Below are 57212 nucleotides of genomic sequence, written 5' to 3'. Positions count from 1 at the left end.
CGGCGGCCTACTCGCAGTCCATGGGTACGGTGCCGCTGCTGATCCTGGCGGCGCTCGGCGTGGTGTATATCGTGCTCGGCGTGTTGTACGAAAGCTCGATCCACCCGCTGACCATCCTGTCGACGCTGCCGTCCGCGGGCATCGGTGCGACGCTGGCATTGCTGATTTTCGGCACACCGTTCTCGGTGATCGCGTTGATCGGCATCATCCTGCTGATCGGTATCGTCAAGAAGAACGGCATCATGATGGTCGACGTCGCGATCCACTTGCAGCGCAGCGAAGGCATGCCGGCGAAGGACGCGATTCACTCGGCCGCCGTGGTCCGTCTGCGGCCGATCATGATGACCACATTCGCCGCCGTGCTCGGCGCGGTGCCGCTGGCCATCGGCATTGGCCAGGGCGCGTCGCTGCGCCAACCGCTCGGTATCACGGTGATGGGCGGCCTGATCCTGAGTCAGGTCTTTACCTTGTACACAACGCCGGTGATCTACCTCTACCTCGACCGCTTGCGTTTCAAGCTGGTTAGATGGTCTGCAAACCTGCCATGGAATCGCGACGCGCAGCGACCCGGACAACCGGATACGAGGGCATGACGATGAAGATTTCCCGTAACCGCTTTGGGACGCTAAGTGAGCCACCTGGCGGATCGCTTAGTGGCCCGCTCAGTGGCCCACTCAGTGGCCCACTTAACCGCGTTGGCCGCCCTGGCCGCGTTGGCCGCGTTGGCCGCCCTGGCCCGCTTCGACAGCTGGTCGTCGCGACGCTAGCCCTGCTGGCTAGCGGCTGCACGGTCGGCCCGGACTACCACCGGCCGCAAGTCAACGTGCCTGCCACCTACTCGGAGTTGCCGGGCTGGACGCAAGCCGAGCCCGCGGCGGAGAAACCGAAAGGCGACTGGTGGACGGCATTCAACGATCCGCTGATCGACCAGCTCGAACCGCTGGTGTCGGTATCGAACCAGACCGTGCGCGCGAGCTACGCAAACTATCAGGAAGCGCTGGCGGAAGTGCGGGCGGCGCATGCCAGCCTGTTTCCGACCATCGGCGCAACCGGTTCGGCCACCAGGGCGCGTGCCGCGAGCGGCAATGCGGCCAGAGTGGTCAACTCGGGCTCGCTGGAAGGCGACATCAGCTGGGCGCCTGACCTGTGGGGCCTGGTGCGGCGCACGATCGAAGAAAACGCCGCGACGGCGCAATCGAGCGAAGCGACGCTCGCCAATGCAACGCTCTCCGAGCAGGTGGCGCTGGCCACGGCGATCATCGAACTGCGCACCAGCGACGCCAATATCGACCTCCTGCAAAGGACGGTCGTGGCCTACCAGCACTATCTGGACGTCGTGTCCGACCAGGATCAGGCGGGCACCATCCCGCCGTCCGACGTGATCACTGCCCGCACCCAGCTCGAGACGGCGCAGTCCAATCTGATCGCGCTCGGCGTGGCGCGCGCTCACGACTCGCACGCGATCGCCGTGTTGGTGGGCAAGAATCCGGAAGAGCTGTCGATTACGCACAGCACCGCGATGCCGACGCTGCCGAGCGTGCCCGTCGGCGTGCCATCGACGCTGCTCGAACGCCGGCCCGACATCGCCGCCGCAGAACGCAAAATGGCTGCCCAAAACGCGGCGATCGGCGTGGCGGTGTCGGCTTATTACCCGGCGGTTTCCCTCTCCGGGCTGGCCGGCTTCACGCAGTCGCCGTTGTCCGGTTTGCTGAACGTGGCCAACTACGTCTGGTCGCTGGGCGGCAGCGCCACCGAAACGCTTTTCGACGGCGGCTTGCGCAGCGCCGACGTCGACGCGGCGAAAGCCGCCTACGACGCGGCCGTCGCCAACTACCGTGGCACGGTGCTGGCAGCGTTCCAGAACGTTGAAGACGACTTGAGCGGGTTGCGAATCCTGGCCGAGCAATCGGTCGTCCTGGACACGGCCGTGCGAGACGCAACCCGTGGCGCCGAGATCGCTTTCAACGAATATCAAGCCGGTACGGTGGACTACACGACGGTGGCCACCGCGCAGGCCACACAGTTGAGCACTCAGCAGACCGCGCTGAATGTTCAGGAGACGCGCCTGCTGGACGCGGCGTCGCTATTCGGCGATCTGGGCGGCGGCTGGTCGGCGGACGCGCTGCATGATCCGCGGCATCCGGAGAGGCAGCAGGCAGCGCCTGCGCAGACGGGGAACGCAGCTGCGGGGACTGTTGACGCGAAGGTGCAGTAATTCACGGCATCTCCAATGCCAGATGTTCCGGACAGAGCGACTCCAGGAAATCACGTGCGCCGAAGGCCTCGCCGGCGCTGAAGACACCCGCCCCGTGGACCTGCCCACTGACGACACGTATGGCCGCTTCAACCACCATGGGCGCTCTGATTGCGTAGATATCCTGACCGCTTGCCGACAAGCGACGTGCGTTGCCTCCCGAGCGCACGACCGCCTCGATCACCTCGACCACCTCGACCACCTCGACCAGGACGGTTTGTGAGGAGCGTCCGCTCTCTCATGGTCATTGCGGCACCGGCAGGCCGAGCCGCCACGTCAGATTGCCCCGCGCGCGCGTTTCGCAGCGGGTATGAAAAAAATCGGTGTGATAGATGCGCGGACGTGCCAGCAGGTTGCCCAGAAACGTCCGTTCGCGCATGTCGTAGGCGCGGTCGTCAAGGTCGGGACGTTCCGCCCGCAGGCGCATCCCGTCCTCGCGAAAACGGTCCCGTCGACCACCCAGCACCGCAAGATCGATATCGCAGGCGAAGCGATCGTCCAATCCGGCCGGCACACGCGTATGCCGGGTCGCCAGGATCATTTCGCAGATGCGCTCGCCCGCAGCGATACGGTCATTTGTCCATTGCCGGAACCAGTCCGCGCTGCGTTGCTCATTGTCCCGCGCGCCGGGAACGTAGACCACGTCGTGGCACCACAGTGCAAGTTCCACGGCATCGGCATGAGGAATCGCGCTACGCGCCTGGTCGAGATAGTGCATGCAGCGGCGGATATGACGCAGCGTGTGGTAATGACGCGTCGGTTCGGCATAAAGCTGCGCCAGGTCGGCATAGGCGGCCTCGGCGCGCAAGCCGCCGCTGCGTGACCACAATGCGATGAAGCGCGCTTGCGTCTGGCTCATCCCCGCCCCTTTCCACCCTGCACGGATGTGTGACCGTTCGGCGCCGTATCCATCATGACGTCGTTGCTTTGCGCCAATCCAGGCGCGATGCTCAAAGAAACTCCTCGCGAATGTCGATACTCGAACGTTGCCCGATGTTCTGGTAGTGATGCATGAGCCAGGCATCGGCCTCGCGCCGCCCGTTATCGCGCAGTCCGCAAAGGAAATCCCAATCCGCGTTGTACTTGCTGGACACGCTGAGCGCGCACATCGCCTCGTCGGATCGAATGGAATGGATCAGCATTTCCTTCATCTCGTCGCGATCGACTTTGCCTTGCTGGATCAGATCGGTGACGAAGGCGATCGCGCGCATCTCACGCATCAGCGACGAGTTGAAGCTGATTTCGCTGACGCGGTTAAGGATGTCCGCAGCCATAACCGGCACGCCCCGGCGAACCAGCGGGTTGATGTGGACGATCACGACGTCGCGCGTCTTGCAGTGGTAAATCAACGGGTAGATGGCCGGGTTTCCCATGTACCCGCCGTCCCAGTAGTGTTCGCCATCGATGGTGATCGCCTGGAACAGCGTCGGCACGCACGCAGACGCAAGCACGGCGTCCGCGCAGATGTCCTCGCCCGTGAAGAGGCGTATTTTCCCCGTCTCGACGTTGGTCGCACACAGATACAGATGGATGGGACATTGTTTTCGCAACGCGGTGAAGTCGACCTGACTGTCGAGCACCTCGCGCAGCGGATTCAGATTGTTCGGATTGAACTGGTAGGGCGAGAAGATGCGCAGCGCCATGTCGGCGAACGCATATAACGGCGAATGATCGAACCCGAAGCTGTGCGTCCCTTTCAGCCATGGCACCCAGCGCAACGGGTTGTAACGCTCGGCGGATTGCGCCACGGCATGCCAGAAGTCGTGCAGCGCCTGCCGTGCGCCGTCCTCGCCCCCTTTCAGCAGCCCGTATGCGAGCACCGCGGCATTCATCGAGCCGGCGCTGGTCGCACTCACCCCTTCAATCGCCAGCCTGCCGTCCTCGAGCAAGCGGTCGAGCACGCCCCACGTGAACGCACCGTGCATCCCGCCCCCTTGCAAAGCCAGCGCGACCGGTTTGTGCTCGTCATCGCCGCGTAGTCTTGTATTCTTCGTCGTCATTTCCCGTCTCCTCGGTCACGCCTCGCGCGATGCCAACGCATCGAGCAACGCCTTCGCCTCTCGCATGTCGGCCGTGTCGAAGCCTTCTGCCAGGCTGCCGTACACCTCGGACAACGCCTGCCGTGCGTCGGCCGTTTTGCCCTGGCATTGCCACAGACGGGCGAGGCTCGATACAGCCCGCAATTCAAACGACCTGGCGCCCTGACCGCGGGCCACTGCGATCGCCAGATGAAAGCAGGCCTCGGCTTGTTCCGCACGGGCGGCATCGCCGATGCGATCGCTCGACGCGCCGAGCAGCAGATGCCCCTTGATCCGATGTAACTCCGCCTCGTAGCAGTGCTCGCCTGAACGACTCTCCATGGCGATCGCCTCGTCGATCGCGCCCAGGCCCGCGTCCGTCTCTCCCGCTTGCCGGTAGCTGTCGGCCAGCAGCACCAAAAAGTACGAGTACCCCATTTCGGCCCCGGTCGCGCGGTAGCCGGCCAAGCCCTCGCGTATTTGCGCAATCCCCTCCTGGATGCTGCCCTGCTGGTTCAGCACCCAGCCGCGCAGAATCGTTCCCCACGCGAGCCAGAACGGCATCCCCTGCTCGGCCGCGAGCGAGATGACGGCCTCCGCGTACTTGCGGGTCAGCGTCGCATCGCGCCGAAGCTGATGTAGTTGCGCCGTATAGGCCAACGTCAGCGCGAGGCTTGAGCCGCCGGTATATTTCCGGGCCAGTGCAAGCCCTTCCCGGTTCCGCTTACTCGATTGATCGGGGTATCCCTGATGCCACAAGGTCCAGGCGAGGAAGCTCAGGGCGCGCACGCCCGGATCGATCACGTGGCTGTAGACCGGTTCCTCGCGCATTTCCTGGAGATAAAAAACCAGCGCTTGTTCCTGGTGGACACGGCAAGCTTCGAGATCGCCCGCGGAGAACAGGCTCGCCGAGAGCGCAAGATGCGCCTCCACAAGCAAGGCCGGCTTCCCGACCTGCCGTGCCATGCGCAGCAGCCGTTCGCCCAGCTCGCGCGCGGTGCGGTACTCCGCGCGTAGCTGGTAATACGTCCTCAGTCCCAGTTGCACCGGGAAGATCTTCGATGTCTCGCCAATCCGTTCGCACAACGCCAGCGCGCGCGTATACGCTGCCACGACCTCCGGCGCGCCATAGCCGCGGACGGTCGCCAAGGCGGGCCCCAGCGAGAGCAGCAGCGTCAGTTCCTGCTGAGCGCGTTCGGGCGTGTCAGGCATCTGCTCGAGCAATTCCAGTGCCGCGCCGAGATGACGCATCGCGTCCAGATGGGCGGAATGCTGGAGCGCCTGTTGCCCGGTGCGGTGCAGGTATTCCACGGCCTTCGCGACATTGCCGCTCAGCCGGTAGTGATGCGCCAATTCGCTCCAGTAATCCGCGATACGAGTTGGGAACAGCGCCTCGATGGCCTGCGCCGCACGCTCATGCAAAGCGCTACGGCGCTCCGTCAGCAGCGAGCGGCCGGCGACTTCCTGGGTCAGCCCGTGCTTGAAAGAATACTCGACCTCCGGAAACGCAGGACGCTCGTAAATGAATTCCGCGGCCTCCAGCCGGGCGAGCAGATTCCGCAATGCGTCATCGGTGGGAGCGCCCGGTCCTTCGCAGATGCGCTGGATCAGACTGAACGAAAACTCCTTGCCGATGACGGCAAGTGCCTGCAGCAAGTCCTTCTCCGCGACGGGGAGCCGGTCGATACGTGCGGCGAGCACACCTTGCACGGTGGTCGGAATATGCAGCGCAGCCGGGGTACGCTCGATCCGGAAACGGCCGGGTTCGCCGAGCAGCGATTTCTCTTCGACCAGCGTCTGTACCACTTCCTCCATGAAGAAAGGGTTGCCCTCCGTCTTCTCCAGGATGAGCTGTTTGAGCGGCACGAGGGTGGAGTCATCCCCAAGCAGCGCCGAGAGCAATCCCTGGGCTTCCGCCGGACCCAGCGGTTCGAGTCGCAACTGGCTGCAATGGCCCGCGCGTTCCCAGACCGGCTGATACTCTGGCCGGTAGTTCACAAGGAGCAGGATTCGTGAATCCGCCACGCGGCCGATGAGGCTCAAGAGGAATGCTTCAGTCTCGCGGTCCAGCCATTGCAGATCCTCGAACAACAACTCGATCGGCTGGTCGCGGCTCTCCCGCGTCAGAATCTGGATGATCGCGTCAATGGTCCGATCACGCCGGATCTGCGGATCCATTTCGGCGAGCGCCGATCCGCGCTCGCCGATGCCAAGCAAAAAGAGCAGGTAGGGCACCAGATCCTCGAAGCTTCGCTCGAGGGTCAGCGCCTTGCCCATGACCTTTTCCCGACACTGCCGCTCGTCGTCCTGAGCGGTGATCTGGAAATAGTTCTTCAATAGCTCGATGAGCGGCAAATAGGCGAAGGCCTTGCCGTGCGAAACCGAAAATGTCTCCAGCAACGCACAGCTGCCCCGGGAGCGCTCCTTGAACTCATGGAACAGCCGCGACTTCCCGACCCCTGCCTCGCCGGCCACCGCGACGACCTGTCCGCGCCCCTCATTGACCTGCTCCAGCGCCGCATGCAAATGGTCCAGTTCGGTCTGACGGCCCACGAACCTGGCAAGGCCGCGATGTGCCGACAGTTGCAGGCGCGTGCGCAACGCGCCGGGACCCAATACCTCATACACGACGAGCGGCTCGGGGACCCCTTTGACCTGCGTGGCCCCCAGCGCCTTGAATTCAAAATAGCCTGCGGCGAGTTTGTGCGTGGACTCGCTCACCAGAATCGACGAGGGGACGGCGATCCCTTCCATCCGGGACGCAATGTGGATCGTGTGTCCGACCGGGTCGTAATCGGTATGCAGGTCATCCGTGCGGATGGAACGCACGACGACCTCGCCGGTGTGGATGCCGACGCGAATTTGTAGCGGGATGCCTTTTTCCAGACGAATCCTGTCCCCGTGCCGGCGCATCGCAAGCTGCATCCGCAGCGCAGCATATAGCGCACGCTGCGGGTGGTCTTCATGGGCGATGGGCGCGCCGAATAGCGCCAGGATGCCGTCGCCAAGCGATTTGGCGACATAACCCTCGTAGTAGTGGACCGCTTCCATCATCAACGCGACGATGGGCTCGATCAGGCGCTGGGCCTCTTCCGGGTCCAGGTCGTGAACCAGCGCCGTGGACCCCGCCATGTCGGCAAACAGCGCCGTGACGGTCTTGCGCTCGCCCGCGATCTCGCCACGGGCTTCCATGGCCGCCTGTTCGGCGCGGATGCGCTCGGCAAGGTGGTGTGGCGTGTAATGGATGGGCGCCGGGGACGGCTCTGAAACAGACCGGGGCTGCAGGGACGGCGCTGCGGGCCCATCGGTCAGCTGCGCGCCGCACTCGCTGCAGAATTTGGCGGAAGGCCCCGCCTCGTGTCCGCAGCGCGAACATGTGCGCGCCAGCATGGCGCCGCATGCTTCACAGAAACTAGCCCCAGCGGGATTCTCGATTCCGCAGTTTGCGCAGCGCATACGATCTCTTCCCTTGTCCGGTGCCTGCTTCTAAACATTAGGCGCAGGACCCGGCTGCGACAAGAGGCGAGTCGCCGGATCATGCCGACGCCTCGCCCATGTAACGGAATCGATCAGTTGCTGCTTGGACAAAAGCAGGAAGCCGCTCGGCCTGGCGCGCGAGCGTTCGGCCGGCCGCACGTGCAGCGGCGCTGCCATCGCAGACGATCGCATCCGGGGCATACGGGTTGAGATCCATTGCCGCCCTTCACATGCACGGTGCTGCAGCGAGACCGAACGAAACGAACGATCGAAGTCAATTGCGAGGAGATAGGCTTATGCGTCGCACAGACCGAGCACACCGAGGGCCGCTACACGGGTTTCGTCGCTGGCATAAAGCAGAACTACAACGTCGTCCTGTTTCGCGTGGATAAATGGCTCACTCATGTGATCTGCTATTTTTTGCACATTGTCGATCGCGACGGTAAGCACCCTTTGCCTTTGCCTTTGCCTTTGACTGGCTGCTATTTTGCCCAAAGCGTGCGTCTCGATCGCAGAGTGCAGATGGATGAAAATCCTCTTACCGTCCACGACGGAAACGACTTTTCCTTCGTGAATACCCCTTCCCCATTTGCTTTTGATTCTCATATTCTCGCAGGCCTTTATTTTTTTCATATTTCCAGACAGGAACAGCACATACCGCATCCAGGATGCGTCGCCATTGTTTCAGCCACGCTCGAACGCACTTGACTGCCCGTCTCAGTTAGCCCTCTTACCGATATGCTTGGCAACTACACTAGCGCGTTCCGAGCGGGCTAGTGGCTCAACATAAAGTTCAGCCGCACGGGACGGATCATAACTGAACGAAAATCAGCAACGAGCACCGCATTGAACCACGACCCACCACAAACTGCCATACCGCTAATTGCATAGACGGGGTGCCAGCCGCAAGCGCACCCCAGGATTAGCACTCCCTGCAATTTCCCGTCCTCCCCGCTATAAATCATAGTAGGCGAGGATCGCGCATTGTCGTACTGGCGTATTCGATGCGTTCAGGTATCGATCGGCCCGTTGATCACGCGCCTGGCTCTGGCATGACGACCGCCATGGAGGTGAACTGTGTTTCACCCGACTCTTGCTCGCACCTTGCTTCGCGCTGCCCTGATAGCGGCATTTCTCTGCGGCTATCCGTGCCTGCACCCGACGGCGAACGCCACGGGCGTCGCTCCGCCACCTGTGAAGGAGAAGCGGGTTTCACCAGCCAACGCGTCGGCATCGGTCGACTTCCCGACCATCGTGGAGCGATACGGGCCCGCCGTCGTGAATATCACCGCGAGTGCCACTGAGCAGTCATCGTCGATACCCGCTCCCGCGGCAATCGATGCCGACGATCCCCTTCTTGCCTTCGTCAAGCATATGGTTCCGAAATCACTGGCGTCTCAAGGCAATTCGGCACGCGCCATTACCGGTACGGGCTCCGGTTTTATCGTCAGCCCCGACGGCCTCATTCTGACCACCGCTCATGTGGTGGATCAGGCCGACGAAGTGACGGTCAGGCTCACCGATCGGCGCGAGTTCAAGGCAAAGGTCCTGGCGGTCGACGCCCAGAGCGACGTCGCCGTGATTCAGATCGATGCCACCAAGCTTCCGACCGTCAAACTTGGCGACTCGTCGCGAGTGCGCGTCGGTGAATCGGTCCTGGCGATCGGCTCACCGGACAGCTTCGCGAATACCGTTACCGCCGGCATTGTCAGTGCCACGTCTCGCACGCTCCAGGACGGGAGCAGTTTTCCCTTTTTTCAAACCGATATCGCCGCCAACCCGGACAATTCGGGCGGCCCGCTGTTCAACCGTGCCGGCGAGGTGGTCGGCATCGATGTGCAGATTTACGCGGATTCAGACCGGTACCCCAGCCTGGCCTTTGCCATCCCGATCAACATGGCGGCCAAGGTGCGAGCGCAGGCGCAAGCCCCGCAAGCGACCTCTCCCGGCGGCCTTGGCGTGGAAGTTCAGGACGTCGGCCCCGGCCTGGCCGCGGCCTTTGGCCTGCCGCGGCCGGCAGGGGCGCTGGTCAATTCCGTCGCGCCCGGCACATCGGCCGCCGCTAGCGGCCTCAAGCCAGGCGACGTGATCATGCGAATCGGCGACAAGACGATTGATCGCTCGACCGAACTCGGCGAGGATGCGGCTGCTTTGCCGCCCGGGACGAAGACCACGCTCAAGCTGATCCGCAATCACAGGCCGATGACCATCACGGTCATGGTCGGCGCGTCCGCGGAAAGCCCTAAAGCTCGACCAGGCGAAAGCGGCTCAGGGGATCGCCTGGGCTTGAGCATGCATCCGCTGAATGAGGACGAGCGGCGCGCGAGCGACCTGGCCGTTGGTCTGATGGTGGACACAGTTGATGGGCCGGCGGCAAAAGCTGGCATCCAGCCTGGCGATATCGTCCTGTCACTGAATGACACGCTGGTCGAAACGCAGGCGGACGTAACCGCGCTGGAAGCAAAGGCAGGGAGACAGGTAGCCGTGCTAATCCAGCGCAACCACGCACGCAGTTTTGTTTCGGTCGAGGTTAGATGAACCGCGTGACTTCGCAGGACGGTCACGCGGACGACCACGACGAACTTGCGATGGCGCCCATCGTGCGTGGGAATGGGCAGTTGGCTTGCGCCCGCAGGCATTCCGACCAGGGTTTACCCATTCGAAACGATGCGGCAAAGCACATACAGTTCTCACATGCCAGCTGGCTTCAGACGCGGTGGCATCTCCGCCCAGGCGTGTCCGGCGGTGTTTCCTTAGTTCCACGAGATCAAAGGAGATGACAGATGGAAATCCGCGATCCTTCCCCTGGCCTCTACAACGAAGATCTCGCACCCGCCAGGCAGCGCAACTGGGGAGCCTTCAGCATCTTCAACGTCTGGACCTCGGACGTGCACAGCCTCTGGGGCTACTACCTCGCCGCCAGCCTGTTCCTGCTGTGCGGCAGCTTTGTCAACTTCGTGCTGGCGATCGGGCTCGGCTCGCTGGTGATATTCGCGCTCATGAACCTGATCGGCTACGCCGGCGAGAAAACCGGCGTGCCTTACCCGGTGCTGGCGCGCGCCTCCTTCGGGGTATGGGGCGCCAACCTGGCAGCAATGGTGCGCGCCGTGGTGGCCTGCTTCTGGTACGGCGCGCAGACGGCAGCCGCGTCGGGCGCGCTGGTCGCGCTGCTGATCCGCAGCGACAGCCTGATGGCGTTCCACAAGGGCACGCAGTGGCTCGGCCACTCAGGGCTGGAGGTGATCTGCTACGTGATTATCTGGGCGCTGCAGTTGCTCATCATCCAGAAGGGCATGGAGACGGTGCGCAAATTCCAGGACTGGGCCGGTCCGGCAGTGTGGGTCGCGATGCTGATCCTGGCGATCGGCCTGTGCTTCAAGGCTGGCGGCTTTTCTTTCACCAGTGGCATTCCGATGAACACGCTGCTCGAGAAGACCAGGGATGCCGGTGTCAGCGGCGAGCCAGGCTCGTTCTGGGCGCTGATGGCAGTGGGCGCGACCTGGATCACCTACTTCGCGGCGCTATACCTGAACTTTTGCGACTTCTCCCGCTACGCGAAAAATCGCAACGCCGTGAAGAAGGGCAATCTGTGGGGCCTGCCGGTCAACCTGATCGCGTTCTCGCTGGTCGCCGGCGTCACCACCATCGCCGCCTTCAAGGTGTACGGCGAAGTGCTGCTTCACCCCGAACAGATCTCGGCCAAGTTCGATAGCTGGGTGCTGGCACTCATCGCGGCGCTGACCTTCGCAGTCGCCACGCTGGGCATCAACGTAGTGGCCAATTTTGTCTCGGCCGCGTTCGACATCTCCAACACGTTCCCCAAGCAGATCAGTTTCAAGAAGGGTGGCTACATCGCCGCGGCCATCGCGCTGGTGCTCTATCCGTTCGCGCCGTGGGAAGGCAACGCCGCGCACTTCGTCAACGCCATCGGCGCCACGATGGGTCCGCTGCTGGGGATCATTCTGGTGGACTACTACCTGGTGGCCAAGGGCAACATCAACATCGCGGCGCTCTACCAGGAGCACGGCGAGTACCGCTACGAAGGCGGCTGGAACGTCAACGCGCTGGTCTCCGCGGCGCTCGGCAGCGTGTTTTCGACCTTCCTGCCTAACTTCACCAACCTGCTGCCGGCCTGGTGGAATACCTATGGATGGTTCTTCGGCGTAGTGATCGGCGGCGGCATGTATCTGATCATGGCGACGCTGCGGCCGCGTACCGTGATCGCGCCGACCCGCGCTTAAAGGTTTTCCCGGAAAGCGGGGCGACGTGACTTTCGGCCTCCAGCGCGCGGAACAGGTACGGCAACAATGCCGATGGTTTGCCGTCGACGGTCATGCTAGGATTTCTCGCAGACAACTCCGGAGACTGCTATGCCGTTCATCTGCGAAAACGTTGAATGCCGCGCCGTGCTGGCCCGCGGACAGGTCAGATCCATTCGCGAGAACGAGGGGTGGTGCTTCTACTGCCCAGACTGCAAAGTGAGGAACGCGTTGAACGACGTCGGCGTGCCGGGCGGTCCTGTAGAGTTGATTCAACCGGAGAGATCCGACCTCCCGCACAAAGTGATTGCAACTGCTCGACCATTGGAGGACGGCAGGTACGCAGCGCAATTGCGCGTACAAAGGGCACTCGGTATGAAGGGGACTTACGCGGTCGAAGAACATTGGGAACAACTCGGGATATTCCTTGACGCGCAGGAGGCCGTCGCGCACGCGAAGTCCATTGCGGCAGACTTGCTGGACCGGAAGGCATAGTCCCGAGTGGGATGCTGGAGTCACCCGTGCGCACCGTGTGCGGACCTTTACGGCCGGCCCACGACCGTAAATCCGCACGACAACCGGGTGCTGCATGACACTCGGCCAGACTCGATGTCACGGGTCTGAATTCATACAGCATCACTCACGAAGCTTCGGCGGGAGCGAGCTTGACAAATAGTTTGGCTGCTTCGTTGCCATGGGACAAAGCGCGCAGTGCAAGGGCGAGCGCTAGCTGCGCGTCGTGGGCGGCTGCACTACGGTCCTGATCGAAGAGCTTGACGGCGTGGCGCATATGCTGCGCCGCCTGCTCGTGAAGCTCCGCTGCCAGCGCGTGATGTTTTGCCGCGTTTGCGCTGTCTGCGCCGGAGCCGGGCGATGCCGGTGTGACCGGCGGCGTATTGGCGCTGTGTGCGCCAGCGACGTGTGCCTGATCGATCGCGTGCAAGGTATGGCCATGGGCTATCATCGCCTGGTGTGCGGCGTGGGCATAGTCCTTACCCGCCTCGAAATGCCGCGACGCCCCGTGGTGATATCGCGCGGCCTGCTCGTGATGTGACGCCGCGGCTTCAAGATGTTCTTTTTTGCTGTGCTTCGTGCTCATACCGGCTCCTGTACGACTGTCGGACCGACTCCGATGACGAGATTCGAAGACACAGTGGCGGGTCGGTCGGAAACCACTAGACCCGAATTTACACTCACTTGCGCTTTCGATGACGAAGCGATCTACAAACGTGCTCCCCGTTTGCCTGTCGTCGCGCGACCGCGGCATCGCCCGTCCTCAGGGAACCGTGTCGGAAGATGCCAGCAATCCAGCGCTGTCCGGACCCTTCGCGATGCGTCCACGCAAGCGCCCATCAACCATTGTTGATACTTGGTTGCGGCAATCGTCATCCAATCTGCCGCGTCCTTTCCGTTTATCGGCCTGACCGTCGGTCCACGGATCGGCCTGATTATTGGAATTTCTCCCGCACCCTATCGACGGATCATTTCTTAAGGAATCTTAATAACCTGTTATCCAAACCGGTAACCATGTTTTCCACGGATGCGCTGTTCGGGGACGGGAAGCCCGGCGCAAACACATGGAAATGAGAACAGCGCCTAGCCTGATTCGCTTATCGGTGTTTGCTGCCGATGCGTTTCTACCCAGAGCGCAAAGTCTCCCGGTGGCAGTGGCTCCGAGTATAGATGTCCCTGGTACATAAGGCAGCCATGGTTACGCAGAAAGTCGCGCTGCGCTTGCGTTTCCACGCCTTCAGCGATGACGCTCAGTTTCAGCACATTGCCAATGTTTATTACAATTTGTGCCAGAGATTCGGCCGTTGCATCGGCCCCGATATCCTGCACAAAGCTTCTGTCGATCTTCAGTTCCTTGACGGGGAACCGGTGCAGATAGCGCAAGGACGAGTAGCCCGTACCGAAATCATCTATCGACAGCGCTATTCCAAGGGCGTGTATCGCATCGAGCGATGCGTGAACGTCATCGGCCGACTCATCAAACATGACTCGCTCGGTCATTTCGAGGATAAGGCTTGCAGGCTCCAGACCATGAGCCCGCAAAGTGCCCGCGATAAAGCCTGGATAATCTGGTCGTTTGAAGTCGGCGGCGCAGACATTCACTGATATGTTTGGTACCTCGATACCCTCGGCGCGCCACTCGGCGAGTTGACGGCAAGCCTCGCCCAGCACCCAGGCATCCAGTTCTGCAATCAGGCCGCTTTCTTCCGCGATGGCGATAAAGCGGTCTGGCGGGACGATCCCCAGTTTCTCGTCGCTCCACCGAACCAGGGCTTCGGCTCCATGCAGTGTTCCCGTCACATCGACCTTGGGCTGGTAGGCGACGCTCAGGGCTCTTCCTTGCAAGGCTCGCTGCAGTGCGATTTCCAGTTCGAGCTGCTCTTTGGCCTGACGCTCATACACAGGAGCATAGAAATGCACCTGGTTACGTCCCGTGCTCTTCGCCTTGTACATCGCCATGTCTGCATTACGCAGCAGCGTATCGGTGTCCAGCCCGTCGTGTGGATACAGCGCGACGCCGATGCTCGCACTGAGCGTGATGCTGGTGTCAAACTTTGCATTGACAGTGATAGGCTGGTACAGAGCCTGCAGGATGCGCCCGGATATGTGGGCTGCCCTATGTACGTCACAATTTTCCAATACGGCCAGGAACTCGTCTCCACCGAGTCGACCGATCGCGTCTTCACCCCGGACGCAATTCCGGAGACGCCGTGCGATTTCGCTCAACACTTCGTCACCGGCAGAATGGCCCTGCGTGTCGTTGACGCGTTTGAAACGGTCAAGATCAATGAACAGTATCGCGAACTGTGACGAATTCCGGCTGGCGTCCGTCAGGATTCGGAGCGTGTCCTTGTTGAGTTGAGCCCGGTTGGGCAGGCCGGTCAAGGCATCGAACCATGCCAGCGTCTGCAACTGACGTTCCATTGCGAATCTTCTACGCAATTGTCCGCTGAACATCAGCGACAGCATGATGGTAAGCACGTCCAGTATGGCAGTCACGATACCAATGGCAAACGCCCGCTTACGCCACCCGGCGTAGATATCCTGAGTCGCCAGGCCAACGACCACGACCAGTGGATAGTTCCCAATCCGCCTGAAGCTATATAGGCGCTCGATATGGTCGAGCACGGCAACGTCGACATAGGTGCCGTGATCCGATTGCACAAGCGGGGGAAAAGAATGGCCGCCCGCGAGCGTGCGACCTATATCGCCCCCGTGATACGGTTGCCGCATCAGGACAGTCCCGTCTGTGCGCAACAGGGTAAGGGTTCCGTGATCGCCGAGTATGGAGTCTTCGAATAGCTGGTGAAAATAGCTTAGCCGGAGCGTACCTGCAACAATGCCTGCGAAGTGGCCATTTGCATCATCAAGCCGCAGGCTCAGCGCGATCGACGGTTGCCCAGAGTTGCCCAGGCGTGGCGCGAATGGCTTGCTGAGATACAAGCCGGCCCCTATCTGCTGTTGTTGAACCTGAAAGTAATCGCGGTCGCTCACATTGAACTTTGGCGGCAGAACCCCTCGGGAGTCGAGGGTGCTGTTGCCAGCAGCATCTGCCGCGAATATCGCGCCCAGTTCCCTTACATTGTTGGCCGCGCTGAAAGCGACGAGGTGCCGGGCCTCGGGAGTGAGTTGGAGGAGACTGGGGGTCTCCATACTTGTCACGACATCCCGCATGGCAAGTAGGCAGATGTCCAGATTACGTTCGGTCTCCTTTTGCAGGGAGAGTGCAAGGTTCTGTGCGGCAGCGCGGGCCTGCGTCATGGCGTCAAGCCTCATTTGGTACAGCGAGACTGCCGTGACGCCGGTGGTGGCAAGCGTGATGCCAATCCCGGCAAAAATGAACAGGGCCGGTTTTGCCAGAAGGGAACGCGCGATTCGAAACATAGTCTTCCGGATTGTGTCTGCTTCCAGCCCGCTTTCAGATCGGCCATCAATTGTCAGTCGTTGCTTGCCGTCAACTGGACTCCGGAATCGTCGCCGGGACATGTGACCACCTGATTTCGGCCCCGCTCCCTGGCATCGTAGTTTTCGGCCGTGTTTAGCAATGGCTCGATCAGATGCTGTCTCCGCTTGAACTGGCGAGCCCGATACTGCATGTATCAGCCAGAAGACATGTGCGATTACGGGTGAACGAGGAGCTTGCCACACGACGAGGCGGCACTTCAGTGCAGTATATCGACAAGGATGCAGAAATCTTTACGCCCTACCCTGTCGATAGTTTCCTGAATGCTCGAAACAAAGAGAACGCCGCGATCGTGCAACACCACCAGACCGAAAGCGACGTGCAAGAGCTTGAATACCCAGACCGGCAAATCGTAGTAGAGCAGGCGGCTTATCCAACGCTGGATGAAAACCGCAAGCAGCGCATGCACGACAAGCACCGCATCGGCTAGCCAGATCATGATCGGCTTTCTTGTGACCGGCTGCGCGCGGATCCGATTGAATCAAACAGGGCTTGCCTTCAGCGCCGCTGGCGCATCACTTCCCAACAATCGCGATGATCCATCTGCCTGAGTTTCCGCTGCCGCATCATTTCGCGCCGATAGTGAACGGCGATCAGCAGCGCGGCGGCGCTCAGCCCACACAGACCCACGACGACCCCTGTCCACGATTCGGCCACGGAACACTCCTTGAGTGTGAAACTGATCAAGCGATACGTGTCATTCGTCGCTCAGGATACGAGCGGCAGCCTTCAGAAGCATCTGTCCGTCATCGGTAATGCGAGGGCGTTGTTGCCCGGAAGCGAGGTTTTCAAGCGTGACGAGCTGACGGTCTAGAAGCGCTTCCAGATCTGCACCGTCCAGACTCAGCAGATCCGGTGCGTCCTTGAGCAGCATGAGAGTAGCGAATTCATGTGGACTGAGCATCTCCGTCTCCTGGCTGAGCCTGTTGCTTCGCTGGGAACCTGATCCGTTGGCCTCGCTGCGCGAGCAGGATCAATTCGGGGATGGCTGCTGCGGGATGCCACCTTGCGTTCGGGTGGCATGTCGCGCGCCAAGGCACCCATCTTAATGCTGAGGTGTCCAATAGATCAATATGTGGACAAATCTTTTTGTGACATTTTTACGGCACCATCACGAAGCCGTCGCGGTGCAGCATGACCTGTTTGCCAGACACGGTTGGGCGAACAGGCGTTCTTGTGACATTATTTTCCAGCGCAGACGTCGCGAGCCTTGATGAACGCACCACGTCGCGTAGCGAGGCATCAACGCACAGCAGGCGCTTCGCGGCAGACACACGATCGACGGAGCGAAGCAGCGTTTCCTCGCCGCGATGGGCGCTCGCGAGGCTGGATTGATCATCGACCTGATCCTTCGACTCGAGAATAAAGGTGGTCTGTCGATCGTCATGATCATGCACAACTACGCCCAGACGCTCGATATCGCGCATCGTGTGATGCTGATGCAGCGCGGACGTGTCACTTACCAGCGGGAGGCAGCCAGCACCTCGGTCGAGGAGCTGATGGATATCGTGCGACGCGAATACCGGGCAATGCGGACAACGACACACTGACATGAACTCGCAGAACGCGTCAGCTCGCCGCTAGCGAATGTTTCAGCCTGGCAAGCCAGGAATCTCAACGCCGAATGTTTGCAATATCAGCACGACATTGAACGATAAGACGACCAATGCCGCCAGCGTGGAGAGCACGGCGATGAACGCGCGATTCTTGTATGGGCCCATCACGTCCTCACGGCAGGTGAACCATAGCAACGCGGCCATCGGCAGCGGCAACGCGAGGCTCAATACAACCTGACTAAGGACAAGCGCCTGAGTCGCATTGACCCCAAGCGCCACCACGACAAAACTCGGCACCATCGTGACAGCCCGGCGCAACCACAGCGGAATGCGAAAGCCCACGAACCCTTGCATGATCATCTGACCCGCCATCGTGCCGACTACGGAACTCGATATGCCCGAAGCGATCAGGGACAGCAGGAAAATCCCTGCTGCCCCAATACCTAATAGCGGCGCCAGCGTGTGATAAGCTGTTTCGATCTCCGCTACCTCGGGATAGCCGTGATGAAATGCCCCCGCGGCCATGATCACCATCGCCATATTAATGAGCCCGGCGATGGTCAGTGCGATTATGACCTCGACATTCGAGAATTTCAGCAACGTTGCCCGCTCCGGCTCCGTCCTCGCGGGTGCTCGCCGTTGGGTTAGCCCGGAGTGCAGGAAAAGCGCGTGCGGCATCACCGTCGCGCCCACAATCCCGACGGCAATCGTGAGCGCGTTCGCGTCGGGCAATCGGGGGGAAAACGTATGAGCGAAGACACTCGGCCACGCAATCGGCGTAATGAACAGCTCGGCAAGGTAGGACAAACCAATGATGCCGACGAGTGCCCCAATCGCCAGTTCAAGGGGACGGAAACCGGCGCTCTCAAACAACAGCAGGCCGTAAGTCACTACCGCCGTGACCACCATGCCGCCGAGCAAGGGCATGTGAAACAGTAACGACAGTCCGATCGCTCCGCCAAGAAATTCGGCGAGATCGGTTGCCATCGCGGCGATTTCGCTTACACCCCACATCATCAGCACGACGGGTTTCGAAAATCGCTCGCGACACAGTTCCGCGAGGTTTCGCCCGGTGACGATGCCGAGCTTCGCCGAGAGCGCCTGAAACAGCATCGCCACAAGGTTTGCCAACAGCACCACCCAGAGCAACGCGTAACCGTATTTGGCGCCTGCCTGAATATTCGTCGCAAAGTTGCCCGGATCCATATAGGCAACAGAGACCACCACCGCCGGTCCAGCAAACGGCAGGAGCATCAGCGCGCCGCCGCGGCGGCCTTCCAATACCGCTCTTACCGCAAGCGTTGTCCGCTCGGTTCTCGTCGCCGGTCTGGCTGCCTTACGAGCACGCTCGTCCAAGCTCTCGCTCCTTGCTCATGAATATGACAGGAGTGCCCGATTTACCAGGCAGGCGCGGCACTCACGGCATCGCACTGCTGATTGCGCCGAAGACGCCTCGCAACCGGGGAGCAATCGCCGCGCCCACATCGAACATAATAATAAATGTACCGCAGAGCGTTTCAGATAGCGTTCGACGAGCTGCCGATTCCCGCATAACTGACCGATCTACCCGCGTCAGTAGTAATCTTCGGTACTGGATATGGAACAGCGGCGATGCACCAACCCTCTAGAGGAGCCGGGTCAATGGGAAGCACCAACGCAGTTGCGGCGGCGGCGGTCGCCTTCGTGGGTAGCCACTTTCTCCTGTCCCATCCGCTGCGCCGGCGTTTGGTCCGCGCAATTGGCGAAACGGGATTCCTGGGCGTCTATTCGCTGGTAGCGCTCCTGACGTTCGGCTGGCTGATCCTGACCTATCTAAAGGCGCCCCTGTCGGCGCCGCTATGGCCGGTAGGAAACGGGCTCTGGGCAGTTGCGACCGCCGTCATGCTGATCGCGTCGATCCTCCTGATGGGCTCTCTGATCCGCAACCCGGCGCTGCCCACCGGCGGCCGGCCCGGCGCGTTCCCGGAAGCGGCGCGCGGCGCGTTCGCGGTGACGCGCCACCCGATGATGTGGTCGTTCGCGCTTTGGGGGCTGTGCCACGTCGCGGTGTTCCCGGTGGCCAGGAACATCATACTTGCGGCGGCTATCGTCTTCCTCGCGCTCGTCGGCGCTGCTTTGCAGGACCGGAAAAAGGAGCGGCTCCAACCCGATCTCTGGCCCGCATGGGAGTCGAAGACGAGCTACCTGCCGTTCGCGGCGATCGCCGCCGGCCGCGCGCGGCTGGGCGGGTTCGGCTTGCACGCGCTGTTGGGCGGCCTCGTCGTCTGGCTCGTAGCGACCTGGGCTCATTTCCCACTCACCGGTTGGGCCGCGGGCATCTGGCGCTGGCTGTAGCCGCAACCCGGGATGTCACGCTATCGCGTGGCAGCGGGTTTTCCGCCTTTATGCCTTGCCGGAATGACTGTTATGTGGCCGGCGTGCCTTCTCCACGCATTTGCGTTGGCGGACTATCTGTCCAACGCAGTGCAACTTCAACACATCACTCTGTCTGGAGAAGGAGATTGTCATGTCACTTCAAGCGAGACTCGACGCATTCAAGGCGGATTTCAAAAGCGGAAAGGCCCCGTACTTTGCGCCGCCGGAAATCCATCCCGTCATGGAACGCGCTACGGCCGAACTCGTGGCGTCTCGTCAGGCTGAACGCGCACTCAAAGCGGGCGACGTAGCGCCGCAATTCACCCTCAACGACCCGGAGGGAAAACCCGTGTCGTCTGTTGAGTTGCTGAAGCGCGGGCCGCTCGTCATCAGCTTCTATCGTGGCGTATGGTGCCCGTATTGCAATCTTGAACTGCTGGCGCTTGAGGAAGCAGTGCCGTCGTTCAAGGCCGAAGGTGCCAACCTGGTCGCGATCTCACCGCAGAATGCCGTGAATAGCCGCAAGTCGGTCCGCACCAACAAACTGAGCTTTCCGATCCTCAGCGACACGCACAACGATGTTGCGGCAGCGTTCGGCATCCGCTTTGCCCTGCCCGACTATCTCGTTGATCTGTACAAGAACCTCAAGAACGACCTGCCGGCGTTCAACGGCGACCATAGCTGGACTCTGCCAATGCCAGCGCGTTACGTGGTCGGGCAAGACGGCACGATTCTGTACTCCGAAGTGAACCCGGACTACACCCATCGGCCCGAACCGCTGGACATGTTGCCCGTTCTCCGCCGGAAAATTGCTCCGGCTTTGTAGACCGGATCTGCTCCGCTCCCGACACTGCAAGGTCGGGAGCGAACGCATGCGGACGATCTGCATCCAGAACATCAAGACACCATGAAATCACGTACTTTTCTAGTAACCGGTGCCAGCAAAGGCATCGGCCTGGCCGTCGCACAGCGGCTGAATGCAGATGGGCACCGGGTTGTAGGGCTAGCACGCCAGGGAGACGATGAGGGTTTCCCAGGAACGCTTGTGTCCGTCGATTTGTCCGACCGCGTAAAAACGCAGGCCACGCTCGACAAACTTGTATCGGACTACCAGTTCGATGGCCTGGTCAATAACGTTGGGCTGGTGAAACCGCAGAGGCTAGGCGCCATTGAGCTCGACGCACTTGACTCCGTCATGTCGCTTAATCTGCATCCTGCTGTCCAGGCCGCGCAAGCGCTCCTGCCCAATATGCGCACTCAAGGCTGGGGGCGAATCGTCAACATATCGAGCCTCACTGTCCTTGGCATCGTGGAACGTACCGCTTATGCTGCCGCCAAGTCCGCGCTGGTGAGCTTTTCACGCTCCTGGGCACTTGAGCTTGCGACCACCGGCATCACGGTCAATTCCGTCGCGCCCGGACCGACGGAAACCGAACTCTTTAGAGCCAACAACGCGCCGGGAAGCGAAGGCGAACAGCGTTACCTCGCTGCTGTACCGATGAACCGCATTGGCAAGCCAGAAGAGATTGCTGCGGCCATCGCTTTCCTTCTGTCCGAAGAGGCTGCTTTCATTACAGGTCAAACTCTGTTTGTCGATGGCGGCGCCTCGATCGGCAAGGTTTCCATTTGAATCGGACTGCGAGCCGTTCTTCGAGTTGTGCAATCGACTTTGAAACGGCCGGCTGCTCTACATCGAGCAGCCGGGCCGCAGCCGGGAAAGAACCGGATTCAACCACGCATACGAACGTTTCCATCGCTGCCAGTCGGTCCACTTCCTTCTCTCCTTTCTCTCCTGGAACGAATCTTCTTGATTCGCGTGTCGCGCGACGAGGCACACTCAGGCCGTGGCCGCTGCGCGGTGCGTACTGTAGTCAGTGTAGCCTCGTCCATCGCCGCCATAGAATGTTGAACGGTCGTAGGCATTCAGAGGCGCACCCGTACGCAAACGCTCCGGCAGATCCGGATTGGACACAAACATCCGGCCGAACGCGACCAGATCGGCATCGCCGGTACGCAGGATCTGCTCCGCGCTTTCAGCGGTGAATCCTCCGGCGGCCACAATAGTGCCGGTGAACAGGCGGCCCAGATCTTTCGACGAGATGGCGGAATCGCTCGCCACCGTGTCCTCGTTGCCGCGAATGCGTGGCTCGATCACGTGCAGGTAAGCGAGGTTGTAGTTGTTGAGCCGGCTCGCCACATAGCCGAAGGTCGCGTGCGGGTCGCTGTCGGACATGGTCCCATAAGCGCCGCAGGGCGACAGCCGTGCGGCAACGCGCCCTGCACCCCACACCGACACGACAGCCTCCACAACCTCGAACAGAAAGCGCGCCCGATTCTCAATCGGACCGCCATAAGCGTCCGTCCGATGGTTCGAGCCATCCAGCAGGAATTGATCGATGAGATAGCCGTTCGCCGCATGCAGTTCGACGCCGTCGAAACCGGCTTCTTTCGCACGTGCAGCGCCCTGCCGGAACTGCTCAACGATATCCGCGATCTCGCGCGTGTCCAGCGCTCGTGGAACGAGCTGTTCGACTTCGACGATGTTGCCTCGCTCGTCGCGGATCGCAGCATGCTCATACGCGCGTATCGCCGACGGCGCGACCGGTGTCTGTCCGTTCGTGTTAGCGGGGTGCGCCTGCCGGCCGGCGTGCCATAGCTGCAGGAAGATGCGGGCGCCTTTGGCATGCACCGCGTCGGTGACACGCTTCCAGCCGTCGACCTGCGCCTGTGTGTAAATGCCGGGAGCGTCGACATACGCAATGCCCAGCGGCGAGACCGCGGTCGCGTCAGTGATCAGCAAACCGCCATCGGACGAGCGTTGCGAATAATACTCGACCATCAGATCGCCGGGTACATTGCCAGCTTCGGTGCGCATGCGCGTCAGCGGCGCCAGTACGACGCGATGCTTCAGTTCGAAGGGTCCAACGGAGATGGGTGTAAAGAGCCTGCTCATCGCTTCGTCCTTCGGATATCCGGATTAGGAGAAAGAATGATTGCGCGAGTCGAGGTGACACAGAAGGGAGCATGCGGCAATAGCTGTCATTCCCGCCCGGAATACGCCATAGAGACTCAGTCAACCGGGCATTGCGCAAGCGCCGCCGCCCGCCTGTATCATGGCGGGCGGGCGCCCGAAAGTCCGCGCAGGCGGTCCGCGCAGATCGCGCACCGCCCGCTGCTGCTACGCGGCGCCAACGCATCCATTCACGATGACCCAGAGGAAGACCGCCATGACGGCCGCAACGCAATTCGATCAAGTTTCCATTCTCAAACGAGCCAACGTCTACTTCGACGGCAAGTGTGTCTCGCATACCGTTCTCTTCGCCGACGGCACACGCAAGACACTCGGCGTGATCCTGCCCGGCGCGCTCAACTTCGGCACCGACGCGCCGGAACTCATGGAGGTGCAGGCCGGGCAATGCCGCATCCGCCTCGAAAGCAGTGACGAGTGGAAGACGTATGGCGCGGGCGAGTCGTTCTCGGTGCCCGGCAAGAGCCGCTTCGATATCGACGTGATCGAAACGCTCGACTACATCTGCAGCTATCTGTAAAGACGGACGGGCGCCTGGTGCCAGACATGCTGACCTCCTATTTCTGGAGTGGCGACGCCATCCGCAGCCGACGCGTGAGCGACATCGTGCTATCAGGCACGATCGACGTGCCTGCGCCCCCCGCACGCCTGCTTGCAGATTGGGACCGGGAGATATCGTCGCACATGGTCCTGGAGCCCGGGGACGTCGAGGTAATGCCATTGGCGCGAGCACGGGCGCGCTGGCCAGACTACACGCGCTGCGTGCAGGCAATGTCCGATTGGACGTGCGCGCTTGGACTGCCCGCAGTGCTTGCCTCCAGTGACGTCGCCCTCATGGCCTGCCGCGGCGCGAGGTACCACCATGACGCCGAGCAATATGGCAGTGCGGCCTTTTGCAATCTCTTCCTGAGCGAGGACAAGGGTCTGGACTTGCACTTTCCCTCTACGGGCCATCGCATTCCTCTGACCCGGGGAACGGCTGTGATATTCGATACTGGCCAGCCTCATGGCGTCATTCGGCGCAGCAGCAGCGGTTTCAATGTGGCCGACTTCGCGCCGGACCAGGATTGCGTCCAGATGTTCCTGACCTGGGAGCTTCCCATCGAAGATGCGCAGGTTGGGCAAGCACTTCAGGTTGTCTTCGACATCGCCCCTTCGACCGCGTTGCAAGTGGATGCAGAGCAAGTCCGGCTGAACGACGAACCGGTCATTGTGTGCCCGGATTCTGGTCGTTGGTGCCGCGCTGACTAAACGTCAGGGCCGTGCCGCGGTGTTGCGCTGACCCGCGTCACGCTAGCGACTGCACCCCAACCGCTTGGACGAGTGCCCAACCCCAGAATGTGCGTTTCGAGATTTTCTGACCGGGGTTCGCTCTTCAAAAGCAAGCGGCGTGGCACCATGCTCGCCACGCCGCTTGCACCACCGCGAAGAACCCGTTCAACGTCGGCTGACCATGCGCATGATCAAAGCGCGTCGAAATCCCCGCGCAGGCTGCGCCGGCTCAGCAAGATCTGCCGCTCGCGAAGCTTCTGGATCAACGCCGGATCAACCCCACGTTCGGCGAGCAGCTCAACGTTATGCTCGCCCTGGAAGGCCGGAATACCGGGCTTCGGCAGCGTCGCGCCGCTGAATCGCCACGGCGACCCGGGCATGCGCAACGTACCGCCGCTGCGATCATCCACTTCCACGATCGCCCCCCAGTCGGCCGCCCATTCCGAATCGGCAAGCTCGTTGGTGGTACGCACCACGCCGATCGCGAGACCCTGTTCACTCACCTGCGCCTGCAATTCCTCGAGATCCGTAAACGTCAGGATCCAGGCGCGCACCTCCGCGAGAAGCGCATCGAGGTTCTGCCGACGAAGATGCGCGGAGGCAAAGCGCGGGTCAAGCAGAAGGTCCGTGCGACGCATCATCGAACAGAATCGCACGAACATCGGCGAATAGATCGGGCTCGCCGCAATCGTCACATGGCGGCCATCAGGCATGCGGAAAATGTGAGACTCGGCCGCGCTCAGCGCAGGCGGTTCGCCATTGGTGTCCACGCCCGACAGTTGCGCACCTGCCCGCTCGTTGACGGACAGCATGGTCGCCGCCATCGAAACGTCCACGTGCTGACCTTCGCCCGTGCGGTTGCGATGCTGAAGAGCCGCGAGAACGGCAATCACGCCGTGGAGCCCGGTATAGACGTCGGCATGGCTGCAGGCGTCGTTCCTCAATGCATTCGGGTCGAATTCAAAATGGTCGCGCAAAATGTCGGTCAGGCCCGTCTCCGCCTGCACGGTGGGCGCAAATGCCGGACGATTGCGCCACGGACCGGTCTGCCCATAGCCGCTCATCGAGACATACACAACCGAAGGATTGAATTCACGAACCTGCTCATATCCCAGACCAAAGCGGGCGAGCGTCCCCGGCCGGAAATTCTCGACGATAACGTCGGCGTCGCGGCAAAGATCCGCCACGATTTCGCGGGCCTCCGGCCAGTTCAGATCGAGACTCAGATTGCGCTTTCCCGCGTTCTGCTGCGCGTAGTACACGGACATGGTGCCGATATGCGGCACGCCACCGCGACCGGTATCGCCGCCCGGCGGCTCGATCTTGACGACGTCGGCGCCGAGATCGCGCAGCGCCTTCGTGCAATGCGGACCGGCCAACACACGCGTGAAGTCGATCACCTTCAGTCCGTCGAGTGGAGCGCTCATGTTCAATTCCCCTCGAAAAGAGCCGAACCGGGACCGCTCTTCGCGAACGCCTCTAGACCACGCTTCTGGTCCGCGCTCGCCCACATCATGTTGTTCATTTCGGTTTGCTGAGCGTCTGCGCCAGCGATGCCTTGCCTCGCGGACAGGTTCGCCAGGTTCTTGATGCCCTTGAATGCGACCGTCGGACCCGCCGCCAGCTGCCGTGCCCACGACATCGACACGGTCGGCAGTTCGGCTTCGGCAGTCACGAGGTTGATGACACCCCAGCGCTCCAGCGCCACCGGATTATGGCGTCGACCGAACATAGCGATTTCCTTCGCACGCGCCGGGCCGGCCCGTTGAACGAGGCGTTGCGTCCCGCCCAGCAGCGGAATCAGGCCGAGCGACGCTTCTGCCTGCCCAAAAAACGCCGTATCGGCCGCGACGATCATGTCGCAAGTCAGTGCCAATTCGAATCCGCCACCGAGTGCGCCCCCGTGAACGGCCGCGATCGTCGGCACGGGCACGTTCTCGAGCGCGCCAAGCAAGGCATCCAGCCCGGCCTGATCACGACGCCGGCGTCCACCGGTAAAGCCCGCGGTGTCCGCACCGGCACAGAAATGCCGCATCGCGCTGCGCAGGAGAATCGAACGGCAACCCTGGTCGACCGCTTTTTTGTAGCAGTCGAGGAGATCACCCAAAAACGTATCCTCAATGAGGTTGTGGGGCGGCTTCGACATCGTGACGACGCCAACCGCGCCGTCTTTTTCAAATACGACAGTGCTCATTTCATGTCCTAAATCATAGCCTGACGGAGTGTCAGGCAAATTGGTCAAAACGATCGTTCAATAAATAGACGACGACATCCACTACACATCTTCCGCGTTGCATTCGAGGTTTCTCGACATACACTCGCCACATAAAAAAACATTTCGTTCAACCAATGACAACAGTGTTAACGTTAAAGCAAATCAGGGTATTCCCAAGCCCTCGAAACACACAATCGATCGATAACGCGCCGTCAGAACAAGTGCCTGATCCCGATTGTCGCGCCCGTCGACGATCCAGTCGGCTCGTATAGCGCGCCGTTCACGGATAGACCGGTGTGAAGCCGCCCATGGTTGTTCACCATCGCCAGTTCACCGTAGACCATCGTACGCGCGGAGAGCGAATAGGTAACGCCCGCCGCGGCAAGCAATGAGTGATTCGTGCCGGCATTACCGTCGTGAATCCACCAGACGCCACCGTCGGCTGCAAATGCAGGCGTGAACGTGTAACGGAACCCGCCCATATACACTTGCTCATCGAAGGAACTCGCTACTTTGTAGTTCGTGTACGAGAGATTGAATATGGCGTTACCCCAGTTCGACACCGCTCCGATCGTTCGACCCGTAAAGGCAACTGTCGTCGGGATAGGCGTGCTTGCCGCGGAACCCCCGCTGTTGCCACTGAAAAGCGCCGCATCGACAACCAGATGCGGCATCGTGTAGGTCAGGCGAGCAGAGTATTGACGACCGGCTTGGAAATTACCCGCCTGACCACCCAGCGCGATCATGCCACTCCCTTCAAACCCGGCAATCTTCGGCGACGTGTACGAAATGGCATTGGGCGTAAAGAGCCCGGTAGTGAATACGCTCCCGATATAGATTACAGCACCACTGCCGAAAAAAGACGCGCCGCGGGGTTCCGTATTCAACAGGGACAGTGCAAACGGAGAGTATTGCTCACCCATTTTCACGGTGCCATACGGACCGGTAAGGCCCACATACGCCATACGACCAAAAAAATTCCCGTTGGAGTTTCCAAGCGCACCATTGGAAGTACTAAAGCCACTTTCCAGAGCAAAGATTGCCGCAGTTCCCCCGCCAAGATCCTCTCTGCCCTTGAGGCCGAATCGGGATGACGAGTAGTCGCTGTCCGTGAGCGAGAACACGTGCCCCCCGGATGCCCGGGTCCTCGGATTGAACGTGTGATTCGTATAGAAAAGGCTGGTGTCCAGAATCCCGTATAACGTAACACTGCTTTGCGCCCTTACCGCGCCAGGGAGAACGGAAAGGACCGCGGCAACGGTGCACGCTTGAAAAATCGGAAGACGTCTATTTCGTTGAGTAATCACGGCTGAAGCATCTCCAAATTAATAAGTTATCTTATTTTCGTTTGTTATTACCTTCGCCTACTTCGAACCACTCGACCACTTGAGACACCACATATCTCGATTGACGAGAACCTCCGCTGATATTTGCACCACATTCCCCGCGAATCCGGCGCGGCATCGCCGTGTATCGACGTGCCCGGGAATTGTCCGCAAATCACGCGGCCCGGGCACTCGAGCTCAATACATGCCGATCCTACGATTGAGCAATTTTGGTGAAATCAGGCTTGCGTTTTTGCGCGAATGCGTCAAACGCTTCCTTTGCCTCGGCGCTTTTGAGTCGCTCCTCAAAAGTGGTGTCCTCGCGATCCATCTGGGCTAGCAATCGTCCCGCATCCCGCATCAGCCGCTTCGTGGCCGTCAGCGATCCGCTGGGCTTGGACGCCATCTTGTCGGCAACGCGGCGCGCCTCGGCACGCAGCTGTTCGGCGGGAACGACCTTGTTCGCGATGCCCCATGCAACGGCCGTTTCGGCGGGAAGTGGATCGCCGAGCGCAAACATTTCGAATGCCCGGGCATAACCAATTCGCAACGGAAGCAGATAGCTCGACGCAGCTTCCGGAACCAGACCCAGGTTCACAAAGGGCGTAATCAATTGTGCTTCTTTGGACATCAGCACGTAGTCGCAATGGAGCAGCATCGTCGTGCCGACTCCCACTGCCTTGCCTTGGACCGCGGCGATGATCGGTACCGTTGCATTGGCCAGGACGCGCAGCAGGCGGGTGGCGTGATGTTCTTCCGGATGATGGCCCGCCGCCTTGGCAGCGAAGTCCGAAATATCGTTGCCCGCCGTAAAAGCGTCTCCATCGGCCTGAATCAACAGCGCTCGAACCTCGGCATCGACATCCGCCCTGACGATGGCATCCGAGAGCGCGCCATACATGTCGTTGGTGAGAGCATTTTTCTTCTCCGGTCGAGAAATGGTAGCGACCAGCACATCGTTCGACAGTTCTACTTTGACTCCGGATGTCATTGCTTTGCCTCTTGTAAAATTCGATTACGTGATTGGGTAATACGTTCTCGACCACCGCCGCGCTTGAGCATCCTCGCGCGAATTAGCGTTCGGCATAGTTAGATAAGCGAACGCACGCGCGCATGCCCGTTCCTGACGGCAGGATCGGCCGACTCCCAGCGATTGATCAGTGGTCTCCTCCGCAACCTGCGTGGCTAAAGCAGAAAGATGGCGATAACCGCGGCGGTGGAGCGCGCATTCGATGGATAACGGGAGCGACTCAAATGACTTTCCGTTTATTCATCGGCGAATGACCAGCCGCGGTCGACGTCACATTTCCACCTGCTCAGCTATCGCATGTTCCGGTTATTTGTTTAAATAAAGATAGCCAACTTTCTTATCCATTCTCTCAGGTTCAGACAGCGAGACGTTGGCGTGCCAGACCGTATTCTTCCTTCAGACGCCCAATCAGATCGGCGGCAGGGACGATCTTCTTGATCGCGCCAATGCCTTGCCCGGCGCCCCACACATCTTTCCAGACTTTGGCTCTCGAGCCGCCTCCGGAGCCAAAGCTCATCTTCGAAGGATCGGATTCGGGAAGGTTGTCCGGATCGAAGCCGGCAGCGGCGATACTGTTGCGCAGATAGTTTCCGTGCACGCCGGAAAAAAGGTTCGTGTAGACGATATCGGACGCCGCGCTGTCCACAATGGCCTGCTTGTAGCCGTCCAACGCGTTCGCCTCATGGGTGGCGATAAAAGCACTGCCCACGTAGGCCAGGTCGGCTCCGGCGGCCAGCGCCGCGAGAATGGCATTACCACCGGCGATCGCACCCGAGAGCAACAGCGGCCCATTGAACCATTCCCGAATTTCCTGTACAAGCGCAAAGGGGGACGTCACGCCAGCATGACCGCCGGCTCCGGCAGCGACGGCGATCAGACCATCCGCCCCCTTCTGTATGGCCTTCTTCGCGAAGGTGTTATTGATGACATCGTGCAAAACGATGCCACCCCAGCGATGCACGGCGTCGTTTATTTCTTCTCGCGCTCCCAGCGACGTGATGACGATGGGAACTTTGTATTTTTCGCAGATCGCCATATCCGTATCAAGACGGTCATTCGACTTGTGAACGATCTGGTTGACAGCGAAAGGAGCGGCCGGACGACCCGGATTTTTCGCGTCATGCTCGGCCAATTCGTTAGTAATCCGGTCTAGCCACTCGTCAAGCGCGCCCTCCTGACGTGCGTTCAGAGCCGGGAAGGAACCGACTACGCCGGCCTTGCATTGCGCAATGACGAGATCCGGGTTCGAAATGATGAAAAGCGGCGAAGCGACGACAGGAACTGACAGTCGATTGGCAAGGACGGGCGGTAGAGGCATGAAAGTTCTCCGAACTACACTACTCCAAACCTGGGTCGACGGTACCGAAGCCTTCGGACGCGATTTCGCCAGGATCGTTTGAAGATGGACGACCAGACGGTTCACCTATTGACGATAACGACGTACGGCAGCGCTTGATTGCCACAATACAGCAGGCCCTTGAACGCGACGACTTCATAGCCAATCTGCTCGACCGCCCAGCTAAAAAAGCTCAACGGGCGCGAAATGACGAACGCACGACCTGATCGAAAACATCGACCTTCCGGCATCTTCGCAGTCAATTCGCTCAGCCCATGACGAATCCTAACACCGTTAATATCTATCGAAATCCGGGAATTCCCCAAGTCTTGAAGTGACGCCCGCTTCGGCCCGTGCTCCGCATCAGTCGATGCATGCAACCGCCATCCGGCGAAGCGCGCTCAGGCGTGGTTGCACGCCCATCCGACGGGCGCCGCCCGCCACAACAAACGGGAATGCGCGCGACCGTGACGGATAAACCACACGCCGCGGACGCACCATGATCGGAATTACACCTGTCTTGACGCGAATCCTAACAGTGTTATCATGAATTCGCCGTCTGAAATTCTTTCTTCGCATCCAGTCATTCTGGAGTGCGAATTTATGATTGATCGAACTGCTCGCAGCACAGAAGCCCCCTTCAGGGCATCGTTTATGAGTCAGCCCCTTTCTCTTTACTGACCACTGTGATGAACAAGACAATTATTAGTTGTGCACTGACTGGAAGCGGCGATACCACGCGGCTTAGCCCTGCGGTGCCCGTCACCCCCGAGCAAATCGCCAAGGAGGCCATCGCGGCATGCGAGGCTGGCGCGAGCATCGCCCACATTCATGTCCGCGACCCCAAGTCGGGCGGCCCGAGCGCCGAATTGGCGCTATACCGAGAAGTCGTGTCGCGGATCCGCGATAGCGGATGCCCGATTTTGATCAATCTGACGACCGGGCTGGGTGCCGGGTTCATCCCTAGCGACGAAGACCCGAACCGGGGAAGCAAGGAAAGCACGATGATGACGCCCGAAGCCCGCGTCCGACACGTGCTCGAATTGCGTCCGGAAATCTGCAGCCTGGACGTCGCCACCATGAACTTCGGCAATCGCGCATTCGTCAACGTGAAGGACCATCTGATCAAGATGGCGACCTTGGTCGAGGCAGCAGGCGTGAAACCGGAAATCGAGGTGTTTGATCTCGGACACGTGCGTCTCGCACGCCACCTGATCGAAACACAGGGGATTCTGCAGGCCCCGCTGTTCCAGCTTTGTCTTGGCGTGCCATGGGGAGCCCATGCCGATACGGAAAGCCTTCTACTGATGAAGAGTTATCTGCCCGAAAACGCCCGCTGGTCGGCATTCGGTATCTCGCGTGCCCAGTTCCCCATGGTGGCTCAAAGCGTGATTCTCGGAGGGCATGTCCGCGTCGGCCTCGAGGACAATCTCTATATTGACAAGGGCGAACTGGCGCCGGGCAACGCTGCACTGGTCAAACGCGCAGTCGATATCATCAAGAGCATCGGTGGAGAAGTAGCGACCCCCGACGAGGCTCGCGGCATACTGGGCCTTCCCGCTCGCCGGCCGAGCCAGGTGACGCACTGACAAGCAACGCCATGATCCGGTGGTGTGGCCGATCCGGTTATTGCTGATGACGACGATGGCGTTGAGAGCACGTTCGCGGATCGATTGAGTGTTAAGATCACTCGCATGAACGACTCTGCAGAAACCAAACGCGCGACCCGTGCCAACACCGCATCTCCGCGTCGGCAGGCAAAGAAGGAGGCAAGCGCGTCCCGTTCTCCCACTGCGGACCGTTCCGGCGCGTCGAGCGGTGAGCGGGAAGCCGATGCGCCCAAGCAGCGTCCATACCACCACGGCAATCTACGCGAGGAGCTCGTCCGCTGTGGCAAGCAGCAGCTTGTCGAGGTCGGGCTGACTGGACTGAGCTTGCGGCAGATCGCCGCCAAAGTTGGCGTATCGCAAGTTGCCCCCAAACACCACTTCGGCAACAAGGAAGGCTTGCTGGCCGCCATCGCGGCCAGCGGCTTTCGCGACCTTACCGAGTTCCGCTTCTCGCGGTTGCGCCCCCATATGTCCGCCGAGCAGCGACTGCGCTCACTGCTGTCGTCCTACGTGACGTTTGCGTGGCACCATCCGACGTTGTTCCATTTGATGTTCGGACCACAGTTCCCCGCGCGGCAGATACACGCCGAACTCGAAGCTGCGACGACCCAGTCTTACCACACGCTCGCTCGGGCTGTCGTGGATTACATGGGCGAACGAGGCAAGGAAGATGAGACGCGAGCGCTTGAAATGGCGCGTATTGCGTGGATGTGCATGCACGGCGTATCGACATTGATGATCGACTTCAGCATCAACCCCGTGGGTGCACCCAAGGTGAGTCGCCAGCAGCTGATCGATCAAGCGCTTGACCTGGTATTTGCCGGCATCCGGGGCGTGAACGGTATTTAAAGACGGCCTCGAAAGGGCTCGATAACTGGCGTTTTGGGACGCGGGCTCGATACCCGTTCCGGGCACGGATGGCAGGTATTCAGGCGATCACGCATATCGCGTTGGCCGTATCCTTTCTGTAGTATTCGCATCCCTTCGAACGTCGCATTGATTTACACGAAGCACTCCTCAAATCTTGCGATTGTCCCGGTAAATTTCTTATCTTTCGCCCGCATTCGTTCGGGTTAAGTTACCGCCTCTCATGTGACAAGAGTCGCAATCCGAATGGCGGTCATCGCCTTGATGTCGTTGAGGGATTACCCGGACTTGTTCAGAAATATTAACGCCGTTAGGATCTGAATCATACGAACTGCGTGATGAGTCGTGAGATGGTGTTCCACTGAGTCGGTTGTCGCTTTTCTGGCTGCGTTACAACACGATGACAGATACGCCGAATGACGGCGACGCCGGATGAGCCAAGAAGGTTACTGGCGACCCATACGTTCCCGGATTTTTCGTTTTTAAACCGCATACACTTTTATTAGTGATGCATATTATTTAATTTGAGATCCTATGAATTACCAGACAATCAATCCCGCTACAGGCGAGCTAGTCGCGAAATTCGACGACATTACGGACCTGGAGCTCGAAGCTCGACTGGCGACCGCCCACAAGACTTTTGAATCCGACTGGCGACACCGTTCCGTGGCGGAACGCGCACGCATCGTGTCCCGCGCTGCAGCAATCCTGCGGGAGAAGGCCGATGAGTATGCCCACTACGTAACACTGGAAATGGGCAAGCGCACGGGCGAGGCGCGTAGAGAAGTCGAATCGGCGGCCAAGATCCTCGAATATTACGCAAATCATGCTGAGGAGCATCTGAAGCCGCGCCCGCTCGAGGAATCCCCCGAATCGGAGATTCACCTCGAGCCGATTGGTGTTCTGCTTGCTATCGAGCCGTGGAATTTCCCGTACTACCAGATTGCTCGCGTGGCAGGCCCGCAACTCATGGTCGGCAACGTTCTGCTGTTGAAGCATGCTGAGAGCGTGCCCCAATCGGCACTGGCATTTGCCCGGCTGTTCGAGGAGGCCGGCGCGCCGGCGGGCGTCTATACGAACCTTTTCGCGTCCATTGAACAGATCGGGCGCGTCATCGACGATCCTCGCGTTCAGGGCGTCATGCTCACCGGCAGCGAACGCGCCGGCGCCGCGGTCGCGGAGCGCGCCGGGCGAAACCTGAAGAAGGTCATTCTCGAACTCGGCGGCAGCGACCCGTTCATCGTGCTGGAGGACGCACCGCTCGAATGGGCGATCAATAGCGCTGTTGCAGGCCGCATGCTCAACGCGGGCCAATGCTGTGTCGGATCGAAACGCATCATCGTCGTCGGGAAGGAACGTAGTCAGGCCTTCCTTGCCGGATTCAAGGAGAAGATGTCCGCTTTGCAAGTTGGCGATCCGACGGATCCGACTACGGCCGTCGCCCCGCTTTCGTCGGAGCGCGCGTTGTCGCTTCTGCTCTCCCAGATCGACCGGGCAGCCACCAACGGCGCAACGATCGAGTGCGGCGGGCAACGGGTCAACCGCCCGGGCTTCTATCTGCAACCCACGATTCTCGCCAACATCGACCGCAACAATCCTGTCTTCGACGAAGAGCTCTTCGGGCCGGTCGCCGCGTTTTACGCCGTCGACAACGAAGCGGCCGCAATCGAGCTGGCGAACGCCACACGTTTCGGATTGGGTGCATCGGTCTTCACGGCTGACACTGAACACGGTCAGCGAGTGGCAGCCCAGATCGAAAGCGGAATGGTCTTTGTCAACCAGCCGCTTGCGACGGCGCCAGAACTGCCATTTGGCGGCGTCAAGAAATCAGGATTCGGCCGGGAGCTTTCACGACTTGGCTTCGACGAGTTCGTGAACAAAAAGCTGATCCGGGTTGCTTCCGTCGGCGCATCGCCGTTTGGACCCGCACGCGTTGCATAACCCAGCAGTAAACAATCCATATCAGTTACCGACAAGGAGACGAATCATGCCGCTCTGGAAGCTGTATCACACCGCCGACACACTGAACGACGAGCAAAAAACCGAACTGGCGGAGAGGATTACGAAAAATGTTTATTTCCGCTTGCCGGCGTTCTACGTCGCCGTGGTGTTTCAGGAAATCAAGCAGGGCGATTTCTATATTGGCGGCAAACCGGCCGAGCGTTTCGTGCGGATCTGGATCGATCACATCGCGCGAAGTTTACCGACACCGGAACTGAGGGAAAGCTGGTTGTCGCGTGCACGAGAGGCAATTGAGCCGATGTTTAAGGAGCTCGGCATTAGCTGGGAGTTCCACGTTGACGAGACGTCGCGAGATCTCTGGCTGATTCAGGGACTCGTTCCGCCGATGCCGAACACCGAGCAAGAAGTGAAATGGAAGACGGAAAACAAACCGTCACCCTACGAGGTTGACACCATCGCCGGCAACTAATGGATCAAGCGAACACTCGCGTGTTCGCTTGATTGCCGGTGCCGTTCAGCCGGGCGCTAAACGGCATCAGGCCTGAACTGCACCCCAAAAGTTGGACACCCGTCCAACGATTTGGGGTGTTTTTTCATGAGCAGATACAGCGCGCGGTTCAAGCAGTCGGTTGTCGAAGACTATCTGTCTGGCAGAGGCGGCGGTAGCGCAGAGGTGGCTCGCCGACACCGTATTGACCACAGCACGGTGCGCAAATGGGTGGCGGCCTCGCGCGTTAATCTGGTCTTGCGCACGCTCTCACAACTTCCGTTCCCTGGCGACAGGCTTCGGCCTGCTCGGCATGGTGAGGGAATCACCCGCGACGATCGAACTGGCCAGTTGGCTCGCCCGTGCGCGTGCTCGCCAACAGCGTGACCGACGAGGTGCGTGATCATCCATTCGGCAACGATCCGTATTCGTTGCCGCGCGAAGTGATCGCTGAAGATGAATGGGGACCGATACCCAAGTACAGCACGGTCTCACCGTTGCGGAGCACCACGGGTGAGTTGGAGAAGATGGCGTTATACGCGGGTCAGTCGTCGGCGTTGATTCACGCACGTGAGTCGGCGGAAGAAGTCATCCAGCGGATGTTGAGTGAGGCGGTCGAGGCTCTTGATCGCGTGCAGGCTCAGCGCCTCACGTCCCCCTCGTCTTCGCCGCCACCGTTTCATCCCACTCCGATCCACCGCCGGGCGCAAGAATTGGATTGACCCGGTCTTGCGAGCAGCGCGCGTGTTGTCCGTTGATCGGAACGCTCCAACTAATCAGCCCGGCGCTATGCATTCTGAGGTGGCAACCTGTTGTTGCCGATAAGGCAGTTGAAAGACGTTCAAGCGACGAGCATCTCTGTGCCCCATCTGCGAGATGAACGTGGCCAGGGCCACCGCGCCATCCTCAGTCTACCGAGCCACACATACAGCTTCTGCATGGAAGCGCGCCAGAAAATGTTTGATGAGAACCCCGCGGGCTATCTCGCCGGATAAAAAAAACGCCAACCTGTGTGGGTTGGCGTTTGCTTGGGGTATTACTGGTATCAGAACTGGTTCATGGTGTTGTCTTTGCCCGCCGCTTTCAGGGCCGCTTCGCCGCTGAAATACTCCTTGTGGTCGTCGCCGATGTCCGAGCCGGACATGTTCTGGTGCTTGACGCAGGCGATGCCCTGACGGATTTCCTTACGCTGCACGCCAGCCACATAACCCAGCATGCCTTGGTCGCCGAAGTATTCGCGGGCCAGGTTGTCGGTCGACAGTGCGGCGGTGTGGTAGGTCGGCAGCGTTATCAGGTGGTGGAAGATACCTGCTTCGCGCGCCGCGTCGGCCTGGAAGGTGCGGATCTTTTCGTCGGCGGCGATCGCCAGTTCGGTCTGATCGTATTCCACGTTCATCAGCTGGGTGCGCTCGTATGCTGACACATCCTTGCCTGCGGCCTTCATCGCGTCATACGCCTGCTGGCGGAAGTTCAGGGTCCAGTTGAACGACGGGCTGTTGTTGTACACCAGCTTGGCGTTCGGGATGACTTTGCGAATCTCGCTGACCATGCCGCCGATCTGGGCGATATGCGGTTTTTCGGTTTCGATCCACAGCAGGTCAGCGCCGTTTTGCAGCGCGGTGACGCAATCCAGCACGCAGCGCGCTTCGCCCGTGCCGGCGCGGAACTGGAACAGGTTGCTAGGCAGGCGCTTGGGGCGCAGCAGCTTGCCGTCGCGCTTGATGACGACGTCACCATTGCCCAGTGCGTCGGCCGATATTTCGTCGCAATCGAGGAAGGAATTGTATTGGTCGCCCAGGTCGCCTGGCGTGTTGGTCACGGCGATCTGCTTGGTGAGGCCTGCGCCCAGCGAGTCGGTACGGGCCACGATGATGCCGTCGTCCACGCCCAGTTCCAGGAAGGCGTAGCGGATGGCGCGGATCTTGGCCAGGAAGTCCTCGTGCGGCACGGTGACTTTGCCATCCTGGTGGCCGCACTGCTTCTCGTCGGACACCTGGTTTTCGATCTGAATGCAGCACGCGCCCGCTTCGATAAACTGCTTGGCCAGCAGGTAGGTGGCTTCGGCGTTGCCGAAACCCGCGTCGATGTCGGCGATGATAGGCACGACATGGGTGATGTGGTTGTCGATTTTTTCCTGGATGGCGGCCTTGGCCGGGCCAACGGCCGCGTCCAGCTGACGGAACAGGCCGCCCAGTTCACGGGCGTCGGCCTGGCGCAGGAAGGTGTACAGCTCGCGGATCAGCGCGCTAACGGAGGTTTTTTCGTGCATCGACTGGTCCGGCAGCGGACCGAACTCGGAGCGCAGCGCGGCCACCATCCAGCCGGAGAGGTAAAGGTAGCGGCGGTCGGTGCTGTTGAAGTGCTTCTTGATTGAGATCATCTTCTGCTGGCCGATGAAGCCGTGCCAGCAGCCCAGCGACTGGGTGTACTTGGACGAGTCGGCATCGTAGGCGGCCATGTCGGCACGCATGATCTTGGCGGTGTACCTGGCGATGTCCAGACCCGTTTTGAACTTGTTCTGAGCACGCATGCGTGCGGCAGACTCGGGATTGATGGCATTCCACGCGCTGCCTTGTTTCTCCTTCAAACCAGCAACTGCCTTGATGTCGTCTTGATATTGGGTCATGTGTATCTCCTAAGAGCAAAGCGCATTTAAAAAATAGTTGGGTGTGCCGCTGCGTATGTCGAAGCGAACTGCATGACTTAATTGTAGGACCGTTTTGACGCGCCGCACCTATGTCTTATATAAGACATATGACATAATTTATGCTTATTTTTTAATGAGATACACAATAATTATTGCGATGTGAAACATGTTTTCAAACCGCGGGAAAATGATGCTGCGGAAATTTGAACTGACCTCCACAATGTGAAACGCCCTTTCGGCTGCTGGAGGCAGGACAAGCAGGGATGCACGGATGGCTTGAGCAACGATAGCGGGCGGGATGATTTTGTAGACGTCTGTTTCGACCAATAGACGTTCCAACGCCGATCGAACGCGCTGCGGAAGCCACCAGGCTGACCAAGCGGGTGACGTCGCTCACCTTTCGCCATTCGTTTGCAATGGATCTACCGGAATCGGAATGCGACATCCGGACAGTGCAGGAGCAGCTTGGTCATAGCGAGGTATCGACTACGATAAGCTGCCTGCACGCGCTGCATCGCGGCGCACGTGGTGTCCATTCGCCTATCGGCGCAATGAAGCAAGTTCCACGTTCAAAGGACCACTATTTTGGGGATCACCAGGGTGCTTCCAATGACCGCAACTGGCCGTTCTATGCCGGTGTTAACGGCGACAAACATAAGCACGTCTCCGGTCGTCAAGCGCGATCCGCCCGAGTGCGAGCGTTTGGCGCCGGCATGGCGCAGATTGCGCTCCAGCCACACCGGAGCGAACCGGAAACTTCAGTCGACGGCGTTGACGTTCGGAAACTTGCCACGAAACGCCTGCGGCATCGGCACGACCTTTTTCATCTCGTAGTTGAAGAACACGAAGCCCGACTTCGCCATCGCGATAAGCGCGCCATCTGCCGGCCGCGTGATGCGGAAGATGATGTCGCCGCCATACTTGTTGAAATCCATGATGCCGACTTCGAAGCACAGCTGGTCGCGCGCATAGGCTTCAGCGCGATAGGTCGTGGCGAGGTCGGTCACGATGATGCTCGTGTGCGTGTCCTTCATGTCCTCGATACCGGCGTCGAACAGGAAGCGTGCGCGGGCCTCGGAAATCATCGAGATCATCGAATCGTTCGCCAGGTGGTTCGCGCCGTTGATGTCGGTGACGCGCACCGTGAGATGCGTCGAGTAGTAAAACTGGTCGTCGGGAAATTGCAACTGAATGCGGGCCATGGCGTGAAACTCGGGGTTGAGGGGAGGCGTGCGCACTTGAAGGGCGCTGGCGCCTTATTCTAGCGGTTCGACGTGCGCGACATGCGTAGAACCCCATACGGCGATCGCATACAGGCGATCATGTCGAGCCGGACCCGGCGGCGGCCCCATTCCAGGGTAGAAGCGTCGGCAGTGGAAAGCCACGTTTCCGATGAGAAAGGCTCTTCGATACTGCACGCAAATCCAGGCGCGACAGCTTCGGTCAGCACCCGCGTCAAGGAAGCAGCGCGTACAAGCCCTCACTGATTGGCGCGCAAAGGGAATGCATCACTTCACAACCATCACCAGCGCTTCCCCGATACGAGCTCTAACGCTGCCAGCGAACGTCTCCGCCAAGCCAAATGTTATTATCGGAAACACGACCCGCCGCCCAAGGCGCGCATTTAAGCCGTTGGACCCCATGGACACCCACCTCTCCAAACCTGCCGACCAATCGACAACCGACCTCGGCCGCCGCGTCCGCGCCGCCCGCCAGGCGCAGGATTTGACGCTCGAAACCGCGAGCCGCCTCTGCGGCGTCTCCCGCTCGACCCTCTCAAAAGTCGAAAACGGCCTGATGTCCCCCACCTTCGACGTCCTGCAGAAAATCGTAACCGGCCTGAAGATCGAAATCGGCGAGCTTTTTGGCTCGACACCCAAAGTCAGCGCCAGCGGCCGCCGCGCGTTGACCCGCAAAAACGAAGGCCAGCGCCACGCCTACCGCGGCTATCAGATGGAGTTACTCGCCACGGATCTGGCGCACAAAGCGATGTTGCCGTTCCGCATCCGCATCTCGGCGCACACGCTGGACGCGTTCGATGACTGGGGCCGTCACGAAGGCGAAGAATTTCTGTATGTGATCAGCGGCAGCGTATGCCTGTATTCCGAGTTGTACGCGCCGACGCATCTGAACGCTGGCGACAGTCTGTACTTCGACAGCCGCACCGGCCACGCCGCCGTCTCCACCAGCGAAGAAGACGCCGAAGTGTTGTGGATGGCGACCAGCGCCGACATCCCGCAGACGTCGGCCACTGTGGAACCGGCGAAAAAATAACGAGCGCGTCACGACCGCTCGCAGCACGTCGAAACGCCAAAAGGCGAAAGCCTGCGTCGCCAATGCCGATGGCAGCGCCACCGGCAAATGGCAACACTAAAGCCAGTGCCAACATCAATAGCACCGCTGCCACAGCCCCTTAACGGCGCGCCGCCAACGCCCGCTGCGCCAGTTGCGCGATATGCATCGCGTGTTGCCCAGTCCCCTGCTCGATCTGTTCACGGCAACTGAAGCCGTTGGTCAGCACAATCGTTTCCGCATTCGCCGCCGCAGCAGCACGCACCGCAGGAAACAGCGTGTCCTCGCCGATCTTCTCCGAAAGCGCGTGATGCTTGTCGTTAAAGCCAAACGATCCCGCCATCCCGCAGCATCCCGTATCGAGCAATTTCCATTTCACGCCAAGCTTGTTCAGCAGCGCGGTATCGCCTTGCATACCGAACAGCGCCTTCTGATGGCAATGCCCGTGTACGATCACGTCCGCGGCAAGCGTCGGCCATTCGAACGGCTGACGCGCGACGAAATCGGAGAACAGAAAAGTTTGCGCCGACAGCTGTTTCGCTAACGCATGACCGGGGAGCTGCTTGAGCAACTCATCCTTGAACACCGATAAGCAACCGGGCTCAAGACCGACCAATGGCACACCCGCAGCAATATCGTCTCCAAGGTCATTGAGAATCGTGGTCAGCAGCTCGCGCGCACGGTCGAGCAAACCGAAGTCATACAGCGGACGCCCACAACACAAACGGTTCTTCGGCAGCACGACGTGCCAGCCCATTTGCGTCAGCAAGTCGGCAGCGGCCTGCGCGATCTCGGGCGTGAAGTGGTCGTTGAAGGTATCGACCCACAGGATGACTTTCTTGACCTCGCCACGAGCACCAACACGAGCGCCCCGCTCGGCCTTAAGCGATTGCCGCGCAATCTGCCGGTAAGTCCGCGCGGCAAACTTCGGCAGTTCACGCGCTTGCGCCACCCCAGCAGCCCACTTCCCAACCGCAGCCAATCCCGGCGCCGACATCATAAAATTCGTCAGCCGCGGAAACCTTGCCGCCCACGGCGCCCATTCGCCAATTCGCCCCATAAACAGCGCCTGGCGCGGCCGACGATTCGTCTCGTAGTAATGCGAAAGAAATTCCGCCTTGTACGAAGCCATGTCCGTATGCGTCGGGCAATCGGATTTGCAGCCCTTGCATGCGAGGCAGGTATCGAGCGCCTCTTTCACTTCGCGGCTTTGCCAGCCGTCGACGATCACGTCGCCTTGCAGCATTTCCCAGAACAGATGCGCACGGCCACGCGTCGAGTATTGCTCTTCACGTGTCGCGCGATAGCTCGGGCACATCGTGCCGCCCTCGAGCGAACGGCACTTGCCCATGCCGATGCATCGCTCGATCTCGCGCTGAAATCCATCACCTTCCTGGCTCGCGAACGTGAGCTTCGTTTGCAGGGTCACCGGCTTGTACGCCGGACCCATGCGCAGATTTTCATCGGCGCGATACGCATGCACGACCTTGCCAGGATTCAATCGATTGGCTGGGTCCCAGATCGCCTTGAACTGCTCCATCGCCTGCATCAGTTCAGGGCCGTACATGATCGGCAGGAACTCAGCCTTGGCCTGGCCGTCGCCGTGTTCGCCCGAGAGCGAGCCGCCGAATTCGACCACCAGTTCCGCCGCTTCGCGCAGAAACTTGCGCCACGTCGCGACGCCTTCAGCGCTGCGCAGATCGAAGGTAATGCGCGCGTGCACGCAGCCATCGCCGAAATGGCCGTAGAGGCTCGTCTCGTAGCCGTAACGATCCACCAGCGCCTGAAACGCACGCAGATAATCGCCGAGACGCATCGGATCGACCGCCGCATCCTCCCAGCCGACCACCGGATCGGGCGTACCCGCGTCCACCGACAACGCCACCGCCGACGCCCCCGTCTCGCGGATCGACCACACCTTCGCCTGCAACGCGCGATCTTCGACGAGCATCGCCGATACATTCGGCCCAGCTTCGCCCGACGAAAAATACGCCGCGGCGGTTTGCGCCTGGCGCACGGCATCGTCTTGCGTATCCGCGCCGAATTCGAGCACGACCCATGCATCGCCATCCGGCAGCAACGCGATCTCGTCCTTCTTCAAACCACGTGCCTGCAAGCCGCGGATGATCGCGCGGTCGAGTCCCTCGATTGCGATCGGCCCACAGCGCATGAAATGCGGCACGGCGTCCGCAGCGATGTAGATATCGGTGAAGCCGACCACGACGATCACGCGTTGCGCCGGACTCTTCACGAGCCGCACTTTCGCCTGCAGGGTCACGGCGCACGTGCCTTCGGTGCCGACCAGCGCACGCGCGACGTTGAAGCCGTTTTCCGGCAGCAGTTGATCGAGGTTGAAGCCCGACACGCGCCGCTTGATCTGCGGGAATTTCGCGCGGATCTGATCGGAATAAGTGTCGCGCAGTTGCTTGAGTGCGGCGTAGATTTCGCCTTGCCTGCCGCCTGCTGCGATGATGCGATCGAGTTCGTCGTCCGATGTCGGACCGACCCAGAAGCGCGCGCCGTCGAACGTCGCGACCTCCAGCGCCTCGACGTTCTCGACCGTCTTGCCGGCCATCACCGAATGCGCGCCGCACGAGTTGTTGGCGATCATGCCGCCGAGCGTGCAGCGGCTGTGCGTCGCGGGATCGGGGGCGAACGTCAGGCCGTGCTTTTCCGCGGCGTCGCGCAAGGTATCGCAGACTACGCCCGGTTCGACGAGCGCTACGCCCGCTTCAGGATCGACCGAGACGACGCGGTTCACGTATTTGCTCGCGTCGGCCACCACCGCGACGTTCACGCATTGGCCGTTCTGCGAGGTGCCACCGCCGCGCGGGAGGAAGGGCACGTCATTGCGGCGGCAGGCGGCGAGCGTTTCCAGCAGGTCGTCGACGTCCGACGGCACCACCACGGCGAGCGGGACTTGCCGATAGTTCGACGCATCCGCGGCATACAACGCTTTCGAGCCTTGATCGAAACGTACTTCGCCGCGCACATTGCGGCGCAAGTCGGCTTCGAGTGCCTGCATCACAGCGGCAGTCCCTTGAAAGGGCTTGGCAACGCGCGGCGCTTTCAAGGTGTCATGAGGCGCGTCGTTCAACGAAGCATTCACGCCCGCGCCCTGCTCTTCATCCAATGACGTTCCCACTGCGTACCTCACGTATCGTGTCCGACGCCCGCGCTGTGGCCTGAACTACGCATCACGCAGCCTGGCTCGCGGTCATCTTGAAGATGCCCTGTGCGTTACCCGCGTCGAAACGCAGGTCCGTTTCCCAGCGGTGCACGTCCTGATCGAAGGTCCGCTTACGCGTGATGAACTCGTAGAACGAGCCCGGCACCTCGCGCGTCACGATGCTGCCGTCGGCCGCACGGAACTCGCGGCGCACGATATCCGCGCGGTACGCGGTCTGAAACACGCGGCCCGAACGCGAACGCTCGACTTCCGGCTTCATCGGACGGCCCTTCGCCTTTTCGTCGTCGGAAAGCTTGAACACGTCTGCGACGCGATCGGTAGCGTGGTTGAAGGCGTTGCCTTCGGTCGCGATCCACGCCATTTCCGCCGACTCCTTCAACAATACTTCGTAATCGGCTTCGCGTGGCGTCTCGTGCTGACGTGCGAACGCGCCGACGATCGCCGGCAGCAACGCATGTGCCGCCTCGAGCGGCAGCACGCCTTCGCGTTCGAGCTCCCACAACTGGCCGGCGGCTTGCGGCGTCAACGGATCGCGTGAGGCGCCGATCACGTTCGTCACCGCCTGCTGAAATTCCGTCGAAAACCGTTCCGGATGCAATTCGCTGACGAAGAACTGCGCGATCTCATCAGGGGCGTCGTCATGCGCCCAGGCGCGGCCGGTCATGCCGAGACGGTCGAGCGGATAGCGGCCGTTGATGCTAAAGCCGAGCGGACGCAGGATGCGCGCGAACGCCGCTTCGCCCGGCGGCAGCGCGCCGCTCTCTGCCCAGCGCACGGTGCGCAATGCGCCGTGGTCGAAGTAGACGCTGCCCCCGGCGGCGATCGTCTCCTCGGTGTACTGGCGGCCATTCGCGGAGCGTGCCAGCAAGTCTTCGAACAGCGCCATGTTCATCGCCTGCGCCATTTCGGCCCGCGTGACGGCGCCGTCTTCCCATTCGTTGAGAATCTGCGGATGGTTCAACGTGGCGAACAGCCTTGCGGTTCTCTCGGCGCCGAGCAGTTTCAGCAGCAGTTGTTCGACATTCGCATTCTTGATGTTTCGCATATCGGTTCCGGGCGGGGTGCGGCGAGCACGCGTTCGTGTATTTGGAGGTGGCCTGCCGGCGTGGCTTCAGGGCGCAAGCACGGCATCGTTGAATGCGCGATTATTCAAATCCGCGGCACTGCCGTAAAGCGAGATAAAATCGCCACTTGATGCGCTTTTGGAATCAACATGCGAAAATTCAAGCTCCCCAACATGGGTGCGCTGCTCGCTTTCGAAGCCGCCGCGCGGCACGAGAGCTTCACGCATGCTGCGCGCGAACTCTTCCTCACCGAGAGCGCGGTGTCCCGGCAGATCAATACGCTGGAGAACAATCTCGGCGTGCGGCTGTTCGTGCGCGTCAAACAGCGCGTGGTGCTGACCAAGGCGGGCAAGGTCTATAGCGTGCAGGTGCGCCGCTCGCTGGAACAACTGGACCGCGACACGCTGTCGATCATCGCGCACGGCAGCGGCGGCGGGTATCTGGAGCTGGCGGTGTTGCCGACTTTCGCATCGCAATGGCTGATTCCGCGGCTGGCGGCATTCAACGCGCAGTATCCGGATGTGCGGGTCAATATGGGCGTGCGCACCGGCACCTTCCCGTTCGCGGATACGCATTTCGAAGCCGCGATTCACTATGGGAAACCGACATGGCCGGGCACGTCGGCGGATTTTCTGTTCAGCGAGGAAGTCGTGCCGGTGTGTGCGGCAAGCCTGCTGACGCGGCCGGTCGAGACTGCGGCCGATCTGCTGGACTACCCCCTGCTGCATTCCACCACCCGCCCGGACGGCTGGGCGTCGTGGTTCGCCAGTCTCGGTGTCGACGATAACCGGACGATGCAAGGTGTCCGCTACGAACTCCACACGATGCTGATCAGTGCCGCCGCGGCCGGTCTCGGCATTGCGCTGGTGCCGCGTTTTTTCGTCGGCGCACAGCTTGAACAGCTCGGACTCGTGATACCGCTCGACGTGCCCGTAGTCGCCAACTCGGCGTATTACCTCGTGTATCCGACCGAGTTGAGCCACGGCAAGCCACTCACGAGCTTTCGCGAGTGGCTGTTGCGGGAAGCAGCCGCGTACAGTGCGGTGAATCCTGGGCTGGCCGGTAATCCCGATACCGATTGATTCAGCGCCAAGCGGTGAGCGGTAAGCGGTGAGCGGTGAGCGGTAAGCGGTAAGCGGTAAGCGGTAAGCGCTAGGCGCCGGCTTGCTCGCGTGCCTGCGCCAACGCACTTAGATTGCCTTCGCCAAAGCCGTGGTGCCCCTGGCGCTGCACGATCTCAAAGAAGATCTCGCCGGCACCGCGCCGCACAAAGGTCTGAAAGAACAGCAACGGCACGCCATCGGCGTCGATCTCGCCGTCCACCAGAACATGCGTGCGCTTGAGCCGCTCGACGTCGAGCCCATGACCCGGCAGGCGCGCATCGAGCTGTTCGTAATAGCGCGGCGGCGGCTCGACGAATTCGACGCCGTTCGCCAGGAGTTGCTCGACGCACGCGAAGATATCGTCGGTGGCGAGCGCGATGTGCTGCACGCCTTCGCCCGGATGATCCGGCAGATACTCGTGCATCAGACTCGTGCGGCGCGTGCCCTCTTCATACAAAGGCACGCGGATCGCGCCGCACGGCGACACCATCACGCGCGATTCCGCCGACACATGCCAGTTCGCGTGCAGCTCATGAATCTCGCGGAAGTTGAGCAGGTCGCGATAAAAGTCGAGCCAATCCTGCATCCGGCCCTCACCGACCGTTTGCGTCAGATGATCGACCGCGACGAGGCCAGTGCCCGCGTGATTCAGATCGGCTTGCGCGGTATCGATCTCGATTGGACGGAAGTCGATGTCGAAGATCGAGATGTCGCCGAGGCCGCCGCGCTGGCCGCCACGGCCGCGCCACCGGTCGACGAAATAGATGTGCGAATCGCCAATGCCCTGGATCGCAGGAATCAGCAGTTCGCCCGCGCCGAGGCGCTCGCCTTCGAACGCCCATGCGCCAAGCTCGATCGCGCGGTCGAAGGCGCGCTGCGCGTTGGCCACGCGAATGCCGATTGCGCAGATGCCCGCGCCGTATTCCTCGGCGTAGCGCTCGGCAAACGAATCCGGCTCAGCGTTGATCAGGAAATGCATCTCGCCCTGGCGATACAGCGTGACGTCCTTGCTGATATGGCGCGCAATCGCCTTGAAGCCGAGTTTCGTGAAAGTCTCGCCGAGCGCCTTCGGCTCGCGCGAGGCGAATTCCACGAATTCGAGGCCGGCGGTGCCGAGCGGATTGTGCTCAGGCGCCGACACGGCGCGCAGCGCGGCGTCTGGAGTGGGCAAGTCGCTGGGCATGGCAATCTCCTTGTACAGTCGTTCGTGCACTGTTCCGGGTGTTGGTGATGTTTCTGGTGTTTGGTGCAAGCCGTCATCCATCCGTAGTGTGACACCGCGCGCGTGGTGTGCCGCAGCAATGCGACCTCGCGATGGCTTTTGCACCGTGTTTGTACACCGGCTGGCAGGGCGTTCGCAACCTTCATTTTGTACTGGATGGTTCACGCGCGGCGAATCGGGGCGCAACGCGCGTCTTCTGCGTCTCTCGTGGCGCCTGCGCCGCAGCATCGCTGCGCGGCGAGCGTCAGATCGTGGGCGAGCCGCCGCGGCCGCGTTTGGACACACGTTTGGCCGCAGGCTTGCCAGCGGCCGCCGCCATCCGCTGCTGCGCGACCTCGCGCACGGCATCGATGAACGCCCGCCCCACCGGCGACGGCTGCGTGTCCGAGCGCCGGATCAACCCCACGGGCTCGCCAGTGCCCGCGAACGGCAAGGGCAAACGCACCAGCATCCCGTGCGCCAGTTCATATTCGACGGCGCTCAGCGGCACGAACCACACCGCGTCGTTCTCCAGCGCCAATGCGCGCCCCGTCGACACCGACAGCACTTCGACAAACCCCGACAACGGCGGCACGCCCCATGCGCTCAACAGACTCTCAGCCGATTGCCGGATCAGCGTGCCGAACGGCGGCAGCACCACCGGATAATCCTCCAGCGACGTGGCCGGCAAGCCGGCCCCCAGCGCCAACGGATGCCCGGCGCGCACCACAGCAATCAACGGCTCACTGAAAAGCTGCTCGAAACTGAGCCCGACCATCCTTTCCGGGTCCGCCAGACGCCCGATCGCGAATTCGATCGTGCCGGCCTTCAGGCGTTCGAGCAATTCGGGATTGGCGCCGGTAGCAAGGCGCACGATCACGCGCGGCCAAAGGGCGGCGAACCGCTTCAGCGCCGGCGGCACTAGCGCGGCCGCGACGGTCGGCAGAATACCGATTTCCAGCGTGGCGGCCGCCGCGCCTTCCGCGCGCGCCAGTAAATCGACGCCTTGCCGCAACGCGCTGACACAAGCACTCGCATGCGGCATGAAGAGTTGCCCCTCGCGGGTCGGCACGGCGCCGTGGCGGCCGCGCTCGAACAGCTTCACGCCGAGAATCGCTTCCAGTTCAGCGACCGTCTTGGAGACTGCGGGCTGCGTAATGGACAGGCTTTCGGCGGCCCGCCCCACGCTGCCGAACTGGGCGACGGCCAGAAAGCACTGGAGATGTCGGAATTTGACGCGGCTGTCCGCGAGACTGCGTTGCATAACGGCAGGTTATACGAAAAGGGCGAAAACGTCATTTTGCATAACCTCTCAGGTTGGATAAAGTCGCTTCATACGCTGTATCCCACAATTCCCCGAAGGAGACACTGATGGACGAGTCCTTTCTCACCGCACGCGATTTCGCGTCCCACCCCGCCTACGTCTATCCCGGTTACGGTTCGTCGGTAAAACGCGGCCCGACGCGTCCGCTGATTCCGCTGAAGGAAAAGCTGCGCGACCAGCGCGTGCCGGTCTACGGCACAGAAGACCTCGGCGCGCTCGATCACGATCTGACGCGCAATGCGGTGCGTAACGGCGAGCCGCTCGGCGAGCGCATCATCGTGACGGGCCGCGTACTCGACGAAGGCGGCCGTCCGGTGCGCAATACGCTGGTTGAGATCTGGCAAGCCAATGCCGCCGGCCGCTATGTGCACAAGAACGATCAGCACGACGCGCCGCTCGACCCGAACTTCCTCGGCGCCGGCCGCTGCATCACCGACAACGAAGGCCGCTATCGCTTTCTGACGATCAAACCGGGCGCTTACCCTTGGGGCAATCACCCGAACGCGTGGCGTCCGAACCATATCCACTTCTCGCTGTTCGGCGACTATTTCGGCTCGCGCCTCGTCACCCAGATGTACTTCCCCGGCGACCCGCTGCTCGCCTTCGACCCGATTTTCCAGGGCACGCCCGAGCACGCCCGCGACCGCCTGATCGCAAACTTTTCGCTCGATACGACGCAGGAGGCCTATGCGCTCGGCTACGACTTCGACATCGTGCTGCGCGGCCGCAACGAAACTCCGATGGAGCGCTAAGCCATGACGACCCTCAAGCAAACGCCTTCGCAAACGGTTGGACCGTACTTCGCCTACGGTCTGTGTCCGCAGCAATACGACTTCGACTTCAAGAGCCTGTTTACGCCGGTTCTGGCGGACCGTGAAGCGGCCGGCGAGCACATCACGATCGTCGGCCAGGTGTTCGACGGCGACGGCAAAGTGATCGGCGACGCTATGCTGGAAGTGTCGCAGGTGGACGCGCAAGGCCACTACCCGGAATCACGCGAGGAAATCCTGAAGACTGGCTTCCGCGGCTTCGCTCGCGTCGGCACGGGGACGGATCCGCAGAAGCGCTTTGTCGTTGAAACGGTGAAACCGGGCCGCGCAAGCCCGGACGAAGCGCCGCATCTGAATGTAATCGTGACGATGCGCGGCATGCTGCTGCACACGTTCACGCGCGTCTATTTCGAGGACGAAGCCGAGGCAAATGAACAGGACACCGTGCTGGCAGCGGTTCCGGCGGATCGGCGTGGCACGCTGATCGCGCGTCGCGAGCCGAATGCGGCCAATGTGTACCGGTTCGATATTTATATGCAGGGTGACAAGGAAACCGTGTTTTTCGACCTGTGACGCGGATTTTCTATACTTTCATATAGCTTTCGCATACACTCGACATGATCCGTCTAGCGACTGGATCGCGAAACTCCGAGTATTTAAGCCCGCCCCGCGCGGGCTTTTTTTTGGCTCTTGCGCCTGCGCGGCTATCAATTCGGATGCCGAAAAAATTCAGCATAACTCGATCAGCGTGCTTTTCAGTGAACACTGAACGCCCCGCCGATATTCAGCCACAGCAAGCCGCACGACGTGTGTAGCGCAGCCGCACAGGAAAACGATTCACAGAGGAAGCTGAGGCCACGCTCAACAGCGGAAATGGTCGATGTTCTGTCCAGCGTAGATCGCGCGCGCGAGCCAATCTGGCTTATCGCCATGACCGTCCCACGTATTGCCGAAGGCGTCGCGATACATCACTGCCCGGACTGCGGCTTTGTCGGCCTCGATCGCATCGGCAAGCGCTTCCATCGAAATGCCGTATTCGTCCATGCGTCGGCGGATCCACACGATCAGGCGCTCACGCGCATTCCCGTCGAGGTCGAACAGCCGTTGTTCTTCTCGCTCTTTCATAACGTACCGGTTTCGCGGCTGATAGTGCTCGCGTTCGAAAAACAAAAAGCTTCGCTAAACAACGCGAAGCCTATGCGTGAATCAGATGGGTTGAGTGCAAATCGAACTCACAGTGCCTCTCCCGATGCGTGACAACTCGCATCGGGAATCATGCCCAATCAATCCTGGATTTATGGGAATTCGTCGGCAAACGGCTCGAATCGCACCCGGTCGGCCTTGCTGTGCCAAGGCTGCTTTTGCGTATGGGAGGTGATTCTAGCATCCAATTTCCGCCGCTTGCAGCAACTGATTGTTTGCCTGCGGCGACGGGCTTTCTTTGCCATTACGTTTGCGTTCGGCTCCGGCCTGGTCGATTCTTATTGGTTCTTCATCGGTTCTATTCGCGCTGATCAAAAGCAAAACCTCGCCCTCTCATGCTATGTTTGACCGACCCGCATCGCCGCCCGTAGGAGACACGCAAAAATGCCCGCCTCGACAGCCATCGTCACCATCCTGGCCGCACTGCTGCTCGGCGCCATGAGCCCCGGACCGAGCTTCGTCATCGTTGCCCGCAATGCAATCGGACTCTCGCGCGGCGACGGCCTCGCAACAGCCGCCGGCATGGGCATCGGCGGCGTGTTCTTCAGCGGCATCGCCTTGCTCGGTCTATACACCTTGCTGGCGACGGTAGAGTGGCTGTACGTCGGCTTGAAGGTGGCCGGTGGCCTTTATCTGGTCTACCTTGCGTCGAAGATATGGCGCGGTGCGGCTAAACCACTCGCGTTCGACGCCACGCAAGCCGCCGCTACCAACGTGCGTAAGTCCTTCTGGATCGGTTTGAGCACACAACTCAGCAATCCGAAAACCGCGGTCTACTACGGCAGTATCTTCGCGGCCTTGCTTCCGCAACATCCCCCGGTGTGGTGCTACTTTGCATTGCCCCCCGCGATCTTCGCCATTGAAGCCGGCTGGTACACCGTGGTCGCGTTGTGCTTTTCGAGCAAACGGCCGCGCGAAATCTATCTGCAATGGAAGGCCTGGATCGATCGCGTCGCCGCAAGCGCAGTCGCTGCACTCGGTTTACGTCTGATCCTGACAGCGCATAAAGTGGGTATCTGAAACGGAAACCTCGCTTGAGCGTTGGCCGTGCCGCGCGACACGGCAAACCGGTAACGAGGGCAGCATCGCCGCGCGGGCGCACGCAGGGCCCCTAACAAAACAGTTACAAGATAAGTGTTGACGCTGACGTGCCCCGACGGTTATTGTGGCATCCGAAGTTCAAGAAGTTCGATTGCTGTTCATCAATGTCTCGCTCCTCAGCGGTATTCGTTGTCCTCTCCCTCCTTGACGCTTCACGCGCTCCTCAACAGAGCAAATTTTTCTATTTTTACTCAAGGATTCTTCATGGATACCGGTACCGTTAAGTGGTTCAACGACAGCAAAGGCTTTGGCTTCATCACCCCGGACAAGGGCGGCGACGACCTGTTCGCGCACTTCTCCGAAATCAGCGGCGACGGCTTCAAGACGCTGGCTGAAAATCAGAAGGTGAGCTTCGAAACGAAGCAAGGCCCGAAGGGTCTGCAAGCGGCTAACATCAAGCCGATGTAAGTTTGAAGGGCTCGGTGTCCGGCAACGGACATCGGGCTGCAGCGACATCCTCGCGGAGCTTTGTCTCCCACAGTTGGCGCGATCGCTTTTAGCTGCATGTGTTGTTCAGCAGCAAGCCCCAAGCGCCAAACGCCTCGTTGCACCTCATTCTCCCCTCTGGCTTCAACGCCCTTTTTTAGCTTTCCGACTGCGTTTGTGGATTCGGCTCGCAATGGCTTGAATCGGCTCGTCCGCGTGACCCGTACAACGGCTCGCACGGCAGGCGCGCACTCGAACATTATTAAAATATAAAATGCAAAACAAACATATTCATCATTACAACGGCTATGCCGTCAAACCCTCGGCGCATCGTTTGCCCGACGGTAGCTTTTCATCCAACCTGCTGCTCGAACGCGCTGACAGCGTGCGTACCGAAGGGCGCTACCAGTTCTATTCGCTCGACTACTTCCCGAACGAAGAACAGGCATTGCAGCATTCGGCACGCTGGGCACGCCGCTGGGTCGACACGCGCGGTTAAGCGCGAGTCGAGTCTGATGCGCGCGGGACCCCGCGCTTGCATCGTACAACACTACATAGCGCGTCATTGGGCGCGCTAGACAATCGCGCGCGGTCTATTTGGATTCTTCCGCCTTGATCCGCGCGCGCAGTTCGAACTTCTGAATTTTTCCGGTCGACGTCTTCGGCAATTCGCCGAAGCGCACCGCCTTTGGCAACTTGTATCCCGCAAGAAACAGCCGGCAGTGCGCGATGATCTCTTCTGCGCTTACCTGAGCGCCCTCCTTGAGCTCGACGAAAGCACATGGCACCTCACCCCATTTCGGATCGGCCATCGCCACCACGGCGGCGACCGACACCGCAGGATGACGGTACAGCGTGTCTTCCACCTCGATGCTCGAGATGTTCTCGCCACCCGAAATGATGATGTCCTTGCTGCGATCGCGGATACGGATATAGCCGTCAGGCATCCGCACGCCGAGGTCCCCGGTGTGGAACCAGCCGCCGCGGAAGGTCGCGTCCGTGGCGCGCTCGTTCTTCAGATACCCCTTCATGCAGATATTGCCGCGGAACATGATCTCGCCTAGCGTTTCGCCGTCATCAGGCACCGGCTCGAGCGTGTCCGGGTCGAGCACCGTGACGGCTGCCTGCAAGTGATAGCGCACGCCTTGCCGTGCATTCATTTCGGCACGCGCGTTGTCGTCGAGCATTTCCCATTCCGCCTGTTTCGCGCAGACCGCGGCCGGGCCGTAGGTCTCGGTGAGACCGTACACGTGCGTCAGATCGAAACCGATCTCCTTCATCTTGGCGATGACCGCCGGTGCGGGCGCCGCGCCCGCCACCATCGTCGACACGCGATGCGTGATGCCCTCGCGCCATTCGGCGGGCGCATTCGCAAGCGCGCTTTGCACAATCGGCGCGCCGCAATAGTGCGTGATGCCTTCGCGGCGAATCAGGTCGATCACCGTCTTCGCGTCGAATTTGCGCAGACAGACGTTGACGCCCGCACGTGCGGCGACGGTCCACGGGAAACACCAGCCGTTGCAGTGAAAGAGCGGCAAGGTCCATAGGTAGACTGCATGTTTCGGCATATCCCATTCGAGGATATTGCTAAGCGCATTCAGATACGCGCCGCGATGGTGGTAGACCACGCCCTTCGGGTCACCAGTCGTGCCCGAGGTGTAGTTCAGCGCGATAGCGTCCCACTCGTCGGCAGGTAAAGTCCGGACGAACTCCGGGTCGCCAGTTTGCAGGAACGCTTCATAGTCGGTCGCGCGGATGAACTTGTCCGCGTCGGCGGGCATCGCATCGGCCACGCTGATCACGCGTAACTCGGGAAATTCCAGCGCCGCGCGGTGCGCGAACTCGCTGTACTCCGTGTCGACGATCAGCGCCTTCGCCTCGCCATGGCGCAGCATGAACAGCAGCGACGACACGTCGAGCCGCGTATTCAGCGTATTGAGCACGGCCCCGGCCATCGGCACACCGAAATGCGCTTCTATCATCGGAGGAATATTCGGCAGCAACGCAGCAACCGTGTCGCCGCGTTCTATGCCGGCCTGCTGCAACGCGCTGGCCAGACGCCGCGCGCGCCCGTAGGTCTCGCGCCAGTTACGGCGAATCTCCCCATGGACGACCGCCGGCCGCTCACCGTAGACTTCCGCTGCGCGTACGATGAAATCGATGGGTGTCAGCGGGACATAATTGGCCTCGCGCCGCTCAAGGCCTTCTTCGAACATGTGCTTCATCGCTTTGTCTCCTGATGCGCTGGTCGCGCCGTCGCTTTTTCTGATTGATGAACTAGCCTAGCAACTGTCATGGTGAACTGTCTGTCATTCAAATGACAGAGTGGCGCGCCCTGACTCTTCTCAACCGACTTCACCCTCCTACGCCCCCTTGGCCGCTTATGGATGACGCTTCGCTCCCCGCCTGCGCAGACACCCGCCCGCACCGTCCTGAACGGATTCCGCGCACCGATCTGCCGCGGCTGTTCGGCACCTGCGCCTGGTTCAGGGCGCTCGCCGCCGAGCATCAGGCCATGGTCCTTGCCAGCGCGTACGCGGAGCGTCTGGAAGGGGGCGCATGGATCGCGCGCCGCCAGGAGCCGTCGGACTATTGGATCGGCGTCCATTCCGGCCTGATCAAACTCGCCATCTACAACGCCTCAGGACGCAGTTGCACGCTCTCTGGCGTGCCGCCTGGCGGCTGGTTCGGCGAAGGCAGCGTGATCAAGCGTGAATTGCGCAAATACGACGTGGCCGCCATTCAGCCTTCGCTCGTGATGTTCGTGCCGACGGAGACGTTTCATGCACTCCTGGAGTCGAGTCTGCCGTTCACAGGCTTCGTGATCCGGCAGTTGAACAACCGCATGGGCGAATTCATCGCAGCGATCCAGAATAGCCGGTTGCTGGACGTCGACGCGCGCGTCGCCCAGTCGCTCGCACAACTGTTCAATCCCGACCTCTATCCCGACACCGGACGCACGCTGGCCATTTCGCAGGAAGAAGTCGGCCTGCTGGCAGGCGTGTCGCGGCAACGGATCAACCAGACACTGCAAAACCTCGAAAAGCTGCAGATTTTGCGCCTCTCGTATAACCAGATCGACGTGCTGGATCTCGAACGCCTGTGCGCATTCGGTCGGGAGCAGATTTAGGGCAATTGCGTGCGCCTGGCTATGTAGCCGAGTGAAAAAGGCCGTCATCCGGTTTACCGGGTGACGGCCTTTCTGTTTGTCATGCCGAAATAGTCCTAAGCCTGCTACACGGTGCGCGGGTCGCTCCGGCGAGTGACGGGCCGCACCAGCATGGCATCGGTATCGAACAGCGCGAAAGCGATGTTTTCCAGCACGCATGAATTGTTCCAGCACAGATAGTAGCGATGTGCAGTCTGATAAGGCGCATACCGGTCGGGCATCGCGTGCCGCGGCTTGCCTGTGTGCAATACCAATTGTTGGAAATCGCAATGCGCTATCGCGCCGTATCAACCTGCAGGACGGTTCGGCCTCGGACAACCAGCGGATCCTCAACCACCAAGTGGCGCGCCAATAAAAAAGGTGCCGCGAACGGCACCTTTTCTACCACAACTCGCTTCTGCTGAAGCTTAGAAGCGGTGACGCAGACCGACCGTAGCAGCCGTCTGGTTCTTCGACGACGACGGCAATTGCGTGTTGTCGCCGCTGTAGATCGAAGCGACACCGCCGTCGCCCATTGCGTGCTGGTACACGGCTTGAGCGTAGACGTCCGTACGACGCGACAGCGAGTAGTCAGCTTGCACGCCGACCTGGTGGTAGCGAACCGAATCCGAACTACCGTTCGCGCCAACGCCGTAGCCCTTGCCGTCGGTGAACGTGTACGCAACGCCCAGGCTCATAGCCGGCGTCAGGTTGTACTTGCCGTTGACTTCGTAGTTGTTGGCGCGCAGCGATTGTGCAGCACCGACGAAGTTGTCCGAACGCGATTGCGTCCATGCCAGACCCACGGTAGCCGGGCCGAATGCGTACGAACCAGCAACGCCGAATTCACGTTGACGGAAGTTGCCGACGTTGCCTGCCAGCGCGTTGACGTACGAACCGTCCGAAGCGCCGCCATTAGCTGCGCCCGGGTTGTTCTGCTGTGCGTAAGCAGCGCCCAGGTGCAGACCTTGCCACTGGTATGCAGCACCAACGCTGTATTCGCGGTTGTTTGCGAATGCGCCAGCCTGGTTCGAGAAGCCGTACGTGCCGCCGAACGTAAAGCCTGCGTAGTTAGCGCTCGAGTACTTGATCGAGTTGTTGACTGCGTAGCCGCCGTTCGTGTTCAGGTTGTCATTGTTGAACGGGTGAGCGAAGTACGTACCGCCCCAGCTGCCCGTTGCGGTCAGCGGTGCCAGGTAGTCTTGTGCTGCGTCGTATTGACGACCCAGCGTGAGCGTACCGAATTGCGCGCTCGACAGACCGACAAACGCTTGACGGTTGAACATGCCGTTGTTGTTCGCGTACTTGCCGTTGTTGATGTTGAAGCCGCTTTCCAACGTGAAGATGGCCTTCAGACCGCCGCCCAGATCTTCCGAACCACGCAGACCGAACATGCTTTGGTTGATGCCGCCGCTACCCGCTGCCCACTTTGCGTTGTGGTTGACGTTGCTGGTGTAGGTCAGGCCTGCGTCCAGCAGACCATACAGGGTCACGCTGCTTTGTGCGTGAGCGACGGAAGCGAACGATGCGGCAACCGCAACGACGATGAGACTCTTTTTCATGCGTGGGACTCCAGTTCGATAAATTTACGCGGGGAGCGGGACCTGCCTCAGCAACGCATGCGTCACGCGCTGCTGCCCTGTTGGCCAAACCGTTTCGGAGCGGCCGGGCACCCTTCAAACGAAGCGTGAGTGTAGGTGGAGACCCTAGTAGCGACGCCCGCAATTTACACAACATGGAATTTCTGAATCAGCAATAATAAAATCGAGATCGGCATTAAGTCTTTGTTTTTCAGACATTTATCGCAAAATCAGAGCTGCGACACGCCAGCTCTGGACAAAAGTTATTTGCAACATCTCAATATTAAAGTTGTGTGAATGCAACAGCATTTAATATGGATGACCTAATCGGGTCGGAACGTTTAAAAAGTGAGAAGCGTCTGATTGTTCGAAAACCGGGCAATCGCGATAAGCCCAATTCGAAGCGGTGTAAATTTATTTTGGAAAAGCGGGAACTAAATTGATTTAATGCGGTCTGCGATATTAACGCCAGAATATGCCTGGAAACCTGGAAACGAGCGCCTACATTAGCGGTGATTAGAGCGGGGCGCGAATTGTCGCTCGATACGGCTGCCGTGGGCCGACTAAAGCAGCAACTACAGCCGCAACGAAGACCTTTTCGGCAAACCAAGCCGGAATCAGCGCAAGCAGATTAATAGCGCACCGGAAGCGGCGTATTGCCGCATCTGATATTGGCTTCTCAATGCAGAGGATTTCTAGCGAAGCGGAAGCAATGCACCGGAATGCTCGCAGGCACGGCACAAAATCCGCGTCTAATACGGCTAGCGCATCGTCACGCACTTTAGCGTCTGCGAAGGGGCTTCACCAAACACGTTTTTGTAGTCGCAAGAAAAGCGCCCGAGGTGCGTTGACCTCCAGCATCATCGGATTCGGCTCAACGCCTCCGAACCCGTCACTGGTGTCTCGGCCATCAGCGCCGAACAATCCGAGGTACGTCTGGCGATAGGCACCGCGGAAATAGGGGTCCCCAGTATCGACTGGTCGGCTCTGCAAATATCAAAATCCTGCTTCTTATTCTTAGGAATACAAATTTTTTGTGCATAAACGCAAAAACCCCACCTTTGTGGGGTGGGGTTTCTGGACATGCTGGGGAGCCTGACGATTACCTACTTTCACACGGGAATCCGCACTATCAT

Annotated in this window: 53 protein-coding genes and 3 pseudogenes (1 of these 56 running past the window's edge); 28 read left to right on the top strand and 28 right to left on the bottom strand. The window is 60.4% G+C overall.

The features are described 5' to 3' along the window. A protein-coding gene (locus P3T22_RS27115; RefSeq protein WP_429326621.1) for an efflux RND transporter permease subunit crosses the window boundary here: on the top strand, nt 1-593 show its final stretch. It extends 2719 nt beyond the left edge of the window; 593 of the gene's 3312 nt are visible here — the last part of the coding sequence; the start codon falls outside the window, past its left edge; it ends in the stop codon at nt 591-593. 2 nt (nt 594-595) lie between these two features. Beyond that, nucleotides 596-2215 carry an efflux transporter outer membrane subunit gene (locus P3T22_RS27110; RefSeq protein ID WP_429326620.1) on the top strand — a complete coding sequence of 540 codons (1620 nt, stop codon included), beginning with the start codon at nt 596-598 and terminating at the stop codon, nt 2213-2215. Between the two features lies 1 nt (nt 2216). Here the strand turns inward: P3T22_RS27110 and P3T22_RS27105 are convergent, their stop codons facing one another. From P3T22_RS27105 to P3T22_RS27085, 5 genes are all read right to left on the bottom strand, one after another. Continuing rightward, on the bottom strand, nt 2217-2447 hold the full coding sequence (locus tag P3T22_RS27105) for a hypothetical protein (RefSeq protein WP_429326619.1): 231 nt from the start codon (nt 2445-2447) through the stop codon (nt 2217-2219). 51 nt (nt 2448-2498) lie between these two features. Then, a complete protein-coding gene (locus tag P3T22_RS27100) occupies nt 2499-3113 on the bottom strand; it encodes an HD domain-containing protein (RefSeq protein WP_429326618.1) in 615 nt (204 codons plus the stop codon). Nucleotides 3114-3204: 91 nt separating this feature from the next. Further along, nucleotides 3205-4254, bottom strand: coding sequence for a patatin-like phospholipase family protein (locus tag P3T22_RS27095; RefSeq protein ID WP_063500237.1), 1050 nt, complete (start codon nt 4252-4254; stop codon nt 3205-3207). Nucleotides 4255-4269: 15 nt separating this feature from the next. Next, nucleotides 4270-7728, bottom strand: a complete 3459-nt coding sequence (locus tag P3T22_RS27090; RefSeq protein ID WP_429326617.1) for an adenylate/guanylate cyclase domain-containing protein — start codon at nt 7726-7728, stop codon at nt 4270-4272. Between the two features lie 79 nt (nt 7729-7807). Further along, entirely contained in the window at nt 7808-7966 is a 159-nt protein-coding gene (locus tag P3T22_RS27085; RefSeq protein WP_158515375.1) for a hypothetical protein, read from the bottom strand. On the opposite strand from P3T22_RS27085, the gene P3T22_RS27080 reads away from it, so the two are divergent. From P3T22_RS27080 to P3T22_RS27065, 4 genes are all read left to right on the top strand, one after another. Continuing rightward, nucleotides 7966-8457 carry a hypothetical protein gene (locus P3T22_RS27080; protein ID WP_429326616.1) on the top strand — a complete coding sequence of 164 codons (492 nt, stop codon included), beginning with the start codon at nt 7966-7968 and terminating at the stop codon, nt 8455-8457. The two genes, P3T22_RS27085 and P3T22_RS27080, sit on opposite strands and share 1 nt — an antisense overlap. 369 nt (nt 8458-8826) lie before the next feature. After that, nucleotides 8827-10287 carry a trypsin-like peptidase domain-containing protein gene (locus P3T22_RS27075; RefSeq protein ID WP_429326615.1) on the top strand — a complete coding sequence of 487 codons (1461 nt, stop codon included), beginning with the start codon at nt 8827-8829 and terminating at the stop codon, nt 10285-10287. A gap of 245 nt (nt 10288-10532) precedes the next feature. Beyond that, nucleotides 10533-11990: an NCS1 family nucleobase:cation symporter-1 gene (locus P3T22_RS27070; RefSeq protein WP_429326614.1), complete on the top strand. Its 1458-nt coding sequence runs from the start codon at nt 10533-10535 to the stop codon at nt 11988-11990. A 129-nt stretch (nt 11991-12119) separates the two neighbouring features. Then, on the top strand, nt 12120-12503 hold the full coding sequence (locus tag P3T22_RS27065; protein ID WP_063500242.1) for a hypothetical protein: 384 nt from the start codon (nt 12120-12122) through the stop codon (nt 12501-12503). 145 nt (nt 12504-12648) lie between these two features. On the opposite strand, the gene P3T22_RS27060 is transcribed toward P3T22_RS27065, so the two are convergent. The 5 genes from P3T22_RS27060 to P3T22_RS27040 form a co-directional block, all read right to left on the bottom strand. After that, nucleotides 12649-13107, bottom strand: coding sequence for a hypothetical protein (locus tag P3T22_RS27060; RefSeq protein WP_063500243.1), 459 nt, complete (start codon nt 13105-13107; stop codon nt 12649-12651). Nucleotides 13108-13604: 497 nt separating this feature from the next. After that, a complete protein-coding gene (locus P3T22_RS27055) occupies nt 13605-15905 on the bottom strand; it encodes a putative bifunctional diguanylate cyclase/phosphodiesterase (protein ID WP_429326613.1) in 2301 nt (766 codons plus the stop codon). 278 nt (nt 15906-16183) lie between these two features. Then, nucleotides 16184-16423: a hypothetical protein gene (locus tag P3T22_RS27050; protein WP_429326612.1), complete on the bottom strand. Its 240-nt coding sequence runs from the start codon at nt 16421-16423 to the stop codon at nt 16184-16186. A 59-nt stretch (nt 16424-16482) separates the two neighbouring features. Further along, on the bottom strand, nt 16483-16641 hold the full coding sequence (locus P3T22_RS27045) for a hypothetical protein (RefSeq protein WP_181448448.1): 159 nt from the start codon (nt 16639-16641) through the stop codon (nt 16483-16485). A 40-nt stretch (nt 16642-16681) separates the two neighbouring features. Further along, nucleotides 16682-16888 carry a hypothetical protein gene (locus P3T22_RS27040; RefSeq protein ID WP_429326611.1) on the bottom strand — a complete coding sequence of 69 codons (207 nt, stop codon included), beginning with the start codon at nt 16886-16888 and terminating at the stop codon, nt 16682-16684. A gap of 397 nt (nt 16889-17285) precedes the next feature. Between P3T22_RS27040 and P3T22_RS27035 the strand changes: the two are divergent. After that, nucleotides 17286-17534, top strand: a pseudogene (locus P3T22_RS27035) (sugar ABC transporter ATP-binding protein); the annotation flags it as partial. A 42-nt stretch (nt 17535-17576) separates the two neighbouring features. On the opposite strand, the gene P3T22_RS27030 reads toward P3T22_RS27035, so the two are convergent. Continuing rightward, nucleotides 17577-18896 carry an Nramp family divalent metal transporter gene (locus P3T22_RS27030; protein ID WP_063500247.1) on the bottom strand — a complete coding sequence of 440 codons (1320 nt, stop codon included), beginning with the start codon at nt 18894-18896 and terminating at the stop codon, nt 17577-17579. A 285-nt stretch (nt 18897-19181) separates the two neighbouring features. Between P3T22_RS27030 and P3T22_RS27025 the strand changes: the two genes are divergently transcribed. The 3 genes from P3T22_RS27025 (at nt 19182) to P3T22_RS27015 (ending at nt 21525) form a co-directional block, all read left to right on the top strand. Next, on the top strand, nt 19182-19874 hold the full coding sequence (locus P3T22_RS27025; RefSeq protein WP_063500248.1) for an NnrU family protein: 693 nt from the start codon (nt 19182-19184) through the stop codon (nt 19872-19874). Between the two features lie 172 nt (nt 19875-20046). After that, the gene (locus tag P3T22_RS27020) at nt 20047-20721 is read left to right on the top strand and encodes a peroxiredoxin-like family protein (RefSeq protein WP_063500249.1); all 675 of its coding nucleotides are present in this window, start codon (nt 20047-20049) and stop codon (nt 20719-20721) included. Nucleotides 20722-20802: 81 nt separating this feature from the next. Further along, nucleotides 20803-21525 (top strand): SDR family oxidoreductase, encoded by a 723-nt coding sequence (locus P3T22_RS27015; RefSeq protein WP_429326610.1) that lies wholly within the window; start codon nt 20803-20805, stop codon nt 21523-21525. Here the strand turns inward: P3T22_RS27015 and P3T22_RS27010 are convergent. Further along, nucleotides 21506-21667 (bottom strand): annotated as a pseudogene (locus tag P3T22_RS27010) (helix-turn-helix domain-containing protein); the annotation flags it as partial. The gene P3T22_RS27015 and the pseudogene P3T22_RS27010 sit on opposite strands and share 20 nt — an antisense overlap. Before the next feature lie 65 nt (nt 21668-21732). Further along, entirely contained in the window at nt 21733-22848 is a 1116-nt protein-coding gene (locus tag P3T22_RS27005; RefSeq protein WP_429326609.1) for an alkene reductase, read from the bottom strand. 274 nt (nt 22849-23122) lie between these two features. On the opposite strand from P3T22_RS27005, the gene P3T22_RS27000 reads away from it, so the two are divergent. Further along, a complete protein-coding gene (locus P3T22_RS27000) occupies nt 23123-23443 on the top strand; it encodes a pyrimidine/purine nucleoside phosphorylase (RefSeq protein WP_063500252.1) in 321 nt (106 codons plus the stop codon). 26 nt (nt 23444-23469) lie between these two features. Further along, on the top strand, nt 23470-24174 hold the full coding sequence (locus tag P3T22_RS26995) for a hypothetical protein (RefSeq protein WP_429326608.1): 705 nt from the start codon (nt 23470-23472) through the stop codon (nt 24172-24174). A 212-nt stretch (nt 24175-24386) separates the two neighbouring features. Here the strand turns inward: P3T22_RS26995 and P3T22_RS26990 are convergent, their stop codons facing one another. The 5 genes from P3T22_RS26990 to P3T22_RS26970 all read right to left on the bottom strand — a co-directional run bounded on the left by P3T22_RS26990 (nt 24387) and on the right by P3T22_RS26970 (nt 30083). After that, on the bottom strand, nt 24387-25622 hold the full coding sequence (locus tag P3T22_RS26990) for a CaiB/BaiF CoA transferase family protein (protein ID WP_063500254.1): 1236 nt from the start codon (nt 25620-25622) through the stop codon (nt 24387-24389). Nucleotides 25623-25624: 2 nt separating this feature from the next. Then, the gene (locus P3T22_RS26985; RefSeq protein ID WP_063500255.1) at nt 25625-26389 is read right to left on the bottom strand and encodes an enoyl-CoA hydratase/isomerase family protein; all 765 of its coding nucleotides are present in this window, start codon (nt 26387-26389) and stop codon (nt 25625-25627) included. Nucleotides 26390-26622: 233 nt separating this feature from the next. Next, a complete protein-coding gene (locus tag P3T22_RS26980; protein WP_082855533.1) occupies nt 26623-27714 on the bottom strand; it encodes a porin in 1092 nt (363 codons plus the stop codon). 235 nt (nt 27715-27949) lie between these two features. Then, on the bottom strand, nt 27950-28726 hold the full coding sequence (locus tag P3T22_RS26975) for an enoyl-CoA hydratase (RefSeq protein WP_429326607.1): 777 nt from the start codon (nt 28724-28726) through the stop codon (nt 27950-27952). A 394-nt stretch (nt 28727-29120) separates the two neighbouring features. Beyond that, on the bottom strand, nt 29121-30083 hold the full coding sequence (locus tag P3T22_RS26970; protein WP_063500257.1) for an NAD(P)H-dependent flavin oxidoreductase: 963 nt from the start codon (nt 30081-30083) through the stop codon (nt 29121-29123). A gap of 704 nt (nt 30084-30787) precedes the next feature. On the opposite strand from P3T22_RS26970, the gene P3T22_RS26965 reads away from it, so the two are divergent. The 6 genes from P3T22_RS26965 to P3T22_RS26940 all read left to right on the top strand — a co-directional run bounded on the left by P3T22_RS26965 (nt 30788) and on the right by P3T22_RS26940 (nt 35749). Continuing rightward, entirely contained in the window at nt 30788-31690 is a 903-nt protein-coding gene (locus P3T22_RS26965; RefSeq protein WP_082855452.1) for a 3-keto-5-aminohexanoate cleavage protein, read from the top strand. Between the two features lie 24 nt (nt 31691-31714). Beyond that, nucleotides 31715-32560 carry a TetR/AcrR family transcriptional regulator gene (locus P3T22_RS26960; RefSeq protein ID WP_063500260.1) on the top strand — a complete coding sequence of 282 codons (846 nt, stop codon included), beginning with the start codon at nt 31715-31717 and terminating at the stop codon, nt 32558-32560. 552 nt (nt 32561-33112) lie between these two features. Then, entirely contained in the window at nt 33113-34519 is a 1407-nt protein-coding gene (locus tag P3T22_RS26955) for an NAD-dependent succinate-semialdehyde dehydrogenase (RefSeq protein WP_063500261.1), read from the top strand. A gap of 46 nt (nt 34520-34565) precedes the next feature. Next, complete coding sequence (locus P3T22_RS26950; RefSeq protein ID WP_063500262.1) at nt 34566-35009, top strand: tautomerase family protein; 444 nt, start codon at nt 34566-34568, stop codon at nt 35007-35009. Nucleotides 35010-35135: 126 nt separating this feature from the next. Further along, entirely contained in the window at nt 35136-35414 is a 279-nt protein-coding gene (locus P3T22_RS26945) for a transposase (RefSeq protein WP_082855453.1), read from the top strand. Then, nucleotides 35390-35749, top strand: a complete 360-nt coding sequence (locus P3T22_RS26940; protein WP_429326606.1) for a hypothetical protein — start codon at nt 35390-35392, stop codon at nt 35747-35749. The genes P3T22_RS26945 and P3T22_RS26940 overlap by 25 nt, the downstream gene beginning before the upstream one ends. A 323-nt stretch (nt 35750-36072) precedes the next feature. Here the strand turns inward: P3T22_RS26940 and P3T22_RS26935 are convergent, their stop codons facing one another. Next, nucleotides 36073-37653 (bottom strand): isocitrate lyase, encoded by a 1581-nt coding sequence (locus P3T22_RS26935; protein WP_429326605.1) that lies wholly within the window; start codon nt 37651-37653, stop codon nt 36073-36075. A gap of 335 nt (nt 37654-37988) precedes the next feature. Here P3T22_RS26935 and P3T22_RS26930 point away from each other — a divergent pair. Beyond that, a pseudogene (locus P3T22_RS26930) lies at nt 37989-38159 on the top strand (tyrosine-type recombinase/integrase); the annotation flags it as partial. A gap of 273 nt (nt 38160-38432) precedes the next feature. On the opposite strand, the gene P3T22_RS26925 reads toward P3T22_RS26930, so the two are convergent. Then, entirely contained in the window at nt 38433-38876 is a 444-nt protein-coding gene (locus P3T22_RS26925) for a thioesterase family protein (protein WP_429326604.1), read from the bottom strand. A 439-nt stretch (nt 38877-39315) separates the two neighbouring features. Between P3T22_RS26925 and P3T22_RS26920 the strand changes: the two genes are divergently transcribed. Next, nucleotides 39316-39948 carry a helix-turn-helix domain-containing protein gene (locus tag P3T22_RS26920; RefSeq protein ID WP_063500267.1) on the top strand — a complete coding sequence of 211 codons (633 nt, stop codon included), beginning with the start codon at nt 39316-39318 and terminating at the stop codon, nt 39946-39948. 139 nt (nt 39949-40087) lie between these two features. Here the strand turns inward: P3T22_RS26920 and P3T22_RS26915 are convergent, their stop codons facing one another. Both P3T22_RS26915 and P3T22_RS26910 read right to left on the bottom strand, forming a co-directional pair. After that, nucleotides 40088-43111, bottom strand: coding sequence for an FAD-binding and (Fe-S)-binding domain-containing protein (locus P3T22_RS26915; RefSeq protein WP_429326603.1), 3024 nt, complete (start codon nt 43109-43111; stop codon nt 40088-40090). 52 nt (nt 43112-43163) lie between these two features. Then, nucleotides 43164-44201, bottom strand: a complete 1038-nt coding sequence (locus P3T22_RS26910; RefSeq protein WP_429326602.1) for a DUF1338 domain-containing protein — start codon at nt 44199-44201, stop codon at nt 43164-43166. 168 nt (nt 44202-44369) lie between these two features. Here P3T22_RS26910 and P3T22_RS26905 point away from each other — a divergent pair, with 168 nt between their 5' ends. After that, nucleotides 44370-45302 (top strand): LysR substrate-binding domain-containing protein, encoded by a 933-nt coding sequence (locus tag P3T22_RS26905; RefSeq protein WP_063500270.1) that lies wholly within the window; start codon nt 44370-44372, stop codon nt 45300-45302. A 70-nt stretch (nt 45303-45372) separates the two neighbouring features. Here P3T22_RS26905 and P3T22_RS26900 read toward each other — a convergent pair whose 3' ends face one another. Both P3T22_RS26900 and pcaQ read right to left on the bottom strand, forming a co-directional pair. Continuing rightward, on the bottom strand, nt 45373-46506 hold the full coding sequence (locus P3T22_RS26900; RefSeq protein ID WP_063500271.1) for a 4-hydroxyphenylpyruvate dioxygenase family protein: 1134 nt from the start codon (nt 46504-46506) through the stop codon (nt 45373-45375). A 283-nt stretch (nt 46507-46789) separates the two neighbouring features. Then, nucleotides 46790-47788, bottom strand: a complete 999-nt coding sequence (gene pcaQ, locus P3T22_RS26895) for a pca operon transcription factor PcaQ (RefSeq protein WP_063500272.1) — start codon at nt 47786-47788, stop codon at nt 46790-46792. A 107-nt stretch (nt 47789-47895) separates the two neighbouring features. Between pcaQ and pcaH the strand changes: the two genes are divergently transcribed. Both pcaH and pcaG read left to right on the top strand, forming a co-directional pair. Further along, nucleotides 47896-48600 carry a protocatechuate 3,4-dioxygenase subunit beta gene (gene pcaH, locus P3T22_RS26890; RefSeq protein WP_063500273.1) on the top strand — a complete coding sequence of 235 codons (705 nt, stop codon included), beginning with the start codon at nt 47896-47898 and terminating at the stop codon, nt 48598-48600. A gap of 3 nt (nt 48601-48603) precedes the next feature. Beyond that, entirely contained in the window at nt 48604-49191 is a 588-nt protein-coding gene (gene pcaG / locus P3T22_RS26885) for a protocatechuate 3,4-dioxygenase subunit alpha (protein WP_063500274.1), read from the top strand. Between the two features lie 288 nt (nt 49192-49479). Here pcaG and P3T22_RS26880 read toward each other — a convergent pair whose 3' ends face one another. Then, entirely contained in the window at nt 49480-49743 is a 264-nt protein-coding gene (locus P3T22_RS26880) for an H-NS family nucleoid-associated regulatory protein (protein WP_063500882.1), read from the bottom strand. A 150-nt stretch (nt 49744-49893) separates the two neighbouring features. Here P3T22_RS26880 and P3T22_RS26875 point away from each other — a divergent pair, with 150 nt between their 5' ends. The 4 genes from P3T22_RS26875 (at nt 49894) to P3T22_RS26860 (ending at nt 51847) form a co-directional block, all read left to right on the top strand. Then, entirely contained in the window at nt 49894-50169 is a 276-nt protein-coding gene (locus P3T22_RS26875) for a hypothetical protein (protein WP_429326601.1), read from the top strand. Between the two features lie 36 nt (nt 50170-50205). Further along, entirely contained in the window at nt 50206-50841 is a 636-nt protein-coding gene (locus P3T22_RS26870; RefSeq protein WP_063498480.1) for a LysE family translocator, read from the top strand. 285 nt (nt 50842-51126) lie between these two features. After that, entirely contained in the window at nt 51127-51330 is a 204-nt protein-coding gene (locus tag P3T22_RS26865) for a cold-shock protein (protein ID WP_007178877.1), read from the top strand. Nucleotides 51331-51622: 292 nt separating this feature from the next. Then, a complete protein-coding gene (locus P3T22_RS26860; RefSeq protein ID WP_063498481.1) occupies nt 51623-51847 on the top strand; it encodes a hypothetical protein in 225 nt (74 codons plus the stop codon). A 94-nt stretch (nt 51848-51941) separates the two neighbouring features. On the opposite strand, the gene P3T22_RS26855 is transcribed toward P3T22_RS26860, so the two are convergent. Then, entirely contained in the window at nt 51942-53573 is a 1632-nt protein-coding gene (locus P3T22_RS26855) for an acyl-CoA synthetase (protein ID WP_429326600.1), read from the bottom strand. A gap of 158 nt (nt 53574-53731) precedes the next feature. On the opposite strand from P3T22_RS26855, the gene P3T22_RS26850 reads away from it, so the two are divergent. Next, on the top strand, nt 53732-54478 hold the full coding sequence (locus tag P3T22_RS26850; protein WP_063498483.1) for a Crp/Fnr family transcriptional regulator: 747 nt from the start codon (nt 53732-53734) through the stop codon (nt 54476-54478). A 104-nt stretch (nt 54479-54582) separates the two neighbouring features. On the opposite strand, the gene P3T22_RS26845 is transcribed toward P3T22_RS26850, so the two are convergent. Both P3T22_RS26845 and P3T22_RS26840 read right to left on the bottom strand, forming a co-directional pair. After that, complete coding sequence (locus tag P3T22_RS26845; protein ID WP_158515310.1) at nt 54583-54738, bottom strand: hypothetical protein; 156 nt, start codon at nt 54736-54738, stop codon at nt 54583-54585. 186 nt (nt 54739-54924) lie between these two features. Next, the gene (locus P3T22_RS26840; RefSeq protein WP_063498485.1) at nt 54925-56058 is read right to left on the bottom strand and encodes a porin; all 1134 of its coding nucleotides are present in this window, start codon (nt 56056-56058) and stop codon (nt 54925-54927) included. Nucleotides 56059-57212 lie beyond the last annotated feature (1154 nt).

It is taken from the genome of Paraburkholderia sp. GAS348, assembly GCF_050434205.1.
Classification (GTDB): Bacteria; Pseudomonadota; Gammaproteobacteria; order Burkholderiales; family Burkholderiaceae; genus Paraburkholderia.
This window is presented reverse-complemented; position numbering and strand designations above follow the sequence as displayed.

Bases quoted from the DNA above. Each gene is read 5' to 3' on its own strand.
- P3T22_RS27110 (WP_429326620.1), top strand. From the start codon at position 596: ATGAAGATTTCCCGTAACCGCTTTGGGACGCTAAGTGAGCCACCTGGC.
- P3T22_RS27100 (WP_429326618.1), bottom strand. From the start codon at position 3,113: ATGAGCCAGACGCAAGCGCGCTTCATCGCATTGTGGTCACGCAGCGGC.
- P3T22_RS27095 (WP_063500237.1), bottom strand. From the start codon at position 4,254: ATGACGACGAAGAATACAAGACTACGCGGCGATGACGAGCACAAACCG.
- P3T22_RS27090 (WP_429326617.1), bottom strand. From the start codon at position 7,728: ATGCGCTGCGCAAACTGCGGAATCGAGAATCCCGCTGGGGCTAGTTTC.
- P3T22_RS27085 (WP_158515375.1), bottom strand. From the start codon at position 7,966: ATGGATCTCAACCCGTATGCCCCGGATGCGATCGTCTGCGATGGCAGC.
- P3T22_RS27070 (WP_429326614.1), top strand. From the start codon at position 10,533: ATGGAAATCCGCGATCCTTCCCCTGGCCTCTACAACGAAGATCTCGCA.
- P3T22_RS27065 (WP_063500242.1), top strand. From the start codon at position 12,120: ATGCCGTTCATCTGCGAAAACGTTGAATGCCGCGCCGTGCTGGCCCGC.
- P3T22_RS27060 (WP_063500243.1), bottom strand. From the start codon at position 13,107: ATGAGCACGAAGCACAGCAAAAAAGAACATCTTGAAGCCGCGGCGTCA.
- P3T22_RS27055 (WP_429326613.1), bottom strand. From the start codon at position 15,905: ATGTTTCGAATCGCGCGTTCCCTTCTGGCAAAACCGGCCCTGTTCATT.
- P3T22_RS27050 (WP_429326612.1), bottom strand. From the start codon at position 16,423: ATGATCTGGCTAGCCGATGCGGTGCTTGTCGTGCATGCGCTGCTTGCG.
- P3T22_RS27040 (WP_429326611.1), bottom strand. From the start codon at position 16,888: ATGCTCAGTCCACATGAATTCGCTACTCTCATGCTGCTCAAGGACGCA.
- P3T22_RS27025 (WP_063500248.1), top strand. From the start codon at position 19,182: ATGGGAAGCACCAACGCAGTTGCGGCGGCGGCGGTCGCCTTCGTGGGT.
- P3T22_RS27020 (WP_063500249.1), top strand. From the start codon at position 20,047: ATGTCACTTCAAGCGAGACTCGACGCATTCAAGGCGGATTTCAAAAGC.
- P3T22_RS27015 (WP_429326610.1), top strand. From the start codon at position 20,803: ATGAAATCACGTACTTTTCTAGTAACCGGTGCCAGCAAAGGCATCGGC.
- P3T22_RS27005 (WP_429326609.1), bottom strand. From the start codon at position 22,848: ATGAGCAGGCTCTTTACACCCATCTCCGTTGGACCCTTCGAACTGAAG.
- P3T22_RS27000 (WP_063500252.1), top strand. From the start codon at position 23,123: ATGACGGCCGCAACGCAATTCGATCAAGTTTCCATTCTCAAACGAGCC.
- P3T22_RS26995 (WP_429326608.1), top strand. From the start codon at position 23,470: ATGCTGACCTCCTATTTCTGGAGTGGCGACGCCATCCGCAGCCGACGC.
- P3T22_RS26990 (WP_063500254.1), bottom strand. From the start codon at position 25,622: ATGAGCGCTCCACTCGACGGACTGAAGGTGATCGACTTCACGCGTGTG.
- P3T22_RS26985 (WP_063500255.1), bottom strand. From the start codon at position 26,389: ATGAGCACTGTCGTATTTGAAAAAGACGGCGCGGTTGGCGTCGTCACG.
- P3T22_RS26975 (WP_429326607.1), bottom strand. From the start codon at position 28,726: ATGACATCCGGAGTCAAAGTAGAACTGTCGAACGATGTGCTGGTCGCT.
- P3T22_RS26970 (WP_063500257.1), bottom strand. From the start codon at position 30,083: ATGCCTCTACCGCCCGTCCTTGCCAATCGACTGTCAGTTCCTGTCGTC.
- P3T22_RS26955 (WP_063500261.1), top strand. From the start codon at position 33,113: ATGAATTACCAGACAATCAATCCCGCTACAGGCGAGCTAGTCGCGAAA.
- P3T22_RS26950 (WP_063500262.1), top strand. From the start codon at position 34,566: ATGCCGCTCTGGAAGCTGTATCACACCGCCGACACACTGAACGACGAG.
- P3T22_RS26945 (WP_082855453.1), top strand. From the start codon at position 35,136: ATGAGCAGATACAGCGCGCGGTTCAAGCAGTCGGTTGTCGAAGACTAT.
- P3T22_RS26935 (WP_429326605.1), bottom strand. From the start codon at position 37,653: ATGACCCAATATCAAGACGACATCAAGGCAGTTGCTGGTTTGAAGGAG.
- P3T22_RS26925 (WP_429326604.1), bottom strand. From the start codon at position 38,876: ATGGCCCGCATTCAGTTGCAATTTCCCGACGACCAGTTTTACTACTCG.
- P3T22_RS26920 (WP_063500267.1), top strand. From the start codon at position 39,316: ATGGACACCCACCTCTCCAAACCTGCCGACCAATCGACAACCGACCTC.
- P3T22_RS26910 (WP_429326602.1), bottom strand. From the start codon at position 44,201: ATGCGAAACATCAAGAATGCGAATGTCGAACAACTGCTGCTGAAACTG.
- P3T22_RS26905 (WP_063500270.1), top strand. From the start codon at position 44,370: ATGCGAAAATTCAAGCTCCCCAACATGGGTGCGCTGCTCGCTTTCGAA.
- P3T22_RS26900 (WP_063500271.1), bottom strand. From the start codon at position 46,506: ATGCCCAGCGACTTGCCCACTCCAGACGCCGCGCTGCGCGCCGTGTCG.
- pcaQ (WP_063500272.1), bottom strand. From the start codon at position 47,788: ATGCAACGCAGTCTCGCGGACAGCCGCGTCAAATTCCGACATCTCCAG.
- pcaH (WP_063500273.1), top strand. From the start codon at position 47,896: ATGGACGAGTCCTTTCTCACCGCACGCGATTTCGCGTCCCACCCCGCC.
- pcaG (WP_063500274.1), top strand. From the start codon at position 48,604: ATGACGACCCTCAAGCAAACGCCTTCGCAAACGGTTGGACCGTACTTC.
- P3T22_RS26880 (WP_063500882.1), bottom strand. From the start codon at position 49,743: ATGAAAGAGCGAGAAGAACAACGGCTGTTCGACCTCGACGGGAATGCG.
- P3T22_RS26875 (WP_429326601.1), top strand. From the start codon at position 49,894: ATGCCCAATCAATCCTGGATTTATGGGAATTCGTCGGCAAACGGCTCG.
- P3T22_RS26870 (WP_063498480.1), top strand. From the start codon at position 50,206: ATGCCCGCCTCGACAGCCATCGTCACCATCCTGGCCGCACTGCTGCTC.
- P3T22_RS26865 (WP_007178877.1), top strand. From the start codon at position 51,127: ATGGATACCGGTACCGTTAAGTGGTTCAACGACAGCAAAGGCTTTGGC.
- P3T22_RS26860 (WP_063498481.1), top strand. From the start codon at position 51,623: ATGCAAAACAAACATATTCATCATTACAACGGCTATGCCGTCAAACCC.
- P3T22_RS26855 (WP_429326600.1), bottom strand. From the start codon at position 53,573: ATGAAGCACATGTTCGAAGAAGGCCTTGAGCGGCGCGAGGCCAATTAT.
- P3T22_RS26850 (WP_063498483.1), top strand. From the start codon at position 53,732: ATGGATGACGCTTCGCTCCCCGCCTGCGCAGACACCCGCCCGCACCGT.
- P3T22_RS26845 (WP_158515310.1), bottom strand. From the start codon at position 54,738: ATGCCCGACCGGTATGCGCCTTATCAGACTGCACATCGCTACTATCTG.
- P3T22_RS26840 (WP_063498485.1), bottom strand. From the start codon at position 56,058: ATGAAAAAGAGTCTCATCGTCGTTGCGGTTGCCGCATCGTTCGCTTCC.